General features: G+C 72.5%; 44 protein-coding genes, 1 tRNA gene and 2 pseudogenes (2 of these 47 cut by a window edge). 29 read left to right on the plus strand and 18 right to left on the minus strand.

Annotated elements, in window-relative coordinates:
• From OG432_RS18965 to OG432_RS19045, 17 genes and pseudogenes are all read left to right on the plus strand, one after another.
• Positions 1-2,284: the 3' portion of a sodium-translocating pyrophosphatase gene (locus OG432_RS18965; protein ID WP_328312140.1), read on the plus strand. 110 nt of this gene lie to the left of the window's left edge; 2,284 of the gene's 2,394 nt are visible here — the last part of the coding sequence; its start codon lies off the left edge, out of view; the stop codon is at positions 2,282-2,284.
• Positions 2,285-2,462: 178 nt separating this feature from the next.
• A complete protein-coding gene (locus tag OG432_RS18970; RefSeq protein WP_328312141.1) occupies positions 2,463-3,158 on the plus strand; it encodes a small secreted protein in 696 nt (231 codons plus the stop codon).
• Between the two features lie 94 nt (positions 3,159-3,252).
• A complete protein-coding gene (locus OG432_RS18975; protein WP_328312142.1) occupies positions 3,253-4,752 on the plus strand; it encodes a DUF7059 domain-containing protein in 1,500 nt (499 codons plus the stop codon).
• An 88-nt stretch (positions 4,753-4,840) separates the two neighbouring features.
• Positions 4,841-5,842 (plus strand): ArsR/SmtB family transcription factor, encoded by a 1,002-nt coding sequence (locus OG432_RS18980; RefSeq protein WP_328312143.1) that lies wholly within the window; start codon positions 4,841-4,843, stop codon positions 5,840-5,842.
• Positions 5,843-5,956: 114 nt separating this feature from the next.
• The gene (locus OG432_RS18985; RefSeq protein ID WP_328312144.1) at positions 5,957-7,240 is read left to right on the plus strand and encodes an ABC transporter ATP-binding protein/permease; all 1,284 of its coding nucleotides are present in this window, start codon (positions 5,957-5,959) and stop codon (positions 7,238-7,240) included.
• A gap of 12 nt (positions 7,241-7,252) precedes the next feature.
• Positions 7,253-8,038, plus strand: a complete 786-nt coding sequence (locus OG432_RS18990) for an ABC transporter permease (protein ID WP_328312145.1) — start codon at positions 7,253-7,255, stop codon at positions 8,036-8,038.
• A 169-nt stretch (positions 8,039-8,207) separates the two neighbouring features.
• Positions 8,208-8,435: a hypothetical protein gene (locus OG432_RS18995; protein WP_328312146.1), complete on the plus strand. Its 228-nt coding sequence runs from the start codon at positions 8,208-8,210 to the stop codon at positions 8,433-8,435.
• Between the two features lie 188 nt (positions 8,436-8,623).
• Positions 8,624-11,449 carry a type I DNA topoisomerase gene (topA, locus tag OG432_RS19000; protein ID WP_328312147.1) on the plus strand — a complete coding sequence of 942 codons (2,826 nt, stop codon included), beginning with the start codon at positions 8,624-8,626 and terminating at the stop codon, positions 11,447-11,449.
• A 135-nt stretch (positions 11,450-11,584) separates the two neighbouring features.
• Entirely contained in the window at positions 11,585-15,070 is a 3,486-nt protein-coding gene (tmk, locus tag OG432_RS19005) for a dTMP kinase (protein WP_328312148.1), read from the plus strand.
• 382 nt (positions 15,071-15,452) lie between these two features.
• Entirely contained in the window at positions 15,453-16,658 is a 1,206-nt protein-coding gene (locus tag OG432_RS19010; protein ID WP_328312149.1) for a DNA polymerase III subunit delta', read from the plus strand.
• Positions 16,659-16,784: 126 nt separating this feature from the next.
• Positions 16,785-18,344 (plus strand): alpha/beta hydrolase, encoded by a 1,560-nt coding sequence (locus OG432_RS19015; RefSeq protein ID WP_328312150.1) that lies wholly within the window; start codon positions 16,785-16,787, stop codon positions 18,342-18,344.
• A 95-nt stretch (positions 18,345-18,439) separates the two neighbouring features.
• Positions 18,440-18,513, plus strand: a tRNA-Thr gene (locus tag OG432_RS19020).
• Positions 18,514-18,722: 209 nt separating this feature from the next.
• Positions 18,723-19,187 (plus strand): annotated as a pseudogene (locus OG432_RS19025) (mobilization protein); the annotation flags it as partial.
• Between the two features lie 63 nt (positions 19,188-19,250).
• Positions 19,251-19,769, plus strand: a complete 519-nt coding sequence (locus tag OG432_RS19030) for a hypothetical protein (protein ID WP_328312151.1) — start codon at positions 19,251-19,253, stop codon at positions 19,767-19,769.
• A gap of 14 nt (positions 19,770-19,783) precedes the next feature.
• A complete protein-coding gene (locus tag OG432_RS19035; protein WP_328312152.1) occupies positions 19,784-20,263 on the plus strand; it encodes a restriction endonuclease fold toxin-2 domain-containing protein in 480 nt (159 codons plus the stop codon).
• 51 nt (positions 20,264-20,314) lie between these two features.
• Positions 20,315-20,716 (plus strand): hypothetical protein, encoded by a 402-nt coding sequence (locus tag OG432_RS19040; RefSeq protein ID WP_328312153.1) that lies wholly within the window; start codon positions 20,315-20,317, stop codon positions 20,714-20,716.
• 141 nt (positions 20,717-20,857) lie between these two features.
• A pseudogene (locus tag OG432_RS19045) lies at positions 20,858-21,739 on the plus strand (hypothetical protein).
• Here the strand turns inward: OG432_RS19045 and OG432_RS19050 are convergent.
• The 5 genes from OG432_RS19050 to OG432_RS19070 form a co-directional block, all read right to left on the minus strand.
• Positions 21,727-22,434: an aldo/keto reductase gene (locus tag OG432_RS19050; RefSeq protein WP_328312154.1), complete on the minus strand. Its 708-nt coding sequence runs from the start codon at positions 22,432-22,434 to the stop codon at positions 21,727-21,729. The pseudogene OG432_RS19045 and the gene OG432_RS19050 overlap by 13 nt on opposite strands.
• Before the next feature lie 274 nt (positions 22,435-22,708).
• Positions 22,709-22,837 carry a hypothetical protein gene (locus OG432_RS19055; protein ID WP_328315376.1) on the minus strand — a complete coding sequence of 43 codons (129 nt, stop codon included), beginning with the start codon at positions 22,835-22,837 and terminating at the stop codon, positions 22,709-22,711.
• Entirely contained in the window at positions 22,818-23,261 is a 444-nt protein-coding gene (locus OG432_RS19060; protein WP_328312155.1) for a DUF4333 domain-containing protein, read from the minus strand. Before OG432_RS19060 ends, OG432_RS19055 begins: the two co-directional genes overlap by 20 nt.
• A 54-nt stretch (positions 23,262-23,315) precedes the next feature.
• Complete coding sequence (locus OG432_RS19065; RefSeq protein WP_328312156.1) at positions 23,316-24,554, minus strand: MFS transporter; 1,239 nt, start codon at positions 24,552-24,554, stop codon at positions 23,316-23,318.
• A 29-nt stretch (positions 24,555-24,583) separates the two neighbouring features.
• Positions 24,584-26,011 carry a GH1 family beta-glucosidase gene (locus tag OG432_RS19070; protein WP_328312157.1) on the minus strand — a complete coding sequence of 476 codons (1,428 nt, stop codon included), beginning with the start codon at positions 26,009-26,011 and terminating at the stop codon, positions 24,584-24,586.
• Positions 26,012-26,296: 285 nt separating this feature from the next.
• Between OG432_RS19070 and OG432_RS19075 the strand changes: the two genes are divergently transcribed.
• Entirely contained in the window at positions 26,297-26,944 is a 648-nt protein-coding gene (locus OG432_RS19075; RefSeq protein WP_328312158.1) for a histidine phosphatase family protein, read from the plus strand.
• A 105-nt stretch (positions 26,945-27,049) separates the two neighbouring features.
• Here the strand turns inward: OG432_RS19075 and OG432_RS19080 are convergent, their stop codons facing one another.
• The gene (locus OG432_RS19080; RefSeq protein ID WP_443058586.1) at positions 27,050-28,855 is read right to left on the minus strand and encodes a bifunctional 3'-5' exonuclease/DNA polymerase; all 1,806 of its coding nucleotides are present in this window, start codon (positions 28,853-28,855) and stop codon (positions 27,050-27,052) included.
• A 71-nt stretch (positions 28,856-28,926) separates the two neighbouring features.
• A complete protein-coding gene (locus OG432_RS19085) occupies positions 28,927-30,264 on the minus strand; it encodes a LuxR C-terminal-related transcriptional regulator (RefSeq protein WP_328312160.1) in 1,338 nt (445 codons plus the stop codon).
• 151 nt (positions 30,265-30,415) lie between these two features.
• On the opposite strand from OG432_RS19085, the gene OG432_RS19090 reads away from it, so the two are divergent.
• Complete coding sequence (locus OG432_RS19090) at positions 30,416-31,324, plus strand: NADP-dependent oxidoreductase (RefSeq protein ID WP_328312161.1); 909 nt, start codon at positions 30,416-30,418, stop codon at positions 31,322-31,324.
• On the opposite strand, the gene OG432_RS19095 is transcribed toward OG432_RS19090, so the two are convergent.
• Complete coding sequence (locus OG432_RS19095; RefSeq protein ID WP_328312162.1) at positions 31,314-32,228, minus strand: AraC family transcriptional regulator; 915 nt, start codon at positions 32,226-32,228, stop codon at positions 31,314-31,316. The genes OG432_RS19090 and OG432_RS19095 overlap by 11 nt on opposite strands.
• Positions 32,229-32,361: 133 nt before the next feature.
• Here OG432_RS19095 and OG432_RS19100 point away from each other — a divergent pair, with 133 nt between their 5' ends.
• Complete coding sequence (locus OG432_RS19100) at positions 32,362-33,255, plus strand: MBL fold metallo-hydrolase (RefSeq protein ID WP_328312163.1); 894 nt, start codon at positions 32,362-32,364, stop codon at positions 33,253-33,255.
• On the opposite strand, the gene OG432_RS19105 is transcribed toward OG432_RS19100, so the two are convergent.
• A complete protein-coding gene (locus tag OG432_RS19105; RefSeq protein WP_328312164.1) occupies positions 33,243-33,947 on the minus strand; it encodes a GDSL-type esterase/lipase family protein in 705 nt (234 codons plus the stop codon). The genes OG432_RS19100 and OG432_RS19105 overlap by 13 nt on opposite strands.
• An 87-nt stretch (positions 33,948-34,034) precedes the next feature.
• Between OG432_RS19105 and OG432_RS19110 the strand changes: the two genes are divergently transcribed.
• The gene (locus tag OG432_RS19110; protein WP_328312165.1) at positions 34,035-35,012 is read left to right on the plus strand and encodes a WD40 repeat domain-containing protein; all 978 of its coding nucleotides are present in this window, start codon (positions 34,035-34,037) and stop codon (positions 35,010-35,012) included.
• Positions 35,013-35,116: 104 nt separating this feature from the next.
• Here the strand turns inward: OG432_RS19110 and OG432_RS19115 are convergent, their stop codons facing one another.
• From OG432_RS19115 to OG432_RS19150, 8 genes are all read right to left on the minus strand, one after another.
• Positions 35,117-35,773 (minus strand): DUF4360 domain-containing protein, encoded by a 657-nt coding sequence (locus OG432_RS19115; protein ID WP_328312166.1) that lies wholly within the window; start codon positions 35,771-35,773, stop codon positions 35,117-35,119.
• 304 nt (positions 35,774-36,077) lie between these two features.
• Positions 36,078-37,196 carry a phosphoserine transaminase gene (gene serC / locus OG432_RS19120; RefSeq protein ID WP_328312167.1) on the minus strand — a complete coding sequence of 373 codons (1,119 nt, stop codon included), beginning with the start codon at positions 37,194-37,196 and terminating at the stop codon, positions 36,078-36,080.
• A 104-nt stretch (positions 37,197-37,300) separates the two neighbouring features.
• Entirely contained in the window at positions 37,301-38,542 is a 1,242-nt protein-coding gene (locus tag OG432_RS19125) for a cytochrome P450 family protein (protein ID WP_328312168.1), read from the minus strand.
• Positions 38,539-39,768 carry a cytochrome P450 gene (locus tag OG432_RS19130; RefSeq protein WP_328312169.1) on the minus strand — a complete coding sequence of 410 codons (1,230 nt, stop codon included), beginning with the start codon at positions 39,766-39,768 and terminating at the stop codon, positions 38,539-38,541. Before OG432_RS19130 ends, OG432_RS19125 begins: the two co-directional genes overlap by 4 nt.
• Entirely contained in the window at positions 39,765-40,364 is a 600-nt protein-coding gene (locus tag OG432_RS19135; protein WP_328312170.1) for a GTP-binding protein, read from the minus strand. The genes OG432_RS19130 and OG432_RS19135 overlap by 4 nt, the downstream gene beginning before the upstream one ends.
• Entirely contained in the window at positions 40,345-40,692 is a 348-nt protein-coding gene (locus tag OG432_RS19140; protein ID WP_328312171.1) for a DUF742 domain-containing protein, read from the minus strand. The genes OG432_RS19135 and OG432_RS19140 overlap by 20 nt, the downstream gene beginning before the upstream one ends.
• Positions 40,689-41,090: a roadblock/LC7 domain-containing protein gene (locus OG432_RS19145; protein ID WP_100573913.1), complete on the minus strand. Its 402-nt coding sequence runs from the start codon at positions 41,088-41,090 to the stop codon at positions 40,689-40,691. Before OG432_RS19145 ends, OG432_RS19140 begins: the two co-directional genes overlap by 4 nt.
• Complete coding sequence (locus OG432_RS19150) at positions 41,087-42,595, minus strand: sensor histidine kinase (protein WP_328312172.1); 1,509 nt, start codon at positions 42,593-42,595, stop codon at positions 41,087-41,089. The genes OG432_RS19145 and OG432_RS19150 overlap by 4 nt, the downstream gene beginning before the upstream one ends.
• 285 nt (positions 42,596-42,880) lie before the next feature.
• Here OG432_RS19150 and OG432_RS19155 point away from each other — a divergent pair, with 285 nt between their 5' ends.
• Entirely contained in the window at positions 42,881-45,769 is a 2,889-nt protein-coding gene (locus OG432_RS19155) for an FAD-binding and (Fe-S)-binding domain-containing protein (RefSeq protein ID WP_328312173.1), read from the plus strand.
• Between the two features lie 142 nt (positions 45,770-45,911).
• Complete coding sequence (locus OG432_RS19160; protein WP_328312174.1) at positions 45,912-46,871, plus strand: EamA family transporter; 960 nt, start codon at positions 45,912-45,914, stop codon at positions 46,869-46,871.
• 585 nt (positions 46,872-47,456) lie between these two features.
• Here OG432_RS19160 and OG432_RS19165 read toward each other — a convergent pair.
• On the minus strand, positions 47,457-48,152 hold the full coding sequence (locus OG432_RS19165) for a DUF4232 domain-containing protein (protein WP_328312175.1): 696 nt from the start codon (positions 48,150-48,152) through the stop codon (positions 47,457-47,459).
• Positions 48,153-48,641: 489 nt separating this feature from the next.
• Here OG432_RS19165 and OG432_RS19170 point away from each other — a divergent pair, with 489 nt between their 5' ends.
• The 6 genes from OG432_RS19170 to OG432_RS19195 all read left to right on the plus strand — a co-directional run.
• Positions 48,642-49,490 (plus strand): TIGR03084 family metal-binding protein, encoded by an 849-nt coding sequence (locus OG432_RS19170; protein WP_328312176.1) that lies wholly within the window; start codon positions 48,642-48,644, stop codon positions 49,488-49,490.
• Complete coding sequence (locus OG432_RS19175) at positions 49,487-51,211, plus strand: acyclic terpene utilization AtuA family protein (RefSeq protein ID WP_328312177.1); 1,725 nt, start codon at positions 49,487-49,489, stop codon at positions 51,209-51,211. Before OG432_RS19170 ends, OG432_RS19175 begins: the two co-directional genes overlap by 4 nt.
• A gap of 76 nt (positions 51,212-51,287) precedes the next feature.
• Positions 51,288-52,889 carry an acyl-CoA carboxylase subunit beta gene (locus tag OG432_RS19180; RefSeq protein ID WP_328312178.1) on the plus strand — a complete coding sequence of 534 codons (1,602 nt, stop codon included), beginning with the start codon at positions 51,288-51,290 and terminating at the stop codon, positions 52,887-52,889.
• Between the two features lie 95 nt (positions 52,890-52,984).
• Positions 52,985-54,868, plus strand: coding sequence for an acetyl/propionyl/methylcrotonyl-CoA carboxylase subunit alpha (locus OG432_RS19185; protein ID WP_328315155.1), 1,884 nt, complete (start codon positions 52,985-52,987; stop codon positions 54,866-54,868).
• Positions 54,865-55,998, plus strand: coding sequence for an acyl-CoA dehydrogenase family protein (locus OG432_RS19190; protein ID WP_328312179.1), 1,134 nt, complete (start codon positions 54,865-54,867; stop codon positions 55,996-55,998). Before OG432_RS19185 ends, OG432_RS19190 begins: the two co-directional genes overlap by 4 nt.
• Positions 55,999-56,018: 20 nt before the next feature.
• Positions 56,019-57,671, plus strand: the 5' portion of a protein-coding gene (locus tag OG432_RS19195; RefSeq protein ID WP_328312180.1) for an AMP-binding protein. The gene runs 129 nt beyond the window's last position; the window shows 1,653 of its 1,782 coding nt (coding positions 1-1,653); it begins with the start codon at positions 56,019-56,021; its stop codon lies off the right edge, out of view.

The raw sequence follows: 57,671 nt of genomic DNA on the forward strand, positions 1-57,671 counted from the left end.
GGCGGCCCTGATCGTCGCCCAATTGCTGGTGCGCCAGGTCCTCGCCGCGGGCGAGGGCACCGACTCGATGAAGAAGATCGCGGCGGCCGTGCAGGAAGGCGCGAATGCCTATCTGACCCGGCAGTTGCGCACCCTCGGCATCTTCGCCGTCGTGGTGTTCTTCCTGCTGTTCCTGCTGCCGTCCGACAACTGGTCGCAGCGCGTGGGCCGTTCCGTGTTCTTCCTGATCGGCGCCGTCTTCTCGGCGACGACGGGATACATCGGGATGCGTCTCGCCGTGCGCGCCAATGTGCGCGTCGCGGCGGCGGCCCGAGAGGCGACTCCCGCCGAAGGCGAACCCGAAAGGGATCTCACCGCGGTTTCCCACAAGGCCATGAAGATCGCTTTCCGTACGGGCGGCGTCGTCGGCATGTTCACGGTGGGCCTCGGCCTGCTCGGTGCCTCCGTCGTCGTGCTCGTGTACGCGGCCGACGCGCCCAAGGTCCTGGAGGGCTTCGGCCTCGGCGCCGCGCTGATCGCGATGTTCATGCGTGTCGGCGGAGGCATCTTCACCAAGGCCGCCGACGTCGGCGCCGACCTGGTCGGCAAGGTCGAACAGGGCATCCCCGAGGACGACCCGCGCAACGCCGCCACCATCGCGGACAACGTGGGCGACAACGTCGGCGACTGCGCCGGCATGGCGGCCGACCTGTTCGAGTCGTACGCCGTGACCCTGGTCGCGGCGCTGATCCTCGGCAAGGCGGCGTTCGGCGACTCGGGCCTCGCCTTCCCGCTGATCGTCCCGGCGATCGGCGTGGTCACCGCGATGATCGGCATCTTCGCGGTCGCCCCGCGGCGCGCCGACCGCAGCGGAATGTCGGCCATCAACCGCGGCTTCTTCATCTCGGCGGTGATCTCGCTGGCCCTGGTGGCCGTCGCGGTCTACGCCTATCTGCCGTCCTCGTACGCCAAGTTGAACGGCGTCACGGACCAGGTGATCAAGAGCCATGACGGCGACCCGCGGATCCTCGCGCTCGTCGCCGTCGCCATCGGCATCGTTCTGGCGGCGCTGATCCAGCAGCTGACGGGGTACTTCACCGAGACCACCCGGCGTCCCGTCAAGGACATCGGCAAGTCCTCGCTGACCGGCCCCGCCACCGTCGTCCTCGCCGGCATCTCCCTCGGTCTCGAATCGGCCGTCTACACCGCCCTGCTGATCGGCCTCGGTGTGTACGGGGCCTTCCTCCTCGGCGGCACCTCGGTCATGCTCGCGCTGTTCGCGGTGGCGCTGGCCGGCACCGGCCTGCTCACCACGGTCGGCGTCATCGTCGCCATGGACACCTTCGGCCCGGTCTCCGACAACGCCCAGGGCATCGCGGAGATGTCCGGCGACGTCCAGGGCGCGGGGGCCCAGGTGCTCACCGACCTGGACGCCGTGGGCAACACCACCAAGGCCATCACCAAGGGCATCGCCATCGCCACGGCCGTACTGGCCGCGGCGGCGCTCTACGGCTCGTTCAAGGACGCCATCGCCACGGCCGTCAACGACGTGCACGCCAAGGGGAGCGAACTGACCCTGAGCATGGACATCTCGCAGCCCAACAACCTGGTCGGGCTGATGCTGGGCGCGGCGGTCGTCTTTCTCTTCTCGGGGCTCGCGATCAACGCCGTGTCCCGGTCGGCCGGAGCCGTGGTCTTCGAGGTGCGGCGGCAGTTCCGCGAGCACCCCGGGATCATGGACTACACCGAGCAGCCGGAGTACGGGCGCGTCGTCGACATCTGCACGAAGGACGCGCTGCGCGAGCTGACCACCCCCGGCCTGCTCGCGGTGCTCGCCCCGATCGCGGTCGGCTTCACGCTCGGCGTCGGCGCTCTCGGCTCGTACCTGGCCGGCGCGATCGGCACCGGCACCCTGATGGCGGTGTTCCTCGCCAACTCGGGCGGCGCATGGGACAACGCCAAGAAGCTGGTCGAGGACGGCCACTTCGGCGGCAAGGGCAGCGAGGCCCACGCCGCCACCGTCATCGGCGACACCGTCGGCGACCCCTTCAAGGACACCGCGGGCCCCGCGATCAACCCGCTGCTCAAGGTGATGAACCTGGTGGCACTCCTGATCGCGCCGGCCATCGTCAAGTTCAGCTACGGCGACGACGCGAACGCGCTCGTACGCGGGATCGTGGCGGCGTTCGCCATCCTCGTCATCATCGGCGCGGTGTACGTGTCGAAGCGGCGCAGCGTCGCCGTGGGCGACGACGGCACCAACGAACGGGTCACGAAGTCGGCCGACCCGGCGGTGGTTTCGTAACCAGCAGGGCATCAAGGGGCGGGCGGACGGTGGGGTTTGACACACCGTCCGCCCGTTCTGCTTGATGCAAATGGCTGCAAATAGCCCCAATAGGGGACGTATCACACGGACGGCAAGCGATTGTCGCCCACTTGGCGTGTATGTTCCGGGGCCGAGAGCCTTGGAAGGGACCAAACCGGTGAACAAGAAGCTTGCGGCCGCACTGTCCGGCGGTGCGGTACTGATGCTGACGTTGTCGGGCTGCAGCGACGACTCCGACAAGAAGGTCGACGACTGGGCGAAGACCTTCTGCAACACGGCCCAGCCCCAGTTCAAGAAGATCACTGACGCCAACGCCGCCATCCAGGCGCAGACGCGCGACGACAGCAAGCCCGCCGACGTGCAGAAGACCGACTCCACGGCCTTCCAGCAGATTTCGGACGCCTACAAGGCGCTTGCCGGAGCCGTCGACAAGGCGGGCGCCCCGCCGGTCAAGGACGGCGCCACCACGCAGCAGGAAGCCGTCAAGGGCCTGAACGCCTCGTCCGTGGCGTACGCGAACCTCAAGAAGAAGGTCGACGCGCTCGACCCCGGCGACCAGGCGGCCTTCGCCAAGGGCCTTGAGGACATCGCGACCGAGCTCGGCAAGACCAGCTCGACGGGCGACGCCTCCCTGAAGAACCTGGAGTCCGGCGACGTCGGCAAGGCCATGCAGAAGCAGCCCGGCTGCCAGAAGCAGACGCCGTCCTCCCCGGCGCCCTCGGGCTCCGGCGCGGGCGCACCGGCCGACCCGTCGGCCGCGCCGTCCCAGTCGGCCTCGCCCTCGGGCTCCGCGTCCCCCTCGGCATCGGCGTCGCCGTCCGGCTCCGCCTCGCCGTCGCAGAGCGCCACGTAGTCCGTACGCGCACCTCGCTCGTGGCCCGGCCCCTCAGGGGCCGGGCCACGGCCGTGAGGCGGTGATTGTCAGAGGCAGCGGCCACAATGGCGGGGTGAGTACGACCAGTCTTCCCGCGCCCGGTCACGCAGCCCGCCTGCGCGACGCCCTGCTCGCCGCCGCCTTCACCGCCGACGGCCTGCTCGACCTGCTCGGTGCCCCCGCGTACGCCGCGCTGGCCCGCAGCGAGACCGTCCCCGCCCTGCGTGCCACGCGCGGGCAGGCGCCCCTCGACACACTGGTGCGGCTCTTCCTGCTCCAGCAGCCCGTCTCCGACGAGAGCGCCCGCGCCGCCCTGCCGCTCGACGAGGCGCTCGCCGACGGCTGGGTGGTCCGCGCCGGCGACGAGGTGCGGGCCACGGTCGACGTGCGGCCCTACGGCGGCCCCGAGGGACAGGACTGGTTCATCGTCTCCGACCTCGGCTGCGCGGTCGGCGGCGCGGGCGGGGCGAGCGGGCGCGACGAGGCCATGGTGCTCGGCGTCGGTGGCGCCTCCACGACACTGGCCGGCATCACGGTCCGGATGCCCGTGGGATCGGCCCTCGACCTCGGCACCGGCTCCGGCATCCAGGCGCTGCACGCCGCGCAGCACGCCACCCGGGTCACCGCCACCGACCTCAACCCGCGCGCCCTCGGCTTCACCCGCCTGACGCTGGCTCTGTCGGGCGCGCCCGAAGCCGAGTTGCGGACGGGCTCGCTGTACGAACCGGCCGGCGAGGAGACGTACGACCTGATCGTCTCCAACCCGCCGTTCGTGATCTCGCCCGGCGCCCGGCTGACCTACCGGGACGGCGGCATGGGCGGGGACGATCTGTGCCGCACGCTCGTTCAGCAGGCGGGACAGCGGCTCAACCCCGGCGGCTACGCCCAGTTCCTGGCCAACTGGCAGCACGTCGAGGGAGAGGAGTGGCAGGACCGGCTGCGCTCCTGGGTCCCGCGCGGCTGCGACGCCTGGATCGTCCAGCGCGAGGTCCAGGACATCACCCAGTACGCCGAGCTGTGGCTGCGCGACGCCGGGGACCACCACACCGACCCGGCGCGCTACGCGGAGCGCTACGAGGCATGGCTGGAGGAGTTCGAGGCGCGCAGCACCAAGGCGGTCGGCTTCGGCTGGATCACCCTGCGCCGCACCGACAGCGACCGGCCGTCCATCGTGACCGAGGAGTGGCCCCACCCCGTCGAGCAGCCCCTCGGAGCGGCCGTACGGGCCCACTTCGAGCGCCACGACTACCTGCGCCGGCACGACGACGCGGCGCTGCTCGCCGACCGGTTCCGCCTCGCCGACGAGGTGGTGCAGGAGCAGGTGGGCCGGCCGGGCGCCGAGGACCCGGAGCACGTGGTGCTGCGGCAGAACCGCGGCATGCGCCGGGCCACCAAGGTGGACACGGTCGGCGCCGGCTTCGCGGGCGTCTGCGACGGACAGCTCCCGGCCGGCCGGATCCTGGACGCGATCGCCCAGCTGATCGAGGAGGACCCGGTGCTGCTGCGCGACCGCACGCCGGAGTCCATCCGGCTCCTCGTGGAGCAGGGCTTCCTGGAGCCGGTGGGGGAGTGAGCGCGGGAGGGGCGAAGCGGGTGGCCGGTGCCCCGACGAAGGAGGGGGAGCGGTTGCGGGTGGAGGAGCGGTTGCGGGAGGGGGAGCGGTGATCAGGATCGAGCTGGACGAGGCGGCGCTGGGGTCGACCCGCATAGCCGTCAGCCCGCTCTGGGACGCCTTCTGCAGCCTGCATCTGCTCGCCGGGCACCGGCGGCCGTCGTGGCCGTACCAGGAGTGGGCGGCGCGGGCGCGGGAGGTCCTGAAGGAGGACGAGCGGGTCGAGCCCCTGCGTCGCCTCCTCCACGGCCCGTTGAACTTCCCGGACTTCATCCTGCCGTTGCCCATCGGGACGACCTCGGTGGAGGAGGAGCTGGCCGCGCTGCGCGGCACCCCGCCCGAGGTGGTGCGCCAGCAGCTCGCCGAGCACTATCCCGGTATGGAGGACAGCCCCCTGGTCCGCCCCTACCAGGAGGATCCGCCGGCCGCCTGCGCGGCGCTCGCGGACGCCTACCAGGCCTACTGGGACGGCGCGTTGGCGGATCTGTGGCCCACGATGCGCCGCCTCGTGGAGGACGAAGTCCTGCTCCGGGCAAGGACGTTCGCGACCGAAGGCATCGACGCGCTGTTCACCGGTCTCGAATCGCGGGCCCGATGGAACCCGCCGGTCCTGGAACTGACCAAGCACATCGACGCCGAGTACGCGGCGGGCGAGCGGCGGCTGCTCCTGGTCCCGCTGGTCTTCGCAGAAGGCTGCCGGCTCTACTCGACGGACGACCCCGAGGTGCTGGCCGTCTCCTTCCAGGCCAGGGGCGCGGGCGTGCTGCGCGAGCCGCCCGGGATACCGGGCGACGACCGGCTCGGCCTGCTGCTCGGGCGCGGCCGCGCCGCCGTGCTGCGGCAGTTGGGCGGCCCGCTGACCACGGCCGGCCTCGCCGACCGGCTCTCGCTCGCCCCCAGCACCGTCTCGGAACACCTGTCGGTGCTCGCGGAGGCCGGGGTGGTCACCCGGCACCGGGTGGGCCGCAGCGTCTATTACCAGCTCACCGACACCGGCCGCTCCCTCCTCGCGCTGCTGTCGGGGCAGAACGTGCTCCAAGCGGCCGGCTGAGCCGCCGGGGTCGTCGCCGGCTGCCCTGCGGCCTGCCCCGTCGGCCGCTCCTGAGGATTCGGGGCGTCCCGAATCGATGGCCCCGGCCCCCGGCGGACTCCTAGCGTCCGGTGCATGACAGCGATCGAAGTACGGGACCTGCGCCGCACCTACACCTCGCGCAGCGGCTGGCCGCGGCCCAGGCGGGTGGTGACCGAGGCGGTGCGGGGGGTCAGTTTCGACGTCGGACGGGGCGAGCTCTTCGGGCTGCTCGGGCCCAACGGCGCGGGCAAGACCACCACCATCAAGATGCTCAACACCCTGCTCCTGCCGACCTCGGGCACCGCCCGGGTGCTCGGCCACGACGTGGCGCGCGAACCGGTCCCCGTACGCCGTCGCATCGGCTACGTCTTCGGCGGCGACCGGGGCCTGTACGAGCGGCTCTCCGCGCTCGACAACCTCCGCTACTTCGCCGAGCTGTACGGCGTCGACCCGCGCGAACAGAGAGCGCGGATCGCCGAACTCCTCGACCTGGTCGGGCTGCGCGGACGCGAGCGGGAGCGCGTCGAGGGGTACTCGCGCGGCATGCGGCAGCGGCTGCACATCGCGCGCGGACTGCTGCACCGGCCCGACGTCCTCTTCCTCGACGAACCATCGATCGGCGTCGACCCGGTGGCCGCGCGCGATCTGCGGCGCACCGTCGCCGACCTGCGGTCCGACGGCACCACCGTGCTGCTCGTCCCGCTCGTCTACGCCACGCTCGCCGTGTATCTCTTCCGCGCGGCCGGCGACCCGGACCGGCTGCTCACCGCCTCGGTCGGTGCCGGACTCATGGGCATCTGGTCGTCGGTCCTGTTCGGCTCGGGCGGCGCGGTGCAGAACCAGCGCTGGCTGGGCACCCTGGAAGTGCTGGTCCTCTCGCCGACCCGCCTCCCGCTCGTCCTGCTGCCGATCACCCTGGCCACCGCGGTCGTCGGCACGTACTCCATGGTGGCGACCGTGCTGTGGGGACGGCTCCTGTTCGGGGTCCCGCTGAGCTTCGCGCACCCCGTGCTCTTCCTGGTCGCGGTGCCGGTGTGCGTCCTCGCGCTCGGCATGATGGGGCTGCTGCTCGCCGCGGCCTTCGTGCTGTTGCGCAACGCCAACGCCCTCGCGAACCCGCTGGACGCGCCGATCTGGCTGCTCTCCGGAATGCTCCTCCCGATCACCGTCCTGCCGGCGTGGACCCGGCCCATCTCCTGGGCGCTGCCCACCACTTGGGGCTCGCGGTCGGTGCACGCCGCCACCTCCGGCGGTGACGTGCTGACCCCGATGGGCATCGCGCTCGCCCTCGGCGCGCTCTACGCGCTGCTCGCGGTCGCCGTCCTCGGCCGGGTCGAACACCGCGCCCGCGCCGCCGCCTCGCTCGCCCTCGCCTAGGAGACAGCCGACATGCGTCAACTCATCCGTACCGGGCGCCTGGTCGTCGTCGGCGGGACGATCTCGTACCGGGCCCTGTTCAACTGGACGACACCGCCCATGTTCATCGGGACCCTGCTGGTCGGGCCGGTCCTGCAACTTCTCTTCTTCGTCTTCCTCGGACGGGAACTCGGGGTCGCCGACGACCGTTTCCATCTCGTGGGAAACGCCGTCCTCGCATCCTCCACCGCATGCGTGTACGGCGGCACGATGGCCGTCGCGAACGAACGGCGGTACGGCACGCTGGGGGCCGTGCTGCTCTCACCGCGGGGCCGCGCGCCCCTCTGGTTCGGCCGCGCCCTGCCGTACGTGGTGAACGGCCTGGCCGTCAGCGCCTTCACGCTCACCGCCGCGTGCCTGGTGCTCGGCCTGAGCCTGCCCGTCGCCGCCCTGCCGGGGCTCGCCCTGGTCGTGGCCGCCGTCGCCTGCTCGGTGTTCGGCCTCGCCCTCGGCGCCCTCGGCCTGCGCTTCAGGGACGTGTTCCTCGTATCCAACGTGGCCAGTTCCGCCCTGCTGCTGCTCACCGGGGCCAATGTGCCCCGCTCGTCGCTGCCCGGATGGATGCGTACGGCGGGTGACGTACTGCCGCTCACCCATGCCGTCGACGCGGCCCGGCTGCTCGCGGCCGGCCGGGGCATCGCCTGGGGCCCGGTCGGCGCGGAGTGCGCGGTCGGCGCGGGGTACGCGCTGCTCGCGGTGGGGCTGCTCGTCCTGTTCGAGCGGGGCAGCAGGCGGCGGGCCACGCTCGATGTGATGTGACGCCCGGTGCGGATGTGACGCTCGACGCCTCGTGGGGAGGGGATTCGGGCCTCACGGAGAGAGGGATCTGGCTGAAATGCGCATGATCGGGTGACCGTTCACCCGGTGTTCGCCGCGATGCGGCCCCCGCTCCGCCCGGGGGCGTCGCACCGTGACGAGGATCGCGCCCATGAACGCACTGGGAGGGACCGAGGCGGGGCCGGCCGTCTTCGCGGGAACGGTGTTCGTGCTGTTCGGGAGCGCTCTGCTGCTGTGGACGGCGTCCTGCGCGCACCGCCGCACTCCGGTCGCCCACGGCGTGTCACCGGTGACCTCCGCCGTGCTCGCCGGCGCCTTTGGTGTCGCATTCCTCCTGCTTGGCGTCTGGTGCTTCACCCGCATCCAGGGAACTTTCTAGACCGAAAGGGGATGAAACGCTTTTCGGAAGGCTTCGGGACGGTCCGGGCGGCAGGATCTCGGTAAGTCGGGTTACCGTTCGAGTGGCCGCTGCGGGCTTTTGCCGTTTGACACGGGGGCGGGTTGTACCGTCACACTCCGCAGCGTCACGTACTGACACCCGAGTGCCGACCGGAGAGAAGAGCGAAGTTGTCCCCGACCAGCGAGACCGCAAAGGGCGGCCGCCGACTCGTCATCGTCGAGTCTCCTGCCAAGGCGAAGACGATCAAGGGCTACCTCGGCCCCGGTTATGTCGTCGAGGCGAGCGTCGGGCACATCCGCGACCTGCCGAACGGCGCCGCCGAGGTGCCCGAGAAATACACCGGCGAGGTGCGCCGGCTCGGCGTGGACGTCGAACACGACTTCCAGCCGATCTACGTCGTCAACGCCGACAAGAAGGCCCAGGTCAGGAAGCTCAAGGAGCTCCTCGCCGAGTCCGACGAACTGTTCCTCGCCACCGATGAGGACCGCGAGGGCGAAGCCATCGCGTGGCACCTCCAGGAAGTCCTGAAGCCCAAGGTTCCGGTCCACCGGATGGTCTTCCACGAGATCACCAAGGACGCCATCCGGGACGCCGTCGCCAACCCGCGCGAGCTCAACCAGCGCATGGTCGACGCCCAGGAGACCCGCCGCATCCTCGACCGCCTCTACGGCTACGAGGTCTCGCCGGTCCTGTGGAAGAAGGTCATGCCGCGGCTGTCCGCCGGGCGCGTCCAGTCCGTGGCCACCCGGCTCGTCGTGGAGCGGGAACGCGAGCGCATCGCGTTTCGTTCCGCTGAGTACTGGGACCTGACCGGCACGTTCTCCACCGGACGGACGGGCGACGCCTCCGACCCGTCCACCCTGGTGGCACGGCTCAACACGGTCGACGGCCGGCGCATCGCGCAGGGCCGCGACTTCGGCCCCGACGGACAACTCAAGAGCGACGTCCTGCACCTGGACGAGGCCAACGCGCGGGCCCTGGCCGCGGCGCTCGCCGACTCCTCCTTCGCCGTGCGCTCGGTGGAGTCCAAGCCCTACCGCCGCTCGCCGTACGCCCCGTTCCGTACGACGACGCTCCAGCAGGAGGCCTCGCGCAAGCTGGGCTTCGGTGCGAAGGCGACCATGCAGGTCGCCCAGAAGCTGTACGAGAACGGCTTCATCACCTATATGCGTACGGACTCCACGACGCTGTCCGACACGGCGATCAACGCCGCCCGCGCCCAGGTGACGCAGCTGTACGGCGCCGACTACCTGCCGGACAAGCCGCGCACGTACGCCGGGAAGGTCAAGAACGCGCAGGAGGCGCACGAGGCGATCCGCCCTTCGGGTGATCGTTTCCGCACCCCGGCCGAGACGGGCCTGAGCGGCGACCAGTTCCGGCTCTACGAGCTGATCTGGAAGCGGACCGTCGCCTCCCAGATGAAGGACGCGGTCGGCAACTCGGTCACCGTGAAGATCGCGGGGCGGGCGAGCGACGGCCGGCAGGCCGAGTTCAGCGCGTCCGGCAAGACGATCACCTTCCACGGCTTCATGAAGGCCTACGTCGAGGGCGCGGACGATCCCAATGCCGAGCTCGACGACCGCGAGCGCCGGCTGCCGCAGGTCGCCGAGGGCGACGCCCTGTCGTCCGAGGAGATCTCGGTGGACGGCCACGCGACCAAGCCGCCGGCCCGCTACACCGAGGCCTCCCTGGTCAAGGAGCTGGAAGAGCGCGAGATCGGTCGTCCTTCGACGTACGCCTCGATCATCGGCACGATCCTGGACCGCGGGTACGTCTTCAAGAAGGGGACGGCGCTCGTGCCGTCCTTCCTGAGCTTCGCCGTGGTCAACCTCCTGGAGAAGCACTTCGGGCGGCTCGTCGACTACGACTTCACCGCCAAGATGGAGGACGACCTCGACCGCATCGCGCGGGGCGAGGCCCAGGCGGTGCCGTGGCTGCGGCGCTTCTACTTCGGCGAGGGCGACGCGGCCACGGCCGGCGCCGCCTCCTCCGCGGGCAACGGCGACGGCGACCACCTCGGCGGACTCAAGGAACTCGTCACCGACCTCGGCGCCATCGACGCCCGCGAGATCTCCTCGTTCCCCGTCGGCGACGGCATCGTGCTCCGCGTGGGGCGCTACGGCCCGTACGTCGAGCGCGGCGAGAAGGACTCCGAGGGCCACCAGCGCGCCGACGTCCCCGAGGATCTGGCACCCGACGAGCTGACCGTCGAGTACGCGGAGGAACTGCTCGCCAAGCCGAGCGGCGACTTCGAGCTGGGCGCGGACCCGGTGAGCGGCCATCAGATCGTCGCCAAGGACGGGCGCTACGGACCGTACGTCACCGAGATCCTGCCCGAGGGCACTCCGAAGACCGGCAAGAACGCGGTCAAGCCGCGCACCGCCTCGCTCTTCAAGTCGATGTCCCTCGACACGGTGACGCTCGACGACGCCCTGAAGCTCATGTCGCTGCCGCGCGTGGTGGGCACGGACGCCGAAGGCGTGGAGATCACCGCGCAGAACGGGCGCTACGGCCCCTATCTGAAGAAGGGCACCGACTCGCGCTCCCTGGAGACCGAGGACCAGCTCTTCTCCATCACGCTCGAAGAGTCCCTCGCGATCTACGCCCAGCCCAAGCAGCGTGGCCGCGCGGCCGCCAAGCCCCCGCTCAAGGAGCTCGGCGTCGACCCGGTCAGTGAGAAGCCGGTCGTGGTGAAGGACGGCCGCTTCGGTCCCTACGTCACCGACGGCGAGACCAACGCGACGCTGCGGACCGCCGACAGCGTCGAGGAGATCACGCCCGAGCGCGGCTTCGAGCTGCTCGCCGAGAAGCGGGCCAAGGGCCCCGCCAAGAAGACGGCGAAGAAGGCTCCCGCCAAGAAGGCCGCCACCGCCAAGAAGGCGCCGGCCAAGAAGACGACGGCCGCGAAGAAGACGACCGCGTCCAAGACGACCGCGGCGAAGAAGGCACCGGCCAAGAAGGCCGCCGCCAAGAAGGCCGCGACGTCGGAGTAGGACAGGGCTGTTGACGGGGGGCCGGGGCACACGCCCCGGCCCCCCGTCCCGTGTCCGCCCTGCTCCGGGTCCCGCGTCCGCCCGTATGTTCGGGCACCCCCGCCGGGACCAGGGCGCTCCGGATAGGCTGGGCGGATGACGCGAGGAGCCGAGCATCACCCAAGCTCTGAAGGATCAGGGGGGACCCCCACGGTTGTGAGCCCCATCTCCGAAGCCCTGGCAGCAGATTCACGCGAACGTGCCGTACGCGCCCTGTTGCGCATCCCCACGTTGCGACGCCTGTGGAGCGCGCAGCTCGTCGGCGGGATCGGCGACGTACTCGCCGTCCTCGTCACACTGCTGTTGGCGTTGCAGGCCGCGCTGTCCCAGCAGTCCTTCGGGGGTGGTTACCGGGGGGCGGCATTCGCCGTCGCTGCGGTGCTCGGAGCGCGGGCGCTCGCGACGGTGCTCTTCGGCGCCGTGCTGCTCGGCCCGGTCTCCGCGCTCACCGCGCCGAACGGACCGCTCGACCGGCGCTGGACCATGGTCGGCGCCGACGGCGTACGCGCCGCGCTCCTGATCGTGGCGCCCCTGTGGATCGACTGGACGCCGTCCCACGCCCTGCTCCTCGTCCTCGTCACCGCCTTCCTCGCAGGCGTGGCCGAACGGTTCTGGACGGTCGCCAAGGAGAGCGCGGCGCCCGCGCTGCTGCCCGCGCCGCCTTTGGAGGGCGCCGCTGTCCGGCCGCTCCCCGACCATCTGGGCGCGCTGCGCCGCCTGTCGCTGCGTACGACGTTCGTGGCGATCCCGCTGGGCGCCGCCGCCCTGCTCGTCGCCGCGCTCATCAGCAACCTGCTCGGCACGGGCATCGACTGGTTCAAGCTGCACCAGGCCGCGCTCGGCTCCTACCTCGCCGCCGGACTGTTCGCCGCGTCGATCTCCGTGGTCGCCCTGCTCGAACTCCCGGACACCCAGACGCCGCGCGCCCGTTCACCCCTGGAGGGGCTGCGCAGGCCCAGCACCGGCAACGGTCCCGACAAGGGCCGCACCGGCGCCGTCCCGCTCCTGGTGCTCGCCTGCGCCTCGGTCGCCGGGGCGATCGCCGCGGCCGCGTCCGTCGCCGTACTGCACGCCGTCGACCTCGGCGGCGGCCCGGCCGCGTTCGCGCTCCTCGTGCTCGCCCTGACCGGCGGCACGGTGCTCGGCATCCGCGGCGCCGCGAAGATCCTTCCGGTGCTCTCGCGACGCCGGCTGCTGTCGTTCGCCATCACCGTCACCGGCGTCGCCCTGCTCGCCATAGGCCTCGTGCCCGACCTCGCGACGGTCCTCTTCATCGCGCTCGTCGCGGGCACCGCCGCCGGCGTCGCGGCCAACACCGGGCACGTACTGATCGACCAGGAGACCGAGGAGTACCGCAGGACCCGCACCGGCGAGCACCTCCAGGCGGTCGTGCGGGTCTCGATCGGGCTCGGCGCCATCGCCGCGCCGCTGCTCGCCGCGGCCATCGGCAGCCACCGGGTCGAGTCGGGCTCCTTCGTCTTCGCGCACGGCGGCGCCGGGTTCACGCTGATGCTGGTCGGCGCGCTGCTGCTGCCGCTGGCCGCGGTCGTGCTCGCCAAGGCCGACGACCGCCAGGGCGTGCCCCTGCGCCGCGACCTCGCCGACGCGGTGCGCGGCGCGGACCCCGCTCAGCTGCCGGCCGCGAACGGGTTCTTCATCGCCCTCGAAGGCGGCGACGGAGCCGGCAAGTCCACCCAGGCCGAGGCCCTCGCCGAGTGGATCCGCGCCAAGGGCCACGAGGTCGTCGTCACCCGCGAGCCCGGCGCTACACCGGTCGGCAAGCGGCTGCGGTCGATCCTGCTCGACGTGTCGTCGGCGGGCCTGTCCAACCGGGCCGAGGCGCTCCTGTACGCGGCCGACCGCGCGGAGCACGTCGACTCGCTGGTACGCCCCGCCCTCGAACGCGGCGCCATCGTGATCTCGGACCGCTACATCGACTCGTCCGTCGCCTACCAAGGCGCCGGACGCGATCTGTCCCCGACCGAAATCGCCCGGATCAACCGGTGGGCGACGGGCGGACTCGTACCGCATCTGACCGTTCTGCTCGATGTGTCGCCCGAAACGGCCCGCGAGCGCTTCACGGAGGCGCCGGACCGCCTCGAATCGGAGCCGCCCGAGTTCCACGGCCGCGTCAGGTCCGGGTTCCTCACCCTCGCCGCCGCCGACCCCTCCCGCTACCTGGTCGTCGACGCGGGACAGGAGCCCGAGGCCGTCACCACCGTCGTGCGCCACCGGCTCGACCAGATGCTGCCGCTCTCCGAGCAGGAGATCAGGGCCCAGGAGGAAGCGCGCAAGAAGGCAGAGGAAGAGGCCAGGAAGCGCGCGGAGGAAGAGGCCGCACGCAAGGCCGAGGAAGAGCGCCTGGAGCGCGAGCGCCAGGCCCAGCTCGCCAAGCTGCGCGCCGAGGAGGAGGAGCGCAAGCGGCGCGAGCTGGAGGAGGCGCGCCGCCGCGAGGAGGAGCGCAGGGCGCAGGAGGCCCGGGAGCGGGCCGAGGAGGCCAGGCGGCTCGCGGAGGAGGAGCGCGTACGGCGCGAGGCCGAGGAGAAGGCGCGCGCGGTTGAGCAGGAACGCCTGCGCAAGCAGGCGGAGGAGGAGGCCCGGCTGCGCGCCGAGGCGGAGGCGCGCCGCCTGGAGAAGCAGCGCAAGGCCGAGGAGGCGCTGCTGCGCGCGGAGGAGGCCCGCCGCCTCGCGGAGTCCGCCGCCGCGGCGGCCGCGGCGACCGCTGCGGCGACCGCGGCCTCGTCGTCTTCGGCGGCCGAGAGCGGTGGCGCGGGCCCGGCGTCGACGACCCGCTCTTCGGGCGCGTCCGGCACGGCCCGGCCCGCGTCCGGCTCCTCGAAGCCGGGCGGCGGCGCTGGTGCTCCGGGTTCCTCAGGTTCGGCCGGCGGACCGGCCCGCGCGGCCCGCGCGGCGCACGAGTCGGAGTCGGAGGTCACCGTGACGACCCCGGTCGTCAGCCCCAACGAGGTGACGCAGCCGGTGCCGGTCGCCGAGTCCAACGAGGTCACCCAGAACGTGCCGGTCGTCGAACCGGAGAAGCGGAACACCAGGAATGCCGGGGGCGCCAAGGGCGCCAGGGGGCCCAGGGGCGCCGCCGGTGCCGCGGCCGGTCGCGGCGGCGACGCCGAGGAGACGACGGTCCTGCCGGCGGTGTCCGCCGACGAGACGACCGTGCTCCCCGCGGTGTCCGCCGACGAGACGACCGTGCTCCCCGCGGTGTCCGCCGACGAGACCGCGGTGCTTCCGCCGGTGCGCGGAGCCGACCCTGCGGACCGGGTGCCGCGCGGCCTCTTCCGCGACGAGCACGACGCCGGCCACCAGGACGCCGGCAGGGGTGCCAGTGGCAGCGGGGGCACCGGTGACGGCCGGGGCCACACGGGCAGCGGGGGTGACGGCGGCAACGAGCGCACGCGCGAGCTGCCCCAGATCGACCCGGTGACCGGCCAGGAACGCCCGCGCCGGCGCTCGGACTGGGCGGAGGAGACCCCGCTGGACGATCTGCCGACGCTCGCGGACGAGCTCCTCGGCCCGCACGACGGCGACGAGGACGACAACGGCGCGCGGCGCGGGCGCCGCCGCTGAGACGTCCGGATCCGGCGGGCCCGGGGCTCGGACGTCCGCCGGGCCGGGGCTTTCGTGCCCGGGTGGGGCTTCCCCGCAAAGCCGGATCGGGCCCAGGCATCCACCCGATGGGGCCTCGGCGTTCCTGACGGGTGGGGCCTGCCACACCTCGAACCTTCGTGCCGGTACGCAGAGCGATCTGCGTGCCGGCACGATCGCGTGGGGCGCCGGGATTTTCTATCGTGGTCAGTGCCGCGCAGGGCAGGGCGACGACCACCGCCACAGGGCTCCCATCCCGCCCACAGCCACCCTGACCTGCAAGGTTCTGCGCTCTGGCATCCGCTGTCAGTGGGGTGCCGCACAATGGGCGAAGCAGCGACCGGAGGGTACGGAGGGGCAGCACATGACCGTGTGGGACGACCTGGTGGGCCAGGAACGAGTACAGGAGCAGCTGGGTGCCGCCGCCCGGGATGCCGATGTGCTCGTCACCGCCGAGCGTTCCGGTCAGCCGCGCCCCGAGGCGTCCAAGATGACCCACGCCTGGCTGTTCACCGGCCCGCCCGGCTCCGGCGGTCCCACCGCCGCCCGTGCCTTCGCGGCCGCACTGCAGTGCGTGAGCCCGGACCGCGCGCTGGGCGGCATCCCGGGCTGCGGCTTCTGCGACGGGTGCCATACCGCTCTGATCGCCACCCATGCCGATGTCACGGTCGTCACCACCGAAGGCCTCACCATCGGCGTCAAGCAGACCCGCGAGCTGGTGCGGGGCGCCCAGATGTCGCCGTCCGGCGGCCGCTGGCAGGTGATCATCGTCGAGGACGCCGACCGGTTCACCGAGCAGGCGGCCAACGCGGTCCTCAAGGCCGTGGAGGAGCCCGCCCCGCGCACGGTGTGGCTGCTCTGCGCCCCTTCGCTGGAGGACGTGCTTCCCACCATCAAGTCCCGCTGCCGCCATCTCACGCTGCGCACGCCGCCGGTCGAGGCGGTGGCCGACGTGCTGATCCGGCGCGACGGCATCGAGCCCGAGGCCGCGTACGCGGCGGCCCGCGCCACGCAGGGCCACATCGGAAGGGCCCGCCGCCTGGCCACCGACGCCTCGGCCCGTGCCCGGCGGGCCGCGGTCCTGAAGGTGCCGCTGCGGGTCGACGACGTGGGCGGCTGCCTCAAGGCGGCGCAGGAATTGGTGGACACCGCGGCGGAGGACGCCAAACAAGTCGCCGAGGAGGTCGACGTCAAGGAGACGGAGGACCTCAAGGCCGCGATGGGCCAGGTCGCGGGCGGGCGCATGCCGCGGGGCACGGCCGGGGTGATGAAGGAGCTGGAGGACAAGCAGAAGCGCCGCAAGACCCGCACCCAGCGCGACAGTCTGGACCTCGCGCTCACCGAACTGACCGGGTTCTACCGCGACGTCCTCACGCTGCAACTCGGCACGAGAGTGGCCATCGCCAACGAGGACGTACGCGACGCGGTGGACCGGATCGCCCGCGCCTCCGGCCCCGAAGGCACCCTGCGCCGCATCGAGTCGATCCTGGCCTGCCGCGACGCCCTGGACCGCAACGTGGCCCCGCTCCTGGCCGTCGAGGCGATGACGCTGTCCCTGAGAGCGGGCTGAACCCGGGCGCCCCTGCCCCCGGACCGGAGCGCGCCGCGGGCGGCCGGGGGTTGACGCAATCACCCGTACGAGCCGCGACGCCCCGCCCCCGCATGCAACACGTCACGGGGCGGCTACGCTCCGGAGATGGACTCCAGGCGCCTGCTCCGTACCTCAGCCATCGCCGTCGCGACCGCCGGCCTGCTCATCTCCGGCTGCTCGTCGGGCAGTTCGTCCACCTCCGCGACCGCATCCGCGCACACCGCCACGAACGCGGACCCGGCCGGCGCGCCGACGGCCGAGGACCTCGCCCCGTACACCTCGCAGAAGCTGAGCTGGCGGGCGTGCGGAGTCGCCAAGTTCGAGTGCGCCACGATGAAGGCGCCGCTCGACTACGCGAAGCCCTCCGGCCCCTCCATCAACCTGGCGGTGGCCCGGGTGAAGGCGACCGGGCCCGGCAAGCGGATCGGATCGCTCCTGGTCAACCCGGGCGGCCCCGGCGGCTCGGCGGTCGGCTACCTCCAGTCGTACGCGGGCATCGGCTACCCCGCACCGGTGCGGGCCCGCTACGACATGGTGGCCGTGGACCCGCGCGGGGTGGCCCGCAGCGAGCCCGTCGAATGCCTCACGGGCCAGCAGATGGACGCGTACACGGAAGTCGACCAGACCCCCGACGACGCGGCCGAGCAGGCGGCCCTGGCGAAGGCGTTCAAGGAGTTCGCCGCCGGCTGCGAGGCCACATCGGGAAAGATCCTGCCCCATGTGTCGACGGTCGAGGCGGCCCGCGACATGGACCTTGTGCGACAGGTGCTCGGAGACCAGAAGCTGCACTACGTCGGCGCCTCGTACGGCACGTTCCTCGGCGCGACGTACGCCGAGCTCTACCCCTCCCGCACCGGCCGGCTCGTCCTCGACGGCGCGATGGACCCCTCGCTCTCCTCCCTGGACATGAACCGCGACCAGACGGCGGGCTTCGAGACGGCCTTCAAGTCCTTCGCCACGGACTGCGCCAAGCAGAAGGGCTGCCCGCTGGGCAGCGGATCGGTGCAGGACGCGTCCGACCGGCTCCGGGCCTTCTTCAAGTCCGCCGACGCCAAGCCGATCCCCACCGGCCAGAGCCGCAAGCTCGGCGAGTCCCTGGCCACGACCGGCGTGATCGCGGCGATGTACGACGAGGCGGCGTGGCCCGAACTGCGCACCGCGCTGACCCAGGCCATGAAGGGCGACGGTGCGGGGCTGCTCACCCTCGCGGACTCGTACTACGAGCGCGACGCGAGCGGGAAGTACGCGAACCTGATGTTCGCCAACGCCGCCGTGAACTGCCTGGACCTGCCGCCCTCCTTCTCCGGCCCCGACGAGGTGACCGCGGCCCTGCCCTCCTTCGAGCAGGCGTCCCCGGTGTTCGGCGTGGGCTTCGCCTGGTCGAGCCTGAACTGCGCGTACTGGCCGGTCAAGGCCACCGGCGCCCCGCACCGCATCGAGGCGAAGGGCGCGGCCCCGATCCTGGTCGTCGGCACCACCCGCGACCCCGCGACCCCGTACAAGTGGGCCCAGTCCCTCGCCGCCCAGCTCTCCTCCGGCACGCTCCTCACCTACGAGGGCGACGGCCACACGGCGTACGGCCGCGGCAGCGACTGCATCGACACCGCGATCAACACCTACCTCCTCGACGGCACCCCGCCGGCCAAGGGAAAGCGCTGCTCATAGCCCCACAAGCGCCCGCCACGACCCTGGTCGGGAGCACTCCAGAAACTGTGTAGACTTGGCGACGCTGCTGCTCGCACCATGGTGCGCAGAGCGGTGCCGCCTTAGCTCAGTTGGCCAGAGCAACGCACTCGTAATGCGTAGGTCTCGGGTTCGAATCCCGAAGGCGGCTCTGTGGAAGCCCCAGGACTCACTCGCCGTGACCTGGGGCTTTTGCTCTTTCCGGAGCCGCTTGGGACGTGGCGAGGTGCACGGCTGGCACGCCGCCGAGGGGCGTGCGTGAGTAATGCGCGAGCGGAGGGGCTCGGCGACCTACCTCTCGGGCTTCCTTCGCTTGGCCTTCGGCGGCGCTCTTGCCGACCTGCGGCAGGACGCTCTGGGGCCGACGCCGCCCGCCAAGCCGTCCAGCATCTCCAGACAGCCGCCGACCGAGCCTTGCCCCGACGCTCGCCGACCTCTCGGCCCGACCGCCCAGGCATCAAGCCCGCCGCGTTCTTGCGAAACGACGTACGGGCGGCCGTGCCCGAGTGCGTCGATCGCATCCTCCCCGACGTGGCCTGGCCGGCCCTCGCCACCCTCCTCGCCGACGCCGAAGTTCGCGGCCACGAGCCCCCTCAACTCCTCAAGGAGGTAGCCGCGCAAAGGGAGTTGGACACCGCGCGCCAACCCGCCCACGTCCTCCTCACCCGCATCCAGCACACCGGCCACAACCCCGCACCCTGCAGCCTCGCCGAAGCTTCCCGTCGACGCTCTGTCAGGGCCCGGAATCCCAACGTGGCGCCACAGCCGGAGCCGCCGATCCATCCTTCTGCGGCTGCGGGGCAGGGCAACGGTCCTAGGCGATAGCGCGTCGAAGGGTTATGGAGGCTGCGGTTCGGGTGGGGTGCGTCTCATCTGAAGCCCGCTTGCATGAGCAAAACCCATCTGAGGGAGAACGGTTCTGCTATGTGGTGGCGCACGAGTCTCGTCAACGGGGAGGCGAAGCCGATGGGGATGCCCGCCGATCTCGACATGATCACCAAGGACATGATCGGCGCGGCCATGGACATGGTGAAGGCGGTCATGCCGGGCGCTCGTGACACCACCATCGCGCTCTTCCACGACCTGGACCGACAGAAGGGCATGGCCGGAGACGACGATGCCGGCCACGAGTTCGCGAAGGTCTACGAGTCCGCAGCCTCCACGGCCCTCGACAAGATGGGCTTCAGCGCTCTGGTCATGAGCGAGACCGGGCGCGGCCTGATGCACACGGCACGCGAGTTCATGGCCAGGGAGAGCCACATCGCCTCGCAGATCTTGGGCTTGTGCTTGTCGCCTCCTATCAAGGCGGCTTGTCCGGCGTCATGCCCGCGTCGTATGTCCCTCCGGACCCGGGCATCCCCGGCAAGGACCCCGTGCCCCCGGCCCCGGGTACGACGCGCTTGCTGAGCAGCAACGAGCGGATGGAGTTTGTCTCCTTCGTCAACACCCTCGAACCGCTCGGCCTGGGCAGCAACGCGGACGACCCCAATTTGCCTGAGAACGCCTACCAGTTGAGGACGGCCGGTTACCCCGAGCGCAAGATCCCGCTGCTGCCCACGTCCAAGCGCCCCTTCAAGGCGGCCGACGGCATGCGGCCCGCGGACGGCTACATGATCGACTCCAAGTACGTGAAGGACGACGGCAAGGACTGCTGGCGCAAGCCGGAGACCTTCGACCAGCTGGAAGACAAGTACGGTGCCGACGGCAAGAAGAAGTGGAACAGAGGGTCCTTCTTCAAGGGCCTGGACGAGGGTGAACTCGGCCAGTATCGCGACGCCATGACCGCCCACAAGGAAATCCGCGGACTGTCGATAGTCACCAACGACAAGGACGCGGCGGCCTACTGGCAGACGCTCATGGCGCAACAGGACGTCAAGGGAACCTCGCAGTACGTTCCGTAACCGAGAGGAAGCGTCTCCGTAAATTTCAACGAGTACACCACCGCGTACCTGTTGTATGCGCCGGCGAAGAACCCGCAAGGGTGGAACCTGGACCTGTCCGCGTTCGGCCAGGCGCTCGACGACGCCTTCCCTGAGGTGCGCTATGGGCCCGAAGAAGGCCACGCGGCTCGCCTGTCGTTCTGGGCCATGACCGCAGACGGCGAGGAGTTCGACGGATTCGCCGACAACGAATCCCGTGCCACGATCGCACTGAGCTCGGCCACGGTCGACGAAGCCGCCAGATTCATCCTGTGGCTGCGCGACTCATACCTTCCCGCCCCCGACCTCATCCGCTTCACCTCCGAACTCGCCTACGAGCGAAAGATCGACACCGACTGGCGTGTCCCCGCCACCGGAGACCACGCGCGGATCGCCGATGAGATCAAGCACCATATCCAGGTCGTCGTCGGCTGACCGACAACGCGACTGGCGGACGGGTGGGCCGAAGTTGTCCCACTTCCCCACCTCCGCCGCGGCGCGGCGCGCGGGTTCGCGTTGGCGTTCTGCGCGAGCCACGCGGCCACCTGCAGTTTGGGCGCCGCTACGGTCACACCCATGACGCTCTCGGTTCCCACCGGCCGTGCTGTCGATCTGCGAGTCCAGCCAGTCGACGAGATTCTTGATCGTGTCGAGCGGTCACTCCAGACGAGCTGTGACCGGGACAGTGTGGTGCGTAAGCGCCGTTCCGTGGGTGCACGAACGGATCGTGACACCTGGGTGCGGATCGAGCGCCGCCACTTCGACAAGATCAACGCTCAGGGTTGGAACGGCACCGAGAGCGCCGCACGCTTGGCGGGTGTCTCCCAACCCGCGTGGCAGGGATGTGTGGTGTGGCCGGACACGGACGAGGCCACAATGTGGCGTGCCGACGAGACTGCGCTCTTGCCCGGTGACCCCATCGGTACTGCTGTGCTGAGTGAGGACCCGCAGCTCGCGGACGCGTGGTGGCGGGCGTTCAACGGCCTCGTTGGACGCCCTTGCGGCACAGAGCACGAGCCGGGTCGCCACGCCGGACACCGAGGCCATCACGCAAGACCTCGTTACGGGGGTCCATCCTGGGCGCGATCCCCGGCGGCGTATTCGACACCAACGTTGAGCTTCGACAGCAACGTTGAGCAGTGGGTACCGGCACATGCGGACCTGAACTGGGCCAACATGACGGCACCGACGTTCTGCCTGTTCGACTGGGAGGACTGGGGGAACGCGCCGCGCGGGCTGGATTCCGCCTCGCTGTGGGCGAGTTCGCTTGCCGTCCCGGCTCTGGCCGACCGCGTACAACAGGAGCGGCACGTCGACTTCGCGAGCCGGGATGGCAGGCTGATGACGCTCTTCGCATGTTCGAAGATCCTCGGGCCCGATGCGCATCCCCAGGATCCGCGGCTGGAACCGGCCCGGCAGATGGTGGAAGAGACCGTCCAAGACCTTCAGTCCGACTGAGAACTCAGGCGGTCGCGAAGTAGGGTGCGGTACTCGCCGACTGCCTGTTCGTCGGGCTCGGCGGCCAAGGTGCCGACCAGTTCCCCCAGGTGAGCGGGTTCATCAGTACCGACGGACACGGCGCTGACCCTCGGGAGTCGGTAGGAGACACGGAAGGCTGCCTGCGCGTGGGAGTACCGGCTGCCCTCCCGGAGGAAGACACGGGGGCCGATCCGAGCCCACACCGGTGCCCTGGTGCTGCCGCCGAAGGGACTCATCCCCCACACCGCGCCCGCACCCAGGCCCCACGCTTCCGTCAGGGCCTCGGCGGCATCGAGTGTTCGGCCACCGACCAGCAGGCCGGCACGCACCATGAGCGCGGAGGGAGTTGGCGCGGACGCGCCGACCAGGGCCGGCAGTGACATCGGGTCCCAGGTTGCGATGCCCCACGCCCCCCACAGCCCCCTCGCTGTAGCGCAGTCGAGGGCCGCGCACGCTTCGCGCAGGTCCTCACGCGACTGGACGGCAGGCCCTGCCAGGGAGTGTTCCGGGTTGTGCAGGAAGACCAGGTCCGGCTCCCGCCCGAGGTCGCGGGCCGACTGTTCTACCGCAGCGTGCAGTCGTACGGGGTCGAGGGAGTGCTCGGTCCCGGCGGTTCCCGGAAAGTAACCCACCTTGGTGGAGAGTGTGAACTGCGGCAGCAGATCGCCGGCCACTCGCGCCAGAACCTCGTGCGAGCGGAACGAGGTAGTTGGTGCTGGTGTCGAGCGCCGTGACTCCGAGGTCCAATGCCCTTGTCAGAAGGCGGCGTTCGTGACGAGACCGGTGTAGCCCGAGGACAGCTCGGGGATCGAGCTGGACGATCACCTCCGACCCGACTCAGTTCCCCCGGCTCCTCCAGAGCGCGTGCTCCGCGGAGTCGAGCCGCATGCGGATCCGTACGGCGTGACGGATGCGGGAGGACTCGACGAACGTCTGGCGCCGGGCGGGTTACGTCGGGCGCCGCTCCGCCAGCAGGTCGCACCGCTCGCCACCGCCCCAGCGCACGACGTACGCGACCTCCGGCCGGCCGAGGCCTGGCAGCGTCGCGCGCAGCTCCTCACCGGGGATCGGCGGCACCCGTCCTGTCGTCGGCCTTGAAGTCGAAGTTGACCTGATCGCCGTCGACCGAGGTGACCGTGACCGTCACACCCAGGACGCGGTCGTCGGTCCCGGTGAGGGTGCAGCGCATGGTGGTGCCGACCTTGCCGGCGAGGTCCTCGGGGCAGGTGACGTGCGGCTTCGGCTGCCCCGTCGCGGCGGCGAGCTTGGTGGCGACGGTGTCGGCGACCTTGTCCGCGGCCACCCTGGGCGTGGACCTGCCGACCCCGACGGAGGCCGAGCAGCCCAGAAGCAGCGCGCCGGCCGCGACGGCGGTGACCGACGCGAGGATCGACATGCCGCGGATCGACATGCCGGTGGGCATCCGGGCGGTGAACATCGTGCGCTCCAGGTCGGTGGGGCAGGGGGTGGGGAGGGGCAGGGCGGAAGACCCGATGAGCATACTGGCGCGGTCTCGACGGCCAACCAGGCCGGGGGAGCGGGGCAAGGGGGCGGCTCAGCGCACCGACCGGATCCGGCCCACGAGCACCGACCCGCCCACCCCGAGCACCCCGGCCAGCGCGTACAGCACCCCGTACCCGCCCAGATGCGTCACGACCGGCGCCGCGATCGCCGGGGCCAGCACCTGGGGCAGGGCGTTGGCGATGTTGATGACGCCCAAGTCCCGGCCGCGGTCCGCGGCGCTCGGCAGGACGTCGGTGAGGAGCGCGAAGTCGACGGACGTGTACACGCCGTATCCGACGCCGAGCACCAGGGACGCCACCACGGCGCCGGTCCACGTCTGCCACACCGCGAGCAGCAGCGTCGCCGCCGAGATGACGAGCCCGGACCAGACGACGAAGACCTTCCGGCGCCCCGTACGGTCCGACCAGACGCCGCCGACCACCACCGTGCCGAGCAGGGTGACCGCGTCGAGCGCCGTCAGGATGAGCACCCCGGTGTCGGCGTCACCCTCGTAACGCACCGCGTCCGTCAGGTAGTACAGCAGGTACATCGTGCTGATGGAGTACGAGAGGTTCATCAGGAAGCGGGTCAGCCACGCCCAGCCGAAGTCCCGGTGACGCCGCGGATCGATCCAGAAGCCCGACACGAACTCCCGTAGCCGAAAAGGCAGTTGCCCGGTCGGATCGAGAGCCGTGTCCCGGCGCATCGCCACGTACGGGACGACCGCGAGGAGCGAGAAGCCCGCACACACCACGTACCCCGCGGTGATGCCGCCCGCGGCCGTCGCCAGCGCCGTGCCGACCAGGATGCCCCCGACCTGGGACACCCCGAGCCACCCGCCGACCCGTCCGCGCCGCCGGTGCGGCACCTGGTCGGGGACCGCGGCGGTCAGCGCGGCGAACGAGGCGTTGAGCGCACACTGCACCAGGCACCAACCCGCCGTCATCACCGCCACGTCCGGCGCCCACGCCAGGACGAGCAGCCCCGCCACCCCGCCCGCGCCGCCCGCCACGACCCAGGGGATCCGGCGCCCCACCCGCGCCGTCGTACGGTCCGACAGCGCACCGAACACCGGGTTCGCCACCATCGACACGGCCGCGCCAACACCCGTCACCAACGCGAGAGTCGATGTCTTGTGGTCGGGCGCGAAGTGCTGCGCCTGCCGGGCCAGGAGCAGTTGCAGCGGGCCGAACCAGCCGACCCACACCCCGAGATTGGCCAGCGCGAGCGCCCCCACCCAGCGCCCGGCGGGACCCGGAGCGCCGGCCCTGTCCCCGGGCCCCGCCGTCACCGGCCCGGCCCTGTCCCCGGGCCCCGCCGTCACCGGCCGTCCCCGGCACCCCGGATGACGTCCCGATACCAGGCGAAGGAGTCCTTGGGCGTGCGCTTGAGCGTCTCGTAGTCCACGTGGACGAGGCCGAAGCGCTGCCGGTACCCCTCCGCCCACTCGAAGTTGTCCAGGATCGACCAGATGAAGTAGCCGCGCACGTCGACGCCGTCCGCCATCGCCCGGTGCAGGGTCCGCAGATGGCCGTCGTGGAAGGCGATGCGCCGGACGTCGGCGACCCGGCCCCCGGCCTCCGGGTCGGGCTCGTCGCCGTACGAGCAGCCGTTCTCGGTGATGAACAGCGGGGGCAGACAAGCGCCGTACCGCTCCCGGAAGGCGACGAGCAGTTCATGGAGCCCCTCGGGCACCACCGGCCAGCCGAAGTCGGTCCTCTCGTGGCCCTCGATCTCGTGGAGGCCGAACGGCAGGTCCGGGGGAAGCGCGATCCCGGCGAGACTGGTGACGGCGTCCGGCGCCGGAGCGCCGACGAGCGCCGGGTTGTAGTAGTTGATCCCGTACCAGTCGAGGGGCGCGGAGATCTTCTTCAGGTCATCGGCGACCGGACCCGGCATCAACTCCGCCCAGCCCTCGGGGTAGGCGCCGGTGAGGACGGGGTCGGCGAAGAGGCGGTTCATGAGGGTGTCGTACAGCTCGGCCGCGCCGCGGTCCTCGTCCGTGCCACCGGCCGTACGGACCGGACTGTGCGAGGCGGCGATCCCGATCTCGCGCGCGCCGGCGGCACGCAGTGCCTCAACCGCCCTGCCATGAGCGAGGAGTTGGTGGTGCGCCACGGGCAGCGCGTCGAAGACGAGACGCTTGCCGGGGGCGTGCTCGCCGAGCCCGTAGCCGAGGAGGGTGACTTCGGCGGGCTCGTTCAGGGTGATCCAGCGCGGCACCCGGTCGGCGAGCCGCTCCGCCACGACCGAGGCGTACGCGGCGAACCGCTCGGCGGTGTCCCGCTCCAGCCAGCCACCGCGCTCCTCCAGGGCGAGCGGGGTGTCCCAGTGGAACAGGGTGGGGACCGGGGCGATGCCGGCGGCGCACAGCTCGTCGACGAGCCGGTCGTAGAAGTCGAGCCCCCGCTGGTTGACGGGGCCCGTGCCCGCCGGCTGCACCCGTGACCAGGAGACGGAGAACCGGTAGGCGCCGACGCCGAGCCGGGCCATCAGGGCGACGTCCTCGCGGTAGCGGTGGTAGTGGTCGGTGGTGACGTCCGCGCGTGAACCGTCCTTGATGCGTCCGGGCTCTTTGGTGAAGGCGTCCCACACCGAGGGCCCCCGGCCGTCGGTGTCCACGGCGCCCTCGATCTGGAACGCGGAGGCGGACACGCCCCACAGGAAGCCGGGCGGGAAGGCGGGCAGGGGCGGCGGAGTGAACGGTGGCGTGGGCGGTGGCGTGGGCGGCGGCGTGGGCGGCGTCATGGGGGAACTTTTGGGGCGGGGGGCGGGTCCTGTCAATGGAAAGTGAACAAACTTCATGTTCTGCGGGTCGGTCGGCGCCGGCAACCGCAGGAAGGTCAACTGGCGTGTAAGGAGTGTCGGATGCCGCATGCCGCATGCCGCATGCCGCATGCCGAAAGTCAGTCGCCGAATGCCGAATGCCGAATGCCGAATGCCGAATGTCGGATATCGGATATCGGACATTGAGTATCGGATGCCAGTCGTCGGATGTCAGACGGTGTCCGCCCACCGCCAAGGAGTACCCCCGTGCAGAGTCCCACCGCCACCCGCTACCTCTACCTCACCCGGCATGGTGACGCCGGAGACGAAGGGCCCGTGCTGACCGTGGCGGGGCGGCGCCAGGCTGCCCTGCTCGGGCGGCGGCTCGCCGGGGTGCCGCTGGCCGCCCTGCACCACGGCCCGCTGGGCCGGGCCGCCGAGACCGCGCGGCTGATCGCTGCCGAGCTGGACGGTGTGGCCCCGACGGAGGCCGCCTGGGCGGGGGACTACGTGCCGCACTGGCCGCGGCGGGACGAACTCCCGCCGGCCCACGCCGACGGCATACTCGGCTTCCTCGGTGACCCCGGGCCGGGGGAGCGGGAGTCGGGGGACGCGCTCCTCAAGGAGGTGACGGCGCGGTGCACCGGTCCGGTCGAGGGGACCGGACCGCGCCACGAGCTCATCGTCACCCACACCTTCCTCATCGGCTGGCTGGTGCGCGCCGCGCTCGATGCGCCCGACTGGCGCTGGGCCGGGCTCAACCACGGCAACGCGGCCCTCACCGTCATCCGGTACGCGCCCGGCCGGCCGGCGTCCGTCCTGCTCTACAACGACATGGCCCACCTGCCCGCCGAGCTCAAGTGGACCGGATTTCCGGAGCAGTTCGCGACCGAGTTCGGGCAGTACGCGGTCTGAACCCCCACGGCGGTGGGGCCGCACCGCCCCGCGGCCGTACTGCCCCGCGGCCGCACTGCCCCGCGGCCGCACCGCCCCACGGCCCCAACCCCTTTCTCCCCAGGGCTATTTCGCATCCGAGTAGCGCTCCACGATCGCCGTCGTGAAAGGAAACCGCACCGGAGTGTCTCCGAAGGTGATGCGCCCGGCCAGCTCACCCGCCTCGCGGATCGCCTTCGCCACCGTGTCGGCCTCGTCGGCGGGGCAGTGCACGATCACCTCGTCGTGCTGGAAGAAGACCAGCTCGGCCCGGAGCCCGGCCGCGGAGATCGACTGACGCAGCGCGGCGAGCAGGAGCAGCGCCCAGTCGGCGGCGCTGCCCTGGACGACGAAGTTGCGTGTGAAGCGGCCCCGGGCGCGGGCGTCGCGCGAGGCGTAGCCATACGTGAACTCGCCTTCCGGAACGCCGGGTTGGGGATCGGTCTCCTGGGGGATGCCCGCCTCGTCGGCCTCGCCCGCACCCAGCGCGGGCGGGCTGGTGCGGCCGAGCCAGGTGCGGACCAGGCGGCCTTCCTCGCCGGCCTTCGCCGCGTCGTCCACGAAGGCCACCGCGAGCGGGAAGCGCCTGCGCAGCGCCGCCAGGTTCTTCAGGCCGTCGCCCGATGTCTGGCCGTAGATGGCGCCGAGCAGGGCCAGCTTGGCGTGGTTGCGGTCGCCGGAGAACGCCCGGTCGGACAGTGAGGTGTACAGGTCGCCGTCGTGGCCCGCCACCTCCATCAGGCCGGGGTCGCGGGAGATCGCGGCGAGCACCCGCGGCTCCATCTGGTCGGCGTCGGCGACGACCAGGCGCCAGCCCTCGTCGGCGACGACCGCCTGCCGTATCACCTTGGGGATCTGGAGGGCGCCGCCGCCGTTGGTGGTCCAGCGGCCGCTGACCGTGCCGCCCGGCGTGAACTCGGGGCGGAAGCGGCCCTCGCGCACCCAGTCCTGCAGCCAGCTCCAGCCGTGCGCGGTCCAGATCCGGTACAGCTTCTTGTACTCGATCAGCGGCTCGACCGCCGGGTGGTCCAGCTCGGCCAGTTCCCAGCGGCGGGTCGACTTGATGCGCATCCCGGCCTCGCCGAACGCCTTCACCACGTCGGCCGGCAGGTCCGGTCTGACCCGGCGCCCGAACGCCGCGGACACCTGGTCGGTGAGCTCCGCGAGACGGCGCGGTTCGCCCCCGCCGCCGGTGCGCGGCGATCCGCTCGCGTAACGCTCGCCGAGCAGCCCGTTCAGGAGCTCGCGGTGCACGTCGGCGCGCCAGGGAAGGCCCGCCCGGTGCATCTCGGCGGCTACCAGCATGCCCGCCGATTCGGACGCGGTGAGCAGCCGCATCCTGGCGGGGTGTTCGGCCCGGTCGTGGCGGCGCTGCTGGTCGGCGTACACCTCCAGGAGCGCCTCGAAGGGCAGGCCCGCGGTGCCGCGCGGCTCGAACGCGAAGAGGGAGGACTGCGAGCCCGGTTCGGCGGCCCTGGGTGGCGGGTCGGGCGGTACGGGTCTGTTGTGCAGGCGGGCCCAGGCGGCCGCCGCCGAGCGGGGTTCGCCGTACCGGCCCGCGTGGCCGAGCAGCAGCAGCTCGGCGTCCTCGATGTCGTAGCACCGCTCGATCCGGGCGCCCGCGGCGAGCAGCCGGGGGTAGATGTCGGCGGTGGAGCGCCATACCCAGCGGCCGACCTGGGGGCGGCTGCGGACGGCCGCGACCAGGTCGGCCTCCTCGCGCACGGCGCCCACGGGCAGCCCGTCGTCCCCGAGGGGTGCGAGCCGTGCTCCGCCGCCCTCGGTCGCCTCGATGGCCCACCGGTCCCACCGTTCGTTCACGCGATCGAGTCTGGCACCCGCCACTGACAACGGCCCGCCACCACGACCGTCACGCCGGGCCCCGGCCACCATTACCGTCAGGCCCGGCGCCGGCCGGCCCGCGCCCCACGTCACTGCCCGCACCTCAGGCCACCGCCCGCGCCTCATGCCACCGCGTGCAGCAGTGCCGCCGCCTCTCCTCGTGAGCTGACGCCCAGCTTGGCCAGGATGTTCGCGACGTGGAACTTCACCGTCGACTCGCTGATGTGCAGCTCCTGGGCGATCGTCCGGTTGCGGTGGCCCCGGGCGAGATGGCCGAGCACCTCCGCCTCGCGCGGGTGCAGCTCGGACAGCGGGTCGAGGCGCGGTCCCGGTGCGGTGCCGAGTGGCAGGGTCGCGGTGACCGTGGTGCCCCAGCCGGACAGCGCGTCCACGGCGAGGGTGCCGCCGAGCGCGGCCAGGCGCTGGGCCACGCGGTGGGCGTCGAGGGCCGCGCGCGGCAGGTCGCCGGGCCCGTCGTCCCGTACGGCGGCGACCAGTTGGCAGTCGGCGAGCCGCCAGCGGACGTGGATGCGGCGCACCCCGTCCTGCCCGGCCATGGCAAGGACGACGGCGCGCACGGCGGCGCGTGCGAGGTGGGCGACGTCCGCCGCGAGGGAGGTCTCCGCGGTCTCCGCCTCCGGGGCGGCGAATTCGAGGCGTACCTCGCTGTGGCGGAGCAATGTCCGGAGGGATCGGGCGAGTTGGGCGAAGGCCTCGGCGGCGGGTTCCTCGGTGAGTTCCTGGTTGCGGTCGGCCTCGGCGCGCACCGCGACCAGGGCGGACACGGCGAGGTCGACGGCGCGCGAGCGGGCCTCGCGGTCGTCGAGGGCCTTGCTGCGCAGCACGCCGAGCAGCGCGGTGAGCGCGGTTTCGTGGGCCTCGCCGAGCTCGGCGATCACCCGGGCCCGCTCGGCGGCGGTGGACCGGGACTGGGCGAGGGCGCCCGGTACGGCCTCGGAGGTGAGGCGGGCCCGGTGTCCGGTCGCCAGGTCCCACAACTGCTGGGCGGTCTCCGTGTCCGCCGGTGCCGGCGGGCCGCCGGGGGAGGCGAGGACGAGCACGAGCAGCGGGGGCCGTCCCGCCATCGGCGCGGCCTCGCTCGCGATCGCCAGCACCGCCCGCTCCTCGCCGCCGAGCACGGCGGTGCCGTGCCAGGGCCGGCCGGGTGTGACGCGGGGTTCGAGCGCCTGGAGGTCGGCGACGGTGACGTGCGGGGCCGGCCCCGTGTCGCCGTGCACCAGGTGCACCTTGAACGGCGAGTGCGCGCACTGCCCGGACAGTTCGGCGGCGACCGTGTGCGCGACCAGCGGGGCCAGGGCTGCGGAGAGGGTCGGCAGGATCGCGTCCAGTGGCCCGCGCACCAGCTCGGCGGCGCGCGCGAGGGTGAAGGCGGCGGGCGCCGGGCCGGCGGCGGCCGGGGGTGTGCCCGGGGGTGTGCTGCGGCTCGTGCGGGGCTCCATCGCCCCAGCGTACGGTCGCCACGGCCGGGTGCGCCCCGCCTTGTGGCCAGGTCGAACCGGCCGTAAGGCGGGCCGGGTCGGGCCGGCGGGCGGCGGAGGCTGGATCCACCGCGCCGGACACGACGTGGTGAGCGATGCGAGGAGTGCTGTGATGGAAGCGATCGTCTACGAGCGGTTCGGCGGCGTCGAGGTGCTGGCCCTGGGCCGGGCCGACAAGCCCAGGCCGGGCCCCGGCCAGGTCCGGGTGAAGGTGGCCGCGGCGGGCGTCAACCCGGTCGACTACCGCATCCGCAACGGCTGGATGCGGCACGCCTTCCCGGTGGCGTTCCCGGCGATCCCGGGTCTGGAACTCGCGGGCACCGTGGATGAACTGGGGGCGGGCGTCACCGGGTTCGCGGTCGGCGACGAGGTGTTCGGGCACTCGGACACCGGCGCCTACGCCGAGTACGCCCTGGCCACCCATGTCGTGGCCAAGCCGGCCGGGCTGACCTGGGAGCAGGCCGTGGCGCTGCCCATCGCGGGCGAGACGTCCGAGCGGGTCCTGGGCCAGCTCGGACTGGCCGCGGGGGAGACCCTGTTGGTGCACGGCGCGGCGGGTGTCGTCGGCTCGGTCGGCGTGCAGCTCGCGGTGGCCCGGGGTGCCACCGTCATCGGTACCGCGTCGCCGGACAACCACGCCTTCCTGCGCGAGCTCGGCGCGATACCGGTGGCGTACGGTCCCGGTCTGGTCGAGCGGGTGCGCGAGGTGGCCCCGGCGGGCGTCGACGCGGTGTACGACGCGGCGGGCAAGGGCGCGCTGCCCGACTCCATCGAGCTGCGCGGCGGCACCGCCACGCGCATCGTCACCATCGCCGACACGAGCGCCGCCGAGCACGGCGTCCCGTTCAGCGGGGAGTCCATGACCGACCCCGTGCCGGTCTTCGCGGCGCACGCCCGGCTCGCGGTCGAGGGCAGGCTGCGCATCCGGCACGCCGAGACGTTCCCGCTGGCCGGGGCGCCCAAGGCCCTGGAGCTCAGCGAGGGCGGCCACACCCGGGGCAAGCTCGTCGTCATGCCGTGACGGACGCCGCCCGGTAGCGCCCCGGCGTCGTGCCGTACTGCCTGCTGAAGGCGTGCGACAGGGCGTACGGGGTGCTGTAGCCGACCCGTGCGGCGATGGCGTCCAGCGCGTCGGGGGTGGTGCGCAGCAGGGCCGCGGCCCGGGTGAGGCGCCACCAGGTGAGGTACGCCATCGGGGCGCGGCCGACCAGGGCGGTGAAGCGGCGCGCCAACGTGGCCCGGGAGACGCCGGCGTGGGCGGCGAGGACGTCGTTGTTCCAGGCCGCCGCGGGATCCTCGTGCAGGGCGTGCAGGGCGGCGGCGACCGCCGGGTCGTGGAGTGCGGCGGGCCAGCGCGATGTGGTGCTGTCCGCCATCCAGGCCCGTACGAGATAGACGAGCAGCAGGTCGAGCAGGCTCGGCAGGGCGATGGCCGCGCCGGGGCGGGCGGAGCCGACTTCGCGGCCCAACAGGTCGATGGCGGCGCGCAGTTCGTGGTGGTGGCCGTCGTGACCCGGGATGTGGACGACGTCCGGCAGGTCGGCCATGAGCGGGTGGGTGTGGCGCCGGTCGAGCCGGTACTTGCCGCACAGCAGCTCCGTATCGCCCGTTCCGTCGGGGGAGTTGGCGGCCGCTTCGCGCGACCACTGGGCGAAGTCGACGGCGCGGGCGAGCCGTTCCCCGTCGGCGGGGCGGTCGGCGATGACGTGTCCGCTGCCGTGCGGGAGCAGTACCGCGTCGCCGGTGTTCAGGGCGAGCGCCGTGCCGCCCTCGGTCAGCATCCAGCAGCGGCCCTCCAGGACGACGTGGAAGCCGGCGCCTTCGTAGGGGTCGAGCCGGGCGCACCACGGGCCGCCCACCCGCAGCCTGGTGGAGGAGGGTCGGCCCACCCGTACCGCGGAGATCGCGTCGCTCACCAGGTCCATGCGGCCAGCTTAGCGACACGCCACCGACGTGCTGAGACGTTCGAGTATTCCGGTGAGCCGGGAAAGCATTGAACGTCTCATGTCTGCGTGCCTAGGGTCGTGGCGACGGACAGTGAGCGGAAGGCGGCAGGGCATGCGGAGCATCACGTTGGGAGAGGTCGAGATCGTCAGGGTCGTGGAGTGGGAGGGCACGTTCGGGCCCGCCCGCACCATCGTGCCCGAGGCCGGGATCGAGACGTGGAAGGCGAACGAGGAGATGCTCGCGCCGCACTTCTGGGAGCGCGAGAGCGACCGGTGGATCGGTGCGCTCCAGACGTGGGTGCTGCGCAGCGGCGGGCGGACGGTGCTGGTGGACACCGGAGTGGGCAATGGGCGCGAGCGGCCCAGCATGCCGATGTTCCACCACCGGAACACCGATTTCCTGGGCGGGCTCGCGGCCGCGGGGGTGCGGCCCGAGGACGTCGACGTCGTCGTCAACACCCATCTGCACGCCGACCACGTCGGCTGGAACACGGTGGCGGCGGGGCCCGGCGCGTGGACGCCCGCCTTCCCCAACGCCACCTACCTCATGCCGGCCGCCGACCACGCCCACTTCGACCCGGCCAACGGGCGCGATCTGCGCGTGGACGACGTGGAGCTGTTCGAGGACAGCGTCGCGCCCGTGGTGCGGGCCGGGCAGGCCGTGCTGTGGGAGGGCGAGCACCGCATCGACGAGAACCTCGTCCTGGAGGCCGCGCCCGGACACACCCCGGGCTCCTCGGTGCTGAGGCTCGCCTCCGGCGGCGAGCGGGCCGTGTTCGTCGGCGACCTGCTGCACAGCCCCGTACAGATCGCCCACCCGTCGCACAACAGCTGCTTCTGCGAGGACGAGACGCAGGCCGCGGCCACCCGCCACCGCATCCTCGGCCGGGCCGCCGACGAGCGCGAACTCGTCGTGCCGGCCCACTTCGGCGGCCCCGGGGCCTTCGAAGTGCGGCGCGACGGCGGCCGGTTCGCGGTCGGCGCGTGGGCCTCCTACGGCGCGTAGGGGGCTTCGGCCCGAAGTCCGTAGCGGGCGCCGAGCTCCCAGGCTCCGTGCAGTGCGTCCGCGAAGGCGCCCGCCAGCTTGTGCTCGCCGGCGGGGCCCGGGTGCGTGCCGTCGTAGGTGTCCGTGCGGATGTCGTAGGTGTCGGGGACCGCGGCGAGCAGCAGCGGTGAGGCCGCCGTGTCGAGGTCGGCGACGGCCTTGGCGAGCAGCGCGTTGAAGCGGTCCACCTCGGCGGCGAACGCGGCGTCGTCGCGCGCCCGGATGTTGGGGATGACGGGCAGACACACCATGCGCACCCGCGGGTTGGCGGCGCGGGCGCCCTCGACGAACGCGCGGACACTGGCGGCGGTCTGTTCCGCGTCCGTGTAGAACCCGAGGTCTATCAGGCCGAGCGAGACGAGCAGCACGTCCGCCCGGCTCTCCGCGACGGCCGGGCCGATCAGCGGCGCCATGTGCAGCCAGCCCTCGCCCCAGCCCGCCAGGTGGCGGCGGGCCGCGGGCGGGAAGGCGGGGGCGGCGTAGTCGTGCGAGACGGGCGCCCCGGCCGCCGGGTCGTACAGCGCGGTGCGCGGCCCGACGATCTCGTACCGGCCGGGCAGGGACGTTTCGAGGTGGCACCACATGCGGTAGCGCCACGTGAAGTCGCCGGGGCACCCGATGGTCATGGAGTCGCCGACGAAGAGAAAACGCATGGGGGACATCATTACCGATCGGTACGCCCGGCGGCGACGTGACGGTCGACACCCCGGCATGCACCGGAGGCCAGGGAGACTGGGCGCATGCGTTCGCTTCTGAGAGTGTGCGGGACGGCCGGCCTCGTCCTGTGGTGTGCCGCGGGTCCGGCCCTGGCCGACGACGGCGGCTTCACCATCAAGGACCCCCGGATCAAGGAGTCCAGCGGGCTCGCCGCGAGCCGCGCCCATCCGGGCGTCTACTGGACGCACAACGACAGCGGCGACGGCCCCTACGTCTACGCCGTCGACGCGAAGACGGGCCGCACCGTCGCGCGGATCACCATGGAGGGCGTGGGACGGCCGCGCGATGTGGAGGCGATATCGATCGGGCCGGACGGCGACCTCTACGTCGGCGACATCGGCGACAACCTGGACGGCTCCTGGAACCACGTCTGGATCTACCGCTTCCCCGAGCCCGCCCAGCTGCGGGACCAGACGGTCAAGGCGACGCAGTACGACGTCCGGTACGCCGACGGGCCGCGCAACGCCGAGGCGCTGATGGTCCACCCGAAGACGGGCCGCGTCTACATCGCCTCCAAGCGCGAGAGCGGCGGCGGCCTCTACGAGGGCCCGGCCACGCTGTCGGCCTCGGGCACGAACGTCTTCCGCAGGGTCGGCGAGGTGCCCTGGGTGACCGACGGCGCGTTCTCGCCGGACGGTACGAAGCTGGCGCTGCGGGGCTACTTCTCGCTGGCCGAATACGCCTGGAAGGGCGGGACGGGCGATCCGCTCGGGGACTGGCACGCGGTGCCCGGAACGCCGGTGCAGGGGCAGTCGGAATCGGTGACGTACACCCCGGACGGCTCGGCCCTGATGGTCGGCTCGGAGGGCGCCGAGAGCGGCGTGGTCCGCGTCCCCCTCAAGGAGGACGGCGCCAAGTCGCCCGCCGCGGGCGGCAGTTCCACCGGATCGGGCGAAACCGCGGGCAAGGGGAACGTCCTGGTCGGTGCGATGGTTCTGGCGCTCGCCACCGCGCTCGCCCTGGGCGCGAAGCGCGTGCTGCGGCGGCCGAGGAACGGCTGAGCAACCACGACGGCGGCCGGGGCCCGTGGGCGGACCCGGGGCGGGGGCGGACCCGGGGCGGGGGCCCGCGCCGTGCGGTGCGGGCCCCCGGTGGTGCGCGGTGCTCAGCGCTGTCCCGGGCACTCCTTCCATGCGAGGTGGTAGATGGTCTGGATGTCGCCGTCGGTGGAGTCCATGGCGATGAAGCTGTTGGTGTGCGGGTCCGAGGTGCCGGCGTTGGCCCGGAGCTCGGTGTTGATGTTGAAGTTGCGCTGGACGCCGCAGGGGGCCCACACCAGCTGGCCCCAGTCGGTGGAGTCGGTGGCCTGCCAGTCGTCGTCGTAGGGGCCGGTGAACGGGTGCGTTCTGCTCGCCGTGTCGGGCGAGCCCTGGAAGTAGTACGAGGCCTTCTGGGTGGCGTTCGCGCCGCTCTCCAGGTGGGCGTAGCCGCGGTAGTCGGCGCTCGCGACGGCGTAGGTGAAGCCCGACGGGACGTGCACGATCAGGTTGAGCTGGCAGTTCTTGCGGAAGTCGGTCGGCTTGGCGCCGGCACCGGCCTGGGCCAGGTACTGGCTGTAGGTGACGGTGAAGGCGGTGTTGTCGGGCGAGACGGCGACCGCGGCGGTGCCGATGGGGCAGCCGGAACCGTTGACGGTCGCGACCTCGATGACGATCTTGTCGGGCGGTGCGGTGATGCCGGAGGGGGCGGACGCGGCCTGCGTGAAGAGCGACGAGGCGAGGAACGCCGCGGTCGCGGCGCCTGCCAGAAGTGCACCGGGCATGATGCTCCGATCGGTTGTCGGTGGCCTTGCGGAACGTGGGGGGTCCAGCCGCATGCCCATGTCGCCGTGGAGCACGGCCGACGGTGGATGACGGAGACGTCAGGACATGGACATGTCAAAAATTGAACCGGTCCGGCCGTGGTGCGGAGCGCGCCGGACCGCTTTGGATGCTAGGGACCAACTCCCCTGCGGAATAGGGCGGTTATCGGCCGACGCGACAACGGCCCTCGCGCCCGCACGCACGAGGGCCCGGCACCACGACGGTGCCGGGCCCTCACGCGTGCGCCTGATTACACGCCGATGCTCAGAGCTGCTCGATGACGTAGTCGATGCACGCCGTCAGGGCCTGGACGTCCGCCGGGTCGATCGCCGGGAACATCGCGACGCGCAGCTGGTTGCGGCCGAGCTTGCGGTACGGCTCGGTGTCGACGATGCCGTTGGCGCGCAGCGCCTTGGCGATCGCGGCGGCGTCGATGCCGTCCGCGAAGTCGATCGTGCCGATGACCTGCGAGCGCTTCGCCGGATCCGTCACGAACGGGGTGGCGTGCTTGGAGTCCTCGGCCCAGCCGTACAGAGCGGCCGAGGACGCGGCCGTACGGGCCGTCGACCAGGCGAGCCCACCCTGGCCGTTGATCCACTTCAGCTGTTCGTTGAGCAGGAACAGGGTGGACAGGGCGGGGGTGTTGTACGTCTGGTTCTTCAGCGAATTGTCGATCGCGGTCGGCAGCGAGAAGAACTCCGGGACGTGACGGCCGCTCGCGTGGATGCGCTGCGCGCGCTCCAGGGCGGCCGGCGAGAACACCGCGAGCCACAGGCCGCCGTCCGAGGCGAACGACTTCTGCGGGGCGAAGTAGTAGACGTCCGTCTCGGTGATGTCGACGGGCAGACCGCCGGCACCGGAGGTCGCGTCGACCAGGACGAGGGCGCCCTCGTCGGCGCCCGCCACGCGCTTGATCGGGGCGGCGACACCGGTCGAGGTCTCGTTGTGCGTGAACGCGTACACGTCCACACCCGCCTCGGCCTTCGGGTCCGGGTGGGTGCCCGGGTCGCTGCTGATGACGGTCGGCTCGGCCAGCCAGGGCGCGAGCTTGGCGGCCTTGGCGAACTTGGACGAGAACTCGCCGAAGTTCAGGTGCTGGGACTTGTTGTCGATCAGGCCGTGCGTCGCCACGTCCCAGAACGCGGTGGAGCCACCGTTGCCCAGGATCACCTCATAGCCCTCGGGGAGGGAGAAGAGGTCGGCCACGCCCTGGCGCACCTCGCCGACCAGGTTCTTGACCGGGGCCTGGCGGTGGGAGGTGCCGAGGAGGGAGGTGCCGGTGGCGGCCAGGGCGTCCAGCGCCTCCGTACGCACCTTGGAGGGGCCCGCGCCGAAACGGCCGTCGGCGGGCTTCATGTCAGCGGGAATCTGGATCTCAGCCACGTTCGCGAGCGTATCCGGTTCCGCACCGCCCGGTCCCCCGGGTCCGCCCGATGAGACGCCCCCCACACTCCGGGGCGGTGCCCCGGGGTGAGGGCGGCGCGGGGTCAGGCCAGGCGGACCGGGAGGTCGAAGAGGTCGTTCTGGGTGACTATCGGCTTGTTGCGGAGCGAGGACGCCGCGACCGCAAGACTCAGCGAGGGGAAGCGCGCGTACAGGGCCGGCAGCGCCACCCCCGCCTCCAGGCGGGACAGCGCCGCGCCGGGACAGACGTGCGGGCCGTGACCGAAGGAGATGTGCCGGTTCGGCGTGCGGGTGACGTCGAAGTCGCCCGCCGTCGCCCCGTGCTGCCCCTCGTCGCGCCCGATCGCCCCGAAGGAGACGATCAGCGCCTCCCCCGCAGGCAGGACACGCTCACCCACCGCCACGTCCTGCGTCGCGAAACGGAACAGGACGTGCGAGGTCGGCGTCGACCAGCGCAGGGTCTCCTCGATCACGTTCTCCCACGGCACCGCCCCGTCAAGGACCAGCTTGCGCTGCTCGGGGTGCGTCTCCAGGGCCACCACCGCGTTCACGATGAGGCTGATCGTGGTCTCGTGGCCCGCCGCGATCATCAGCTGGAGGGTGTTGGTGATCTCCTCCGTGGTGAGGTGGTCGCCCCCCTCGGACGCCGCGAGCAGCGCGCTCGTCAGATCGTCGCCCGGCGCGCGCCGCTTGGACTCGACGATCCGCGCGAACAGCTCGCCGAGGTCCGCCATCATCTGCGGCACCTCCTCGGGCGGCGTCTGCGTGGAGAAGAACTTCTCGAAGAGGGACTTCAGACGGGGGTGGTCGGCCGCGTCCACACCCATCAGCTCGCTGACCACGTTCATGGGAAGGGGGTAGGCGAACTCCGCCTTCAGGTCCACCACTTCACCCGCGGGCAGCGCCGCGAGCCGCTCCAGCATCGACTCCGTCAGCGCCTCGATGCCGGCCCGCAGCCGCTCCACCCGGCGCACGGTCAGCGCCTGCGCGACCAGGGTGCGCAGCCTGCGGTGCTCCTCGCCGTCGACGGTCAGCATCGAACGGCCCGGGTTGGCGAGCCCGATCAGCGGCCAGTCCATCGGGATCTCGCCGCGCCGCCAGGCGCCCCAGCTGTCGATGTCCTTGACCAGACGCGGATCCGTCAGGAGCTGGCGGGCCTCCGCGTGGTGCGTCACTGCATAGCAGCCCACCCCGCCGGGCAGCACCACCCGTACCAGCGGGCCGGCCGCGCGCAGCGCCGCGCTCTCCGCGTCGAGGTCGGCGACGAACGGGTCGAGGGTGAGGGCACCGCTGTGGTCCACGGGGCACTGCGACGGGCTGCTCATCTGGCTGCTCCAAGGGCGGGAGTAGGAGTGAATGTCACGGGAAGCTCGGTCAGGCCGCGCAGCCACGGCGACGGCCGGCGGGTCAACTGGCCGGCGGACAGCGGGAGATCGACGTCCGGAAGCCGGTCGAGCAGCACCTCGATCCCGGTCCGCGCGATGACCTCGGCGACCTCCTGCGCGGGGAAGGGACAGCGGTGCTCGCCGTGCCCGAAGGAGAAGAACGCGCTGTTGCCGCCGGTGAGCGCGCCCGCGTCGGTACGTATCTGCGGGTCGCCGTTGGCGGCCGCGAGGCCGAGGAGCAGCAGATCGCCGGCGCGGATGTGCTGGCCGCCGAGGCGGGTGTCGCGGGCGGCCCAGCGGCCCGCCACGTTCTGCGTGGGGGTGTCCTCCCACAGCACCTCGTTCATCGCCTCGCCGACGCTGTGCCGGCCGCCGGCGAGCGACGCGGCGAACCGGTCGTCGGTGAGCATCAGGCGCAGCGAGTTGCCGATCCAGTCGGCGGTGGGCTGGTGGCCCGCGGCCATCATCACCATCAGGTCCTGGCCGACCTCCTCGACGCTGAAGCCGTACGGATTGGCGAGCATCCGCGACGCCACGTCCTCGCCCGGCTCGACCTGCTTGGCGTTGAGCAGCGCGTACATCGACTCGGCGAGGTGGCGCTGGCCCTCCAGGGCGCCCTCCCTGCCGTTGATCATGTCGTTCATGGCGGTGACGAGCCCGGGGCCCTGCTCGTCGGCGAACCCGTACAGCCGGGCCAGGACCCGGACCGGCAGGAGCATCGCGTACTGGCCGACGATGTCGCAGCTCCCCGCGCCGCACAACGCGTCGATCAGCTCGTCCGCGAACCGCTCGGCGTGGCTGCGCAGTTCGAACGGGTCGACGGCCTCAAGGGCCTCTGAGACCATCGCCGCGCGCTCGCGGTGACGCTCGCCCACCGTGTACAGGATCGACGGCTGCTTGCGGCCGATCATCGGGAGGAGCGGCCAGTCGGCGGGGATGCGGTCCCACTGGTTCCACAGGTCGGAGTCGCGCGAGAACAGCATCGGGTCGCTGGTGACCTGGTGCAGCTCGCGGTAGCCGAGCACCAGCCAGGCCGGCACGTCGCCGTCGAGGACGACGGGCGCCACGGCACCGTGGTCGCGCCGCAGGTCGCGGTAGAGCGCGTTCGGCTCGGTCTGGAAGCGGGGGCCGCTCAGCGGGACGGGGGCGGGGATCGGGCACGTCACGGTATGAGCTCCGGTGCTTGTCGCAGGCGTGCGAGATGTTCTACGAGGGTGATCAGTACGGTCTTGCTCGACGCGCGGGCGCGGGCGTCGCAGCGCAGCAGCGGCACCTCGGCCGGCAGGTCGAGCGCCTCGCGGACCTGCGCCTCGGTGTGCGCGGGCCCGCCGAAGTCGTTGCACGCCACGACGAACGGCGTGCCGTGGTGCTCCAGGCGGTCGATGGCGTACCAGGAGTCCGCCAGGCGCCGCGTGTCGACGAGGACGACCGCGCCGAGCGTGCCCGCGAAGAGCCGGTCCCACAGGAACCAGAACCGCTCCTGGCCGGGCGCGCCGAACAGGTACAGGACGTTGCGCGCGTCCAGGGTGATGCGGCCGAAGTCGAAGGCGACGGTGGTGGCCGTCTTCGTGCCGACGCCGGCGAGGTCGTCGACCGCCTCGCCCGCCTTGGTCATGGTCTCCTCGGTGTTCAGCGGACGGATCTCGCTGACCGAGCGCACCATGGTCGTCTTTCCGACGCCGAAACCTCCGACGACGACGATTTTGAGGCCATTGTCCGCGGTCCCCGCGAGGGCGGGCCGTTCAGAGATTTCGGAGGCCAACGAGCACCTGCTCCAGGATGTCGGGGTCGGGAAGGCGGTGGGAGGAGCGCGGATGGCGGGCGCTGATGCGGCCGGTGTCGTGCAGATCGGCTAGCAGGATGCGGACCACCGTCACGGGCAGACCGAGCTCGGCGGCGATCTCCACGACCGCGGTCGGGAAACGGCACATGCGCAGGATCGCCGCGTGCTCGGACTGCATGCCGGGCATCGGGTCGGACTCGGTGACCACCAGGGTCACCAGGTCGAAGGCCGCCGAACCGGAACGGCTGCGTCCGCCGGTGAGCGTGTAGAGCCGGTCCGGCGAGTCGTCCCGGCCCGGCCGGCTCATGCCCGCGGCTCGGCGCTGAGGTATTCGCCGAGCTGCTCCACCAGCTCGGACATGTTGTGTCCGACGAGCCCCGCGTCCGCGTCCTCGGCGGCGACCACCGCGAGGTGCGCGCCCTCGCCGGCCTCGACGATGAAGAGGATGCCGCCGTAGAACTCGGCCATCGCGGAGCGCACTCCGCCGCTGCCGTCGCCGAACTCCATGGACGCCCCGTGCGACAGGCTTTGGATGCCCGCGGCGATCGCGGCGAGCTGGTCCGCCTGATCGACGGAGAGCTCCGGGGTGCGGCACAGCTTGAGGCCGTCGCGGGACAGGACGAGCGCGTGGCGGGCCCCGGGAGTGCGCTGGAGCAGGTTCTCCAGGAGCCAGTTGAGCTTCTCGTCGGTGGTGGTGCCGGTCATTCTGTGGTGCCTTCCGGGGTGGGGGACTTCGCGCGTACGGCCTGGCGGAAGCTGCTGAAGCGGGCGGCGGCGTCGGATGCCGCCGTCGTGGCGCGGGCCGGCGCCGCCGGGGCGTCGGGGCCCTGGGGATGCGCCGCGGCAAGGGCCCGGCCGCGCTTGCGCTTGGGCAGCCCGCTCTCGCCGAACTGCGGGAACTCGCCGCTGGTCTCGCTTGCGGTCCCGGACGAGGTGGTTCCGGGTGAGGCGGTCCCGGACGGGGTGGTTCCGGGGTCGGCGGGCGACTCGTGCGTGGCGTCGGGCTCGCCCGGCGCGGGCTCCGCCACCGCGGGCGCCGGCACCGCGGGCGCCGGCACCGCGGGCGCCGGCACCGCGAGGTCCCGGGATGCGTCCGCGAGGTCCCGCGGCAGGTCCACGGCGGCCGGGGCGGGGGCTTGGGCGGCGGCCGGGGCGGGGGCCTGGGCGGCGGCCGGGGCGACGTGGGAGACCAGCTCGTGCGGCAGCAGCATCAGGGCGCCCGTGCCGCCCCGCGCGGAGGGCCGGAACGACACCGTCAGACCGTGCTTGCGGGCGAGGCGCCCCACGACCGCGAGGCCGAGCCGGGTTCCGGAGAGACCCGCGAGGTCCGACGACTGCCCCGACACGGCCTGTTCGGCGCGGCGCTGCTGCACCTCGCTCATGACGAGACCGCTGTCCTCCACGGTGATGATCACCCCGGCCGGCACCTCCTCCACGTACACATGGACCTCGGCGGTCGGCGGCGAGAAGTTGGCCGCGTTGTCGAGGAGTTCGGCCAGGGCGTGCATGACGCCCTCGGCGGCGTGCCCGGCGACGGCCGCGTCACTGGTGGAGTGCAGCCGCACCCGCTGGTAGCCGCCGATGCGGCCCATGGCGCCGCGCAGGATCGACTCCATGACGATGGGCCGGGACCAGCGGCGGCCCGAACGCGCCCCGGTCAGTACGGCGATGGAGTCCGCGAGGCGGCCGGCCTGCGCGGTGCGGTGGTCGAGGTGGAGGAGGTCGCCGAGGACCTCCTCGTCCGCGTGGCGGTGCTCCATGTCGCGCAGGTCGGCGAGCATGCCGGTGGCCAGCGCCTGCATGCGGCCCGCCGCGTTGGCGGTGGCGGCGAGCGCGGCGGCGCGGGCCGACTCGGCGCGGCGCAGCTCGGCGGTGTGGGCGGCGATCAGGGCCTTGCGTTCGGCGGACTGTGCCGCGTCCAGGCGCACCGCGTCGGCGCTGCGCCGGGCGGCGTTGGCCTCCTGGGCGCCGATCTGGGCGTTGAGCGCGGTGAGCCGGTCGCGCAGCACGCGGTTGCGCAGCACGGTGTGCGTCACGGCGTACGCGCCGGCGCTCAGCAGGGCCGCCGCGGCTCCGAGGCTCCAGCCGACCAGGGCGCGGGAGGCGGGCGTGGCCGAGACCACCGCCGCCGTGCAGAACGCGCCGGTGACCACCGCGGTGATCAGCAGGGCCAGCGCGGAGGGGCGAATGGGAGAGGGCGACGCCGTCATTGATCAATGCCTTACAGCGCTTATGGCGGGCGAAGGGATGGTCGGGGTGGTGCGAGAGGCGGTGCGGGGGCGGTGCGGGGGGTGGAAGGTCGTGTTCCTGATCTGCGGGGAACGAGGGGCAACTATAGGAGAGTTGGTGATCGAATTGGATAGTTCTTGGTGAACATTCCCGCTCATTGGGACCGTTGACCAGCCGCATTCAGGTCATCCGGGTAGTTTCAGGACACGCCATGCGTGACGTCGCGTCAAGTCCGGTGCACGGTCCCCTGGAGGCATCCTGGGCGCATGGCACATGGCGCGGAGGTCCCTGACACGGGACGAGAACTGGAGCGGGCGCTGTCCCGCGTGGTGCGCGGCCGGGTGGATCTCGGGGTCACCGCCCGCGCCCTGGTCACGATGGACGCCTCGAACTACCGCCGGGTCCCGCTGGGGGTGGTCGCCCCGCGCGACGCCGACGACGTGGCCGCGGTCCTCGCGGTCTGCCGGTCGTACGGGGTGCCGGTCGTGCCGCGCGGCGGCGGCACCTCGATCGCGGGCCAGGCCACCGGCACCGGGATCGTGCTCGACTTCACCCGCTTCATGCGCTCCCTCGTCTCGGTGGACGCCGAGACCCGAACGGCCGTGGTACAGCCGGGACTTGTCCTCGACGTCCTCAGGGACGCGGTGGCCCCCCACGGGCTGACCTTCGGGCCCGACCCGTCGACGCACAGCCGGTGCACGCTCGGCGGGATGATCGGCAACAACGCGTGCGGGGCGCATTCGGTGGCATGGGGGACGACGGCGGACAACATCCGTGATCTGACGGTCGTCGGCGCGCGGGGCGACCGGTACCGCCTGACACAGGGGTGGGGACATGCGACATCGCCCGATGGACTACGCGATTTCGTCAGCCGTCATTTGTCCATCCTGCGCACCGGTTACCCCCAGGACCTGCCGCGCCGCATCTCCGGCTATGCGATGGACGCCCTGCTTCCCGAGCGCGGCGCCGACACGGCACGGGCGTTCTGCGGGAGCGAGGGCACGCTCGGCGTGGTCACCGAGGCCACCGTACGTCTCGTGGAGGCGCCACGCGCCCGTGCGCTCGCGGTGCTCGGCTACGCCGACGAGAGCGCGGCCGCGGAGGCGGCGCCCGGCCTGCTGCCGCTGGGACCGCTGACCGTGGAGGGCATGGCCGCCGACCTCGTACGGGTGCGGGGCGACGCGGGGCTGCCGCGCGGCGGGGCCTGGCTGTTCGTCGAGGCCGGCGGCGCCACGGAGGCCGAAGCACGCGCCCGAGCCGCGGAGTTGGCCCGGTCCGGCGAGGCGCTGGACTCCCTCGTGGTGAGCGGTCCGGCCGGGATGCGCGCGCTGTGGCGGATCCGCGAGGACGCCGCGGGCACCGCGACCCGGATGCCCGACGGCACCGGGGCATGGCCCGGCTGGGAGGACTGCGCGGTGCCGCCGGCCCGGCTCGGCGCCTATCTGCGCGCGTTCCGCTCCCTGCTCACCTCGTACGGGCTGCGCGGCACGCCGTACGGACACTTCGGCGACGGCTGCATCCACGTCCGCATCGACTTCGACCTGGTGACCCCCGCCGGGATCGGACGGTTCCGGGCGTTCTCCGAGGACCTCGCCGGACTCGTGGTGGCGCACGGCGGATCGCTGAGCGGCGAGCACGGCGACGGACAGGCCCGCGCGGAGCTGCTCCCGAAGATGTACGGGAGCGAACTGGTCGGCCTGTTCGGCGAGTTCAAGGATCTGTGGGACCCGGACGGCATCCTGAACCCGGGCATCCTGGCCCGCCCGTCCCGCCTCGACGAGAACCTGCGCTTCGAGGTGCTGCCCCGGCGCCCGGTGGACGTGGAGTTCGGCTACCCGGCCGACGGCGGCGATTTCCCGGCGGCGGTGAGCCGGTGCGTGGGCGTCGCCAAATGCCGTACGGCGGCGGGTAGTTCGGCGTCGGTGATGTGTCCGTCCTTCCGGGCGACCGGCGAGGAGGAGCACTCCACGCGGGGCCGGGCGCGGCTGCTGCACGAGATGCTGGCGGGCGAGGTGGTCACCGACGGATGGCGCTCGCGCGAGGTGCGGGACGCGCTCGATCTCTGCCTGTCCTGCAAGGGCTGTCGCAGTGACTGTCCGGTGGGCGTGGACATGGCCACGTACAAGGCGGAGTTCCTGCACCACCACTACGAGGGGCGCCGCCGCCCCGCCGCCCACCACGTCCTTGGCCGGCTCCCCGAGTGGCTGCGGCTCGCCGCGCCGCTGGCCCGTCCGCTGAACGCGGCGGCCCGGATCGGCCCGCTCGCGGCGCTCGCCAAGCGGCTCGCGGGCATCGCCCCCGAGCGCGCGATTCCGCCGCTGGCGCCCCGTACGTTCCTGAGCGGGGTGAGCGTGCCGGGCGGGGTGAGCGGGCTCAGCGGGTTGCGCGGGCGGCCCGTGCCGGGCGGGGCGGCGGTGGTCCTGTGGCCGGACACGTTCACCAACCATCTGGCCCCGGAGGTGGGGCGGGCCGCGCTGCGGGTGCTGGCGGACGCCGGGGTGGAGGCGGAGCTCCCGTCCGGACGGGTCTGCTGCGGCCTCACCTATGTGTCCACCGGACAGCTCGACCGCGCGAAGGTGGTGCTGCGCCACACGCTCGATGTCATGGAGCCGCACCTCTCCGATGCGGCCCGGACCGTCGTCGTCCTCGAACCGAGCTGTGCGGCCGCCCTGCGCACGGACCTGCCGGAGCTGCTCCCCGCCGACCCGCGCGCGGCCCGCCTCGCCGCTTCGGTACGCACCTTCGCGCAGGCCCTTGAGGAGTGCGCGCCCCACTGGGCCCCGCCGCTGCTCGACCGCCCCGTCGCCGGGCAGACCCACTGCCACCAGCACGCCGTCCTGGGGGAAGCGGCCGAGCGCCGGCTGCGCGCGAAGGCAGGCCTCGCGGGTGAGCTCAGCGGTGGGTGCTGCGGTCTGGCCGGGAACTTCGGATTCGAGCGCGGCCACTGGGAGGTGTCGCAGGCCTGCGCGGAGGACCAGCTGCTCCCTGCGGTACGGGCCGCCGCCCCCGGCGCGGAGATCCTGGCCGACGGCTACTCCTGCCGTACGCAAATCGCCCAGCTGGCGGGCCGCCGGGCCAGGCACCTGGCGGAGGTCCTGGCGGACGGGCTGGGGGAGGGGCGGGGGGAGGGCCCGGCGGCGGCCGCCGGACGGTGAGGGTCGGCCGGCTTGGTCGCCGCTTACATTGGATGGACCGAGTCATTCCGCTTGCCGTCGCGAAAATGCTTGCGCCGGAGAAGTCGAGTGCAGAATACTAAATCCCATAGTCCAATGTAGTGAACGATTGAGGTGAGCGCCGGTGAATCCGGTCAAGGGCGCGGGTACGGCGGAGCCGGTCGCGGCGGCCGCTGTCGCCGTGCCGGAGGCCGCCGGCGCGTTGCGGGGCGCGGGCCGTGGCGGGCGCCGGGCGGCGTTCGGGTCGGTGGCGCTGGTGGTGTCGGGCGGCATATCGGTGCAGTTCGGGGCCGCGGTGGCGGTGACGCTGATGCCGCGGGCGGGGGCGGCCGGGGTCGTGACGCTGCGGCTCGTCGCGGCGGCGCTCGTCCTGATGCTGCTGTGCCGGCCGAGGCTGCGGGGGCACTCGCGGGCGGACTGGGGGACGGTGGTGGTGTTCGGCGTCGCGATGGCCGGCATGAACGGGCTGTTCTACCAGGCCGTCGACCGGATCCCGCTCGGTGTCGCCGTCACCCTTGAGGTGCTGGGCCCGCTGGCGCTGTCGGTCTTCGCGTCCCGCCGCCTGGTCAACGTGGTGTGGGCCGGGCTCGCCCTCTGCGGTGTCGTCCTGCTCGGCGGGGGCGGCTTCGGCAGTCTGGACCCGGTGGGAGTGGCGTACGCGCTGGGGGCGGGGGTGTGCTGGGCGCTGTACATCCTGTTCAGCGCGCGTACGGGGCGGAGGTTCCCGCAGGCCGACGGACTTGCCCTCGCGATGGCGGTCGGGGCGGTCGTGTTCCTGCCGATCGGCATCGCGCAGGCCGGGGGCGCGCTGGTGGTGCCCTCCACGATGGCGCTGGGCGCGGTGGTGGCGGTGCTGTCCTCGGTGCTGCCCTACACCCTGGAGCTCCTGGCGTTGCGGCGCCTGCCCGCGTCCACCTTCGCGATCCTGATGAGCCTTGAGCCGGCGATCGCCGCGGCGGCGGGGTTCCTCATCCTGAACCAGGCGCTGTCCTGGCCCCAGGCGCTGGCGATCGGGCTGGTCATCGGGGCGAGCATGGGGGCGGTGCGGACGCAGATCCGGGCGGCCTCGGGTACGGCGCCCTGAGGATGCGGCCCCCTGGGGCTCCGCCCCAGCCCCGTTCGCCCGTTTTCCCACCCTCCCACCCGTGCGGCAAGTCTGAGGGCCTCGGCTCCCTGGGGCTCCGCCCCAGACCCCGGTTCGCGCCTGAAGGGCGCTCGTCCTCAATCGCCGGACGGGCTGAGGGTGTCCATGCTGCCCGGCACCGAGTAGCTAGGGGCGCGAGAGCTGTGACATTGCGCGGCTCCGCCGCGGTGGGCGCGACCGCTCGGCTCCGGTTGCCCTACAAGGGGCGCGGGGAACTGCGCGAGACGCGGGCACGGTCCGCACCCGAACCGGGGTTTTGGGGGCGCGGGGAACTGCGCGAGATGCGGGCACGGTCCGCACCCGAACCGGGGTTTTGGGGGCGCGGGGAACTGCGCGAGATGCGGGCACGGTCCGCAGGCGAACCGGGGTTTTGGGGGCGCGGGGAACGGCGCGAGCAAGTGCCCGCCGGGCCGCGCACGGAGGCGGGGTCTGGGGCAGTGCCCCGGAATGCGGGACGGGGGCTGCGCCCCCCTGTGGCTCAGCCCCCGCCGGCCCGGGTGGGGCCGTTCAGTCGGTCTCCGCGATTCAGTTCGCCCCGCCCTGGCCCGCGCTGCCGATGGGGCCCACCTTGACGGGGGCGGCGCCGCTCTCGGTGATGGGGAGGGACGCGGCGCCGGGCCACGGCAGGGTGGCCGGCTTGGTCTCTCCGGGCGGGGTCACGACCAGGCCCGTGACGCGGATGCCCGAGCCGCCCGTGTCGTTGGCCGGGTAGGTGAGGCCGAAGTAGACGGACTTGCCGTTCTTGAGGGTGTAGGGCGTGGCCGGCTCTCCCGTGCGCTTGGCCGAGATCGCACCGTCGTTGGTCTTCAGGTCGACGCCCGCGAACCCGGACACCATGCAGTCGTGGCCGCTGGTGTTGTTGAACTCCACGGCCACGGTGCGCTCCGCGTCACCGCCGACCGTGGCGTCCTTCGCCGTGATGTTCAGGTCGTTGGTGCGGCACTTGGCGACACCCTTGGCGCTCCCCCCGGAGCCGCTGGAGCCGGTTCCGGCCGTCGTGCCCTTGCCGCCGGTGCCGCCCGTGCCCTTGCCGCCGCCCTGGTCCGAGCCGGTTCCCGTGCCCGCGTTCGCGCCCGCCGAGCCCGAACCGCCGCCCGTGGACGACGCGTTGGCGGGCGCCGAGTCGCTCGGCGCGGGGGAGCCGTCGTCGCTCTGGCAGGCCGTGAGCGAGAGACCCGCGGCAACGGCCAGGGCGGCGAAGGTGAGCTTGCGAACGCGCATCGAATCGTCCTCAGTATCGGTTGGCTGTGTGGGCCGCTCGGTACGGGTCGGTACCAGCGAGCGCTTGTGCTCAACAGGACCACACGGACGGGCGAACCGTTCCTCCCGCCCGCCGCCTAAGACATTCCTGTTACACGCACAGGTGTCCCACAGGGGGCGCTCCGCTCGAACGACGCCGCCGTGACGCCCACCTCGGCCCCGGCACGGCCTACCACGGCCCACCACGGCCCGTGAGGAGCGCCGGTTTCCGTGCTCTTCACCCGCCAACTCCCCGCGGGCGCCCGCTGGGACAGAGCCGTAACCCGGTGGATCTTGACGCCGGCGGCCCGTCCCATTCAGCCGCCCCCGTCCACCCGCCCCCACCCAGCCGGCCCGTCCGGCCCTTCCGCACGCGGCCGAAAATACATGCAAGCACGCTTGCTTGTTTTGCGGCCGGCTGCCATGCTCCGGGGCACACCCGCCGTCCGCTGTCCCGGAGGGGAGCGCACCGTGTCCGAACCGGCCGGTCCGTCCGACGCCGTACTCGACGTTCTTGACGACCTGCGTGCCGAAGGAGGTGAACTCGACGTCCTGATCGGTGAGTTGAGCCCAGCCCAGTGGGGCACCGCCACCGCCGCCCCCGGGTGGAGCATCGCCCATCAGGTCGCCCACCTCGCCTGGACCGACACCGCCGCCCTGCTCGCCGTCACCGACCCCGAGGCCTTCGCGGCCGAGGTCGAGAAGGCGTCCGCCGCGCCGGACACGTTCGTCGACGACGGAGCCGAGGCGGGGGCCGTGCTGCCGCCCGCCGAGCTGCTCTCCTGGTGGCGGGACAGCCGCGTACAGCTGCAGGACGCGCTGCGGGCGGCGCCCGCGGGAGCGCGGTTCCCCTGGTACGGGCCGCCCATGTCGACCGCGTCGATGGCCACCGGCCGCCTGATGGAGACGTGGGCCCACGGCCAGGACGTGTTCGACGCGCTGGGCCGCACCCGCAGGCCCACCGACCGGCTCCGTCACGTCGCCCGCATCGGCGTCCGGGCCCGCGACTACGCTTTCGCCGTACGGGGGTTGGAGGCGCCGGCCGAGGAGTTCCGGGTCGAGCTGACCGCGCCGGACGGGGAAGAGGTCTGGGCGTACGGACCCGAGGGCGCCCAACAGCGTGTCACAGGGCCCGCGTTGGACTTCTGCCTTCTCGTCACCCAGCGGCTGCACCGCGACGACACGGCCGTACGCGCCGAGGGGCCGGACGCGGACCGCTGGCTCGGCATCGCCCAGGCCTTCGCGGGCCCCGCGGGTCCTGGCCGGCCGCCTCGCGCCGCTTCCGGCACGGATCCGGGTACGTCCGGCGGCGCCGCGTGAACGAGGACGGCCACGGTGGCGGGCAGGGCGGGCGAATACTGCGCATCGGGAACGCCTCCGGGTTCTACGGCGACCGGTTCGACGCCATGCGGGAGATGCTCACCGGCGGCCCCCTCGACGTCCTCACCGGCGACTACCTTGCCGAACTCACGCTGCTCATCCTCGGCCGCGACCGGCTGCGCGACCCGCGGCTCGGGTACGCCAAGACGTTCCTGCGGCAACTGGAGGAGTGCCTCGGCCTCGCCCGGGAGCGCGGGGTGCGCATCGTGGCCAACGCCGGGGGCCTCAACCCGGCCGGACTCGCCGACGCCGTAAGGGAGTTGGGCGAGCGGGTCGGCGTTCCCGTGCGGGTCGGCCACGTCGAGGGCGACGCGCTGGAACTGCCCGAGGGCGCGCTCACCGCCAACGCCTACCTCGGCGGCGCCGGCATCGCGGCCTGCCTGCGGGGCGGGGCGGACGTCGTCGTCACCGGCCGGGTCACGGACGCGGCACTCGTCACCGGGCCGGCCGCGTGGTGGTTCGGCTGGGGGCCCGACCGGTACGACGCGCTCGCGGGAGCGGTCGTCGCCGGGCACGTACTGGAATGCGGCACCCAGGCCACCGGCGGAAACTACTCCTTCTTCACCGAGTTCGCGCCCGGCGCCCTCGCGCGGCCCGGCTTTCCCCTCGCCGAGATCCACGCCGACGGCACCAGCGTCGTCACCAAGCATCCCGGCACCGGGGGAGTCGTCGACGTCGGTACGGTCACCGCGCAGCTCCTGTACGAGACGAACGGCGCGCGGTACGCGGGGCCCGACGTCACGGCGCGGCTCGACACGGTACGGCTCGACCAGGACGGGCCCGACCGGGTACGCGTCACCGGCGTGCGCGGCGAGGCGCCGCCGCCGACCCTCAAGGCCGGCATCACCCGCATCGGGGGGTGGCGCAACGAGGTCGTGTTCGTGCTGACCGGGCTCGCCGTCGAGGAGAAGGCCGACCTGGTGCGCCGGCAGATCGAGGACGCGTTCGCGCGTGCCAAGTCCCGCCCGGCCGAGGTCGGATGGGAGCTGGCCCGTACGGACCGGCCGGACGCGCCCACCGAGGAGTGCGCGAGCGCGCTGCTGCGGCTCGTCGTGCGGGACACCGATCCGGAGGCGGTGGGCCGGGTGGTCAGCGGCGCCGCGATCGAGCTGGCGCTCGGCAGCTATCCGGGCTTCCACGTGACGGCGCCGCCGGGGAAGGGCGCGCCGTACGGGGTGTTCTCGGCGGCGTACGTGGACGCGGGCGCGGTCGAGTGTGTCGCCGTACTGCCCGATGGCGTACGGGAGTTGATGCCGCCGGCGCCACGGAGCGCCGTACTCGGCCCGGTCCCGGAACCGGATCCTGCCCCGTTCGATGCCTCGGGGCCCACGCGGCGGGTGCCGTTGGGGGTGGTGGCGGGGGCGCGGAGCGGGGACAAGGGGGGCGACGTGAATGTGGGGGTGTGGGCGCGGTCGGAGAGCGTGTGGGGGTGGTTGGTGTCGACGCTGACGGTCGACGTGTTGCGTCAACTCCTGCCGGAGGTGGGTGAGTTGACGGTCACCCGGCATGTGCTGCCGAACCTTCGGGCGGTGAACTTCGTGGTGGAGGGATTGCTGGGGGAGGGGGTCGCTTCGCAGGCGCGGTTCGATCCTCAGGGGAAGGGAGTGGGGGAGTGGTTGCGGGGGCGGGTGGTGGAGGTGCCGGTCGCTTTGCTGGAGTGAGCCGCCCCCACCCCGCCCCTTCCGAGCCGCCCCCACCCCGCCCCTTCCCGCCCCGCCCCTCCCCCCAAGGAGCCCCATGCCCACCCTCCGTACCGCCCTCGACCCCACCTCCCCCGAGTTCCGGCAGGCCGCCGTCGCCATGCGGGCCAAGCTCGCCGAGCTGGAGGGGGAGCACGGCAAGGCTCTCGCCGGGGGCGGGGAGAAGTACACCGAGCGCCACCGGCGGCGCGGCAAACTGTTGCCCCGCGAACGCATCGAGCTGCTGCTCGACCCGGACACCCCGTTCCTGGAGCTGTCGCCGCTCGCGGCATGGGGCAGCGACTATCCCGTGGGCGCCTCGATGGTCACCGGCATCGGCACCGTCGAGGGCGTCGAGTGCCTGATCACCGCCAACGACCCGACCGTCCGCGGCGGCGCGTCCAACCCCTGGACGCTCAAGAAGGCGTTGCGCGCCAACGAGATCGCGTACACCAACCGCCTCCCCTGCATCAGCCTCGTCGAGTCCGGCGGCGCGGACCTCCCCTCGCAGAAGGAGATCTTCATCCCGGGCGGCGCGATCTTCCGGGACATCACCCGGCTGTCCGCCGCGGGCATCCCCACGATCGCCGTCGTGTTCGGCAACTCCACGGCGGGCGGCGCGTACATCCCCGGGATGTCCGACCACACCGTGATGATCAAGGAGCGGTCCAAGGTGTTCCTCGGCGGGCCGCCGCTGGTCAAGATGGCGACGGGTGAGGAGAGCGACGACGAGTCGCTCGGCGGCGCCGAGATGCACGCCCGTACCTCCGGACTCGCCGACCACTTCGCCGTCGACGAGCACGACGCGATCCGCCAGGCCCGCCGCATCGTCGCCCGTCTCAACCACCGCAAGGCGCACCCGGATCCGGCGGGGCTCGCCGAGCCGCCGAAGTACGACGAGGAGGAGCTGCTCGGCGTCGTCCCCGAGGACCTGAAGACGCCCTTCGACCCGCGCGAGGTCATCGCCCGCATCGTGGACGGCTCCGACTTCGACGAGTTCAAGCCGCTGTACGGGACGAGCCTGGTGACCGGCTGGGCCGCGCTGCACGGCTACCCCGTCGGTATCCTCGCCAACGCGCAGGGCGTGCTGTTCTCCGCCGAGTCGCAGAAGGCGGCCCAGTTCATCCAGCTCGCCAACCAGCGCGACATCCCGCTGCTGTTCCTGCACAACACCACCGGCTACATGGTCGGCAAGGAGTACGAGCAGGGCGGCATCATCAAGCACGGCGCGATGATGATCAACGCGGTGTCCAATTCCAGGGTGCCGCATCTGTCCGTCCTCGTCGGGGCCTCGTACGGCGCCGGGCACTACGGGATGTGCGGGCGGGCCTACGATCCGCGCTTCCTGTTCGCCTGGCCCAGCGCGAAGTCCGCCGTGATGGGGCCGCAGCAGCTCGCGGGCGTCCTGTCGATCGTGGCCCGCGCCTCCGCACAGGCCAAGGGGCTGCCGTACGACGACGACGCGGACGCGGGGCTCCGCGCGATGGTGGAGCACCAGATCGAGGCCGAGTCGCTGCCCATGTTCCTGTCCGGGCGGCTGTACGACGACGGGGTCATCGACCCCCGTGACACCCGGACCGTCCTCGGTCTTTGCCTGTCGGCGATCCACACCGCTCCCGTCGAAGGCGCCCGCGGCGGCTTCGGCGTCTTCCGGATGTGAGGGCCATGACGGAGTCGAAGGCCATGACCGGGCCGAAGGCCGTGACCGGGCCGGGGGCCATCGCCGGGCCGGCGGCCGTGACCGAATCGAGGGGCATGATCAAGTCCGTACTCGTCGCCAACCGGGGCGAGATAGCCTGCCGCGTCTTCCGCACCTGCCGTGAGCTCGGCATCGCCACCGTCGCCGTGTTCTCGGACGCCGACGCGGCCGCCCTGCACGTACGGGAGGCCGACACCGCGGTACGGCTGCCGGGGGCCGCGCCCGGCGAGACGTACCTGCGCGGCGACCTCGTCGTCGAGGCGGCGCTCGCCGCGGGCGCCGACGCCGTGCACCCGGGGTACGGGTTCCTCTCCGAGAACGCCGGCTTCGCGCGGGCGGTCACCGGCGCCGGGCTCACCTGGATCGGGCCGCCACCGGACGCCATCGAGGCCATGGCGTCCAAGACCCGCGCCAAGGAGCTGATGGGGCTGCCGCCGTTGCGCCTCGACGAGGTGGGCGAGGACGATCTTCCCCTGCTCATCAAGGCGTCCGCGGGGGGCGGCGGCCGGGGGATGCGCATCGTCCGTCAACTGGCAGACATCAAAAGTCAGTTGTTGTCGGCGCGCGCCGAGGCGCTGAGTGCGTTCGGTGACGACGACGTCTTCGTCGAGCCCTACATCGAGGGCGGCCGCCACGTCGAGGTGCAGATCCTCGCCGACGCCCACGGCACGGTCTGGGTGCTCGGCACCCGCGACTGTTCCCTCCAGCGCCGCCACCAGAAGGTCATCGAGGAGGCCCCGGCACCCGGCCTCGCCCCCGAGACCGCCGCCGAACTGCACACCCTCGCCGTGCGGGCGGCGAAGGCCACCGACTACCGGGGCGCCGGAACGGTGGAGTTCCTGGTGGCCGACGGCGCCGTCCACTTCCTGGAGATGAACACCCGCCTCCAGGTCGAACACCCTGTCACCGAGGCCGTGTTCGGCATCGACCTCGTCGCGCTCCAGTTCCGCGTCGCCGAGGGCGAGGCGCTCGCGCCGGCCCCGCCCGAGCCGCACGGTCACGCCATCGAGGCACGCCTGTACGCCGAGGACCCGGCCGACGGCTGGGCCCCGGGCACCGGCACCGTCCACCACCTCGCCGTCGACGGGGTGCGGCTCGACCGGGGGTACGCCGACGGCGACACCGTCTCCGTGCACTACGACGCGATGCTCGCCAAGGCCGTCGCCCACGCCCCGACCCGCGCCGGGGCCGCCCGCCTGCTGGCCCGCGCCCTGGAGCGGGCCCGCGTCCACGGCCCGGCCACCAACCGTGACCTGCTCGTACGGTCCCTTCGTCATCCCGACTTCGCCGACGTCGGTGCGGCACGCCTGGACACCGGGTTCTACGACCGCAACCTCGCCGAGCTCACCGCGCCGCCACCCGGCGCGCACCACGCCGCGCTCGCCGCCGCGCTCGCCGACGCGAGCGCGCGGGCCGGTCGCTTCGGCGGCGGCTGGCGCAACGTGCCCTCGCAGCCCCAGGTCAAGCGGTACGGCGACCACGAGGTCCGCTACCGGCTCACCCGCCACGGCCTCGAAGCGGACGGCCACCCCGGGGTGCGTCTCGTCGCCGCCGAGCCCGGCCGCGTACGGCTCGACATAGCCGGTGTGGTGCGGGAGTTCGCCGTCGCGTGCCACGACGGCACCGTCTACGTCGACTCCGCGTCGGGCTGTCACGCCCTCGCCGTCCACCCCCGCTTCACCGATCCCAGCGACCTCGTCGCCCCCGGCTCGCTGCTCGCCCCCATGCCGGGGGTCGTCGTGCGGGTCGCCGACGGGGTCGAGGAAGGCTGCCGCGTCGTCGCGGGGCAGCCGCTGCTCTGGCTGGAGGCCATGAAGATGGAGCACCGCGTCACCGCTCCGGCCGCCGGCACGCTCACCGCGCTCCACGCCGTCCCCGGCCGCCAGGTCGAGGTCGGCGCCCTGCTCGCCGTCGTCGCATCGGAGGACGAAGCCGTATGACCGGTGTCATCGAAAGCCAGGAGAACAAGGATCTGCGGGCCGCCGTGGCCGCGCTCGGCGCCCGGCACGGACGCGGATTCGACCGCGCGGCCCTGTGGTCGGAGGCCGCCAAGCTCGGCTACCTCGGCGTCAATCTGCCCGCCGAGCACGGCGGCGGTGGCTGTGGCATGGCCGAACTGTCCATCGTTCTGGAGGAGTTGGGGGCGGCGGGCTGCCCGCTCCTGATGATGGTGGTGTCGCCGGCGATCTGCGGCACGGTCATCGCCCGCTTCGGTACCGAGGAGCAGAAGCGGACCTGGCTGCCGGGGCTCGCCGACGGCACCCTCACCATGGCGTTCGGCATCACCGAGCCCGACGCCGGCTCCAACTCGCACCGCATCACCACCACCGCGCGGCGCGACGGCGACGGCTGGATCCTCAGCGGCCGCAAGGTCTTCATCTCCGGCGTCGACATAGCGGACGCCACTCTCATCGTCGGGCGTACGGAGGACGCGCGCACCGGCAGTCTCAAGCCCTGCCTGTTCATCGTCGCGCGCGACACCCCGGGCTTCCAGCGCTCGCGGATCGACATGGAACTCCAGGCGGCGGAGAAGCAGTTCGAGCTGGTGCTCGACGATGTGCGGCTGCCCGCGGAGTCGCTCGTGGGCGACGAGGACGCGGGGCTGCTCCAGCTGTTCGCGGGGCTCAACCCCGAGCGGATCATGACGGCCGCGTTCGCGATCGGCATGGGCCGCTACGCGCTCGCCACCGCCGTCGACTACGCCACGACCCGGCAGGTGTGGAAGCAGCCCATCGGCGGCCACCAGGCCATCGCCCACCCGCTCGCCCAGGCCCACATCGAGCTCGAACTGGCCCGTCTGATGATGCAGAAGGCGGCCGCGCTGTACGACGCGGGTGATGACGCCGGGGCCGGCGAGGCGGCCAACATGGCCAAGTACGCGGCGGCCGAGGCGTGTGTGAAGGCCGTCGACCAGGCCGTCCACACCCTGGGCGGCAACGGGCTGACCCGCGAGTACGGCCTGGCCTCGCTCATCACCGCGGCCCGGGTCGCCAGGATCGCGCCGGTCAGCCGCGAGATGATCCTCAACTACGTCTCGCACCAGTCCCTGGGCCTTCCCAAGTCGTACTAGACGTACTAGGAGACTCCCGCATGGACTCCTCCGACTCCGGCACCCCTGCCTCCCCCGCTCCCGCCGCCTCCTGCGCGCCCCCCGGCGCCCCGGACGCTCCGGCTCCCCGTCATCCCGGTGATCTCCGTACTCCCCGCGTCTTCCGCAGCGAGTACGCCGACGTGCCCGTCCTCGACGAACCCATCCACGATGCGGTCCTCGCCCGCTCGGCCGCCGACTTCCCCGACGCCGTCGCCCTGATCGACGGCGCCGACCCGAGCGGTACGACCATGCTCACCTACGGGCAACTCGACGCCCAGCACCGCACGTTGGCGGACGAGCTCATCCGGTCCGGGCTGCGCAAGGGCGACGTGCTCGCGCTGCACAGCCCCAACTCGGTTCTCTACCCGGTGGTGTTCTACGCGACGACCCGCGCCGGCGCGGCCGTCACCACCGTCCATCCGCTGTGCACGCCCGAGGAGTTCGCCAAGCAGCTGGGCGACGCTCGGGCCCGCTGGATCGTCACCGTCTCACCGCTCCTCACGACCGCCCGCCGGGCCGCGGAACTCGTCGGCGGCATCGAGGAGATCTTCGTCTGCGACCGCGCCGACGGGCACCGCTCGATCGTCCACGACCTCCTGGCCGCGGGCCCTTCGCAGGCCCCCGCCGGCCCGGATTCCACCGCCACCCCGGAGTCCACCGCGGCCCCCGAGGCCACCGCCGCCCCGGGCCCCGCCGTCCCGATCGACCCCGGCGAGGACATCGCCGTACTGCCGTACTCCTCCGGCACCACGGGCGTCCCCAAGGGCGTCATGCTCACCCACCGCAGCATCGCCACCAACCTGGCCCAGCTCCATCCGCTGGTGCCGATGGTGCCCGGGGACCGCATCCTCGCCGTGTTGCCGTTCTTTCACATATACGGGATGACCGCGCTCCTGAACGCGCCCCTGCGGGCCGGCGCCACCGTCGTGGTGCTGCCGCGCTTCGACCTCGACCAGTTCCTGCGCGCGATCGAGACGCACCGCATCACCGGCCTCTACGTCGCCCCGCCCATCGTGCTCGCCCTGGCGAAGCACCCGGCGGTCGCACGGTACGACCTGTCGAGCCTCGACTACGTCGTCAGCGCGGCCGCCCCGCTCGACTCCGCGCTGGCGCACGCCTGTTCGGCGCGGCTCGGGCTGCCGCCGGTGCGCCAGGCGTACGGCATGACCGAGCTGTCGCCCGGTACCCACGTCGTGCCCCTGGCCACCGCCGACCAGCCCGCGGGAACCGTCGGCAAGCTGCTCCCCTCCACCGAGATGCGCATCCTGCGCCTGGACGACCCGGCCCGCGACGCCGAACCCGGCGCGGAGGGCGAGATCGCGATCCGGGGCCCGCAGGTCATGAAGGGCTACCTGGGCCGGCCCGAGGCGACCGCCGAACTGATCGACGCGGACGGCTGGGTGCACACCGGCGACGTGGGCCGCGTGGACGAGGACGGCTGGCTGTACGTCGTCGACCGGGTCAAGGAACTCATCAAGTACAAGGGGTTCCAGGTCGCCCCCGCCGACCTGGAGGCGCTCCTGCTCACGCATCCCGGCGTGGCGGACGCCGCCGTCGTCGGAGTCGTCGACGCGGACGGCAACGAGGTGCCCAAGGCCTTCGTGGTGCGCGGGCCCGGCGCGCCGGACCTCGGCGCGGACGAGGTGATGGCG

This window comes from Streptomyces sp. NBC_00442, assembly GCF_036014195.1.
Classification (GTDB): domain Bacteria; phylum Actinomycetota; class Actinomycetes; order Streptomycetales; family Streptomycetaceae; genus Streptomyces.

Bases quoted from the DNA above. Each gene is read 5' to 3' on its own strand.
- OG432_RS18985 (WP_328312144.1), top strand. From the start codon at position 5,957: ATGACAGCGATCGAAGTACGGGACCTGCGCCGCACCTACACCTCGCGC.
- OG432_RS18990 (WP_328312145.1), top strand. From the start codon at position 7,253: ATGCGTCAACTCATCCGTACCGGGCGCCTGGTCGTCGTCGGCGGGACG.
- OG432_RS18995 (WP_328312146.1), top strand. From the start codon at position 8,208: ATGAACGCACTGGGAGGGACCGAGGCGGGGCCGGCCGTCTTCGCGGGA.
- tmk (WP_328312148.1), top strand. From the start codon at position 11,585: ATGACGCGAGGAGCCGAGCATCACCCAAGCTCTGAAGGATCAGGGGGG.
- OG432_RS19010 (WP_328312149.1), top strand. From the start codon at position 15,453: ATGACCGTGTGGGACGACCTGGTGGGCCAGGAACGAGTACAGGAGCAG.
- OG432_RS19015 (WP_328312150.1), top strand. From the start codon at position 16,785: ATGGACTCCAGGCGCCTGCTCCGTACCTCAGCCATCGCCGTCGCGACC.
- OG432_RS19030 (WP_328312151.1), top strand. From the start codon at position 19,251: ATGAGCAAAACCCATCTGAGGGAGAACGGTTCTGCTATGTGGTGGCGC.
- OG432_RS19035 (WP_328312152.1), top strand. From the start codon at position 19,784: ATGGAGTTTGTCTCCTTCGTCAACACCCTCGAACCGCTCGGCCTGGGC.
- OG432_RS19060 (WP_328312155.1), bottom strand. From the start codon at position 23,261: ATGCTCATCGGGTCTTCCGCCCTGCCCCTCCCCACCCCCTGCCCCACC.
- OG432_RS19070 (WP_328312157.1), bottom strand. From the start codon at position 26,011: ATGACGCCGCCCACGCCGCCGCCCACGCCACCGCCCACGCCACCGTTC.
- OG432_RS19080 (WP_443058586.1), bottom strand. From the start codon at position 28,855: ATGGTGGCCGGGGCCCGGCGTGACGGTCGTGGTGGCGGGCCGTTGTCA.
- OG432_RS19085 (WP_328312160.1), bottom strand. From the start codon at position 30,264: ATGGAGCCCCGCACGAGCCGCAGCACACCCCCGGGCACACCCCCGGCC.
- OG432_RS19090 (WP_328312161.1), top strand. From the start codon at position 30,416: ATGGAAGCGATCGTCTACGAGCGGTTCGGCGGCGTCGAGGTGCTGGCC.
- OG432_RS19095 (WP_328312162.1), bottom strand. From the start codon at position 32,228: ATGGACCTGGTGAGCGACGCGATCTCCGCGGTACGGGTGGGCCGACCC.
- OG432_RS19100 (WP_328312163.1), top strand. From the start codon at position 32,362: ATGCGGAGCATCACGTTGGGAGAGGTCGAGATCGTCAGGGTCGTGGAG.
- OG432_RS19105 (WP_328312164.1), bottom strand. From the start codon at position 33,947: ATGCGTTTTCTCTTCGTCGGCGACTCCATGACCATCGGGTGCCCCGGC.
- OG432_RS19110 (WP_328312165.1), top strand. From the start codon at position 34,035: ATGCGTTCGCTTCTGAGAGTGTGCGGGACGGCCGGCCTCGTCCTGTGG.
- OG432_RS19115 (WP_328312166.1), bottom strand. From the start codon at position 35,773: ATGCCCGGTGCACTTCTGGCAGGCGCCGCGACCGCGGCGTTCCTCGCC.
- OG432_RS19125 (WP_328312168.1), bottom strand. From the start codon at position 38,542: ATGAGCAGCCCGTCGCAGTGCCCCGTGGACCACAGCGGTGCCCTCACC.
- OG432_RS19140 (WP_328312171.1), bottom strand. From the start codon at position 40,692: ATGAGCCGGCCGGGCCGGGACGACTCGCCGGACCGGCTCTACACGCTC.
- OG432_RS19145 (WP_100573913.1), bottom strand. From the start codon at position 41,090: ATGACCGGCACCACCACCGACGAGAAGCTCAACTGGCTCCTGGAGAAC.
- OG432_RS19150 (WP_328312172.1), bottom strand. From the start codon at position 42,595: ATGACGGCGTCGCCCTCTCCCATTCGCCCCTCCGCGCTGGCCCTGCTG.
- OG432_RS19155 (WP_328312173.1), top strand. From the start codon at position 42,881: ATGGCACATGGCGCGGAGGTCCCTGACACGGGACGAGAACTGGAGCGG.
- OG432_RS19165 (WP_328312175.1), bottom strand. From the start codon at position 48,152: ATGCGCGTTCGCAAGCTCACCTTCGCCGCCCTGGCCGTTGCCGCGGGT.
- OG432_RS19180 (WP_328312178.1), top strand. From the start codon at position 51,288: ATGCCCACCCTCCGTACCGCCCTCGACCCCACCTCCCCCGAGTTCCGG.
- OG432_RS19185 (WP_328315155.1), top strand. From the start codon at position 52,985: ATGATCAAGTCCGTACTCGTCGCCAACCGGGGCGAGATAGCCTGCCGC.
- OG432_RS19190 (WP_328312179.1), top strand. From the start codon at position 54,865: ATGACCGGTGTCATCGAAAGCCAGGAGAACAAGGATCTGCGGGCCGCC.